34 protein-coding genes, 1 pseudogene and 1 riboswitch (1 of these 36 cut by a window edge) are annotated in these 49,486 nt (G+C 36.6%); of the genes and pseudogenes, 28 read left to right on the plus strand and 7 right to left on the minus strand.

The window, feature by feature from the left end:
- The 7 genes from CSV77_RS07550 to CSV77_RS07585 all read left to right on the plus strand — a co-directional run.
- Positions 1-470 carry the 3' portion of a hypothetical protein gene (locus tag CSV77_RS07550; protein WP_099672935.1) on the plus strand. The gene continues 313 nt to the left of window position 1, outside the view, so 470 of the gene's 783 nt are visible here — the last part of the coding sequence; the start codon falls outside the window, past its left edge; the stop codon is at positions 468-470.
- Positions 471-1,312: 842 nt separating this feature from the next.
- Positions 1,313-1,451: riboswitch (cobalamin riboswitch) on the plus strand.
- Between the two features lie 490 nt (positions 1,452-1,941).
- Positions 1,942-2,811 (plus strand): energy-coupling factor transporter transmembrane component T, encoded by an 870-nt coding sequence (locus tag CSV77_RS07560; protein WP_099672936.1) that lies wholly within the window; start codon positions 1,942-1,944, stop codon positions 2,809-2,811.
- Positions 2,784-4,415 carry an ABC transporter ATP-binding protein gene (locus CSV77_RS07565; RefSeq protein WP_099672937.1) on the plus strand — a complete coding sequence of 544 codons (1,632 nt, stop codon included), beginning with the start codon at positions 2,784-2,786 and terminating at the stop codon, positions 4,413-4,415. The genes CSV77_RS07560 and CSV77_RS07565 overlap by 28 nt, the downstream gene beginning before the upstream one ends.
- Before the next feature lie 3 nt (positions 4,416-4,418).
- A complete protein-coding gene (locus CSV77_RS07570; protein ID WP_099672938.1) occupies positions 4,419-5,363 on the plus strand; it encodes an AAA family ATPase in 945 nt (314 codons plus the stop codon).
- Positions 5,364-5,374: 11 nt separating this feature from the next.
- Entirely contained in the window at positions 5,375-6,421 is a 1,047-nt protein-coding gene (locus CSV77_RS07575; protein WP_099672939.1) for a DUF58 domain-containing protein, read from the plus strand.
- Positions 6,418-8,640 carry a transglutaminase-like domain-containing protein gene (locus CSV77_RS07580; RefSeq protein WP_099672940.1) on the plus strand — a complete coding sequence of 741 codons (2,223 nt, stop codon included), beginning with the start codon at positions 6,418-6,420 and terminating at the stop codon, positions 8,638-8,640. The genes CSV77_RS07575 and CSV77_RS07580 overlap by 4 nt, the downstream gene beginning before the upstream one ends.
- A 212-nt stretch (positions 8,641-8,852) precedes the next feature.
- Positions 8,853-9,569: an endonuclease V gene (locus tag CSV77_RS07585; RefSeq protein WP_099672941.1), complete on the plus strand. Its 717-nt coding sequence runs from the start codon at positions 8,853-8,855 to the stop codon at positions 9,567-9,569.
- A 169-nt stretch (positions 9,570-9,738) separates the two neighbouring features.
- Here the strand turns inward: CSV77_RS07585 and CSV77_RS07590 are convergent, their stop codons facing one another.
- The gene (locus CSV77_RS07590; protein ID WP_099672942.1) at positions 9,739-10,167 is read right to left on the minus strand and encodes a HEAT repeat domain-containing protein; all 429 of its coding nucleotides are present in this window, start codon (positions 10,165-10,167) and stop codon (positions 9,739-9,741) included.
- Positions 10,168-10,670: 503 nt separating this feature from the next.
- Here CSV77_RS07590 and CSV77_RS07595 point away from each other — a divergent pair.
- The gene (locus CSV77_RS07595) at positions 10,671-13,079 is read left to right on the plus strand and encodes a site-specific DNA-methyltransferase (protein ID WP_158232042.1); all 2,409 of its coding nucleotides are present in this window, start codon (positions 10,671-10,673) and stop codon (positions 13,077-13,079) included.
- A gap of 4 nt (positions 13,080-13,083) precedes the next feature.
- On the plus strand, positions 13,084-15,597 hold the full coding sequence (locus tag CSV77_RS07600) for a DEAD/DEAH box helicase (RefSeq protein WP_099672944.1): 2,514 nt from the start codon (positions 13,084-13,086) through the stop codon (positions 15,595-15,597).
- Positions 15,598-16,175: 578 nt separating this feature from the next.
- On the opposite strand, the gene CSV77_RS07605 is transcribed toward CSV77_RS07600, so the two are convergent.
- Positions 16,176-16,778, minus strand: a complete 603-nt coding sequence (locus CSV77_RS07605; protein WP_099672945.1) for a LysE/ArgO family amino acid transporter — start codon at positions 16,776-16,778, stop codon at positions 16,176-16,178.
- A 113-nt stretch (positions 16,779-16,891) separates the two neighbouring features.
- Here CSV77_RS07605 and CSV77_RS07610 point away from each other — a divergent pair, with 113 nt between their 5' ends.
- From CSV77_RS07610 to CSV77_RS07630, 4 genes are all read left to right on the plus strand, one after another.
- Positions 16,892-17,650, plus strand: a complete 759-nt coding sequence (locus CSV77_RS07610; protein ID WP_199203719.1) for a hypothetical protein — start codon at positions 16,892-16,894, stop codon at positions 17,648-17,650.
- 44 nt (positions 17,651-17,694) lie between these two features.
- On the plus strand, positions 17,695-18,255 hold the full coding sequence (locus tag CSV77_RS07615; RefSeq protein WP_099672946.1) for a class I SAM-dependent methyltransferase: 561 nt from the start codon (positions 17,695-17,697) through the stop codon (positions 18,253-18,255).
- Between the two features lie 150 nt (positions 18,256-18,405).
- Positions 18,406-19,845 (plus strand): WD40/YVTN/BNR-like repeat-containing protein, encoded by a 1,440-nt coding sequence (locus tag CSV77_RS07620; protein WP_199203720.1) that lies wholly within the window; start codon positions 18,406-18,408, stop codon positions 19,843-19,845.
- A gap of 1,350 nt (positions 19,846-21,195) precedes the next feature.
- Positions 21,196-21,864, plus strand: a complete 669-nt coding sequence (locus tag CSV77_RS07630; RefSeq protein ID WP_233212190.1) for an endonuclease V — start codon at positions 21,196-21,198, stop codon at positions 21,862-21,864.
- A 382-nt stretch (positions 21,865-22,246) separates the two neighbouring features.
- Here CSV77_RS07630 and CSV77_RS07635 read toward each other — a convergent pair whose 3' ends face one another.
- The 5 genes from CSV77_RS07635 to CSV77_RS07655 form a co-directional block, all read right to left on the minus strand.
- Positions 22,247-23,017 (minus strand): LamB/YcsF family protein, encoded by a 771-nt coding sequence (locus tag CSV77_RS07635; protein WP_099672948.1) that lies wholly within the window; start codon positions 23,015-23,017, stop codon positions 22,247-22,249.
- Positions 23,018-23,303: 286 nt separating this feature from the next.
- Positions 23,304-24,089, minus strand: coding sequence for an SDR family NAD(P)-dependent oxidoreductase (locus tag CSV77_RS07640; protein WP_099672949.1), 786 nt, complete (start codon positions 24,087-24,089; stop codon positions 23,304-23,306).
- Between the two features lie 24 nt (positions 24,090-24,113).
- Positions 24,114-25,421, minus strand: coding sequence for an aspartate aminotransferase family protein (locus CSV77_RS07645; protein WP_099672950.1), 1,308 nt, complete (start codon positions 25,419-25,421; stop codon positions 24,114-24,116).
- A 17-nt stretch (positions 25,422-25,438) separates the two neighbouring features.
- Entirely contained in the window at positions 25,439-27,136 is a 1,698-nt protein-coding gene (locus tag CSV77_RS07650; RefSeq protein WP_099672951.1) for a thiamine pyrophosphate-dependent enzyme, read from the minus strand.
- 18 nt (positions 27,137-27,154) lie between these two features.
- Positions 27,155-28,321 (minus strand): NAD(P)/FAD-dependent oxidoreductase, encoded by a 1,167-nt coding sequence (locus CSV77_RS07655; protein WP_099672952.1) that lies wholly within the window; start codon positions 28,319-28,321, stop codon positions 27,155-27,157.
- A 621-nt stretch (positions 28,322-28,942) separates the two neighbouring features.
- Here CSV77_RS07655 and CSV77_RS07660 point away from each other — a divergent pair.
- The 15 genes and pseudogenes from CSV77_RS07660 to CSV77_RS07735 all read left to right on the plus strand — a co-directional run.
- On the plus strand, positions 28,943-30,133 hold the full coding sequence (locus CSV77_RS07660; RefSeq protein WP_099672953.1) for a sugar diacid recognition domain-containing protein: 1,191 nt from the start codon (positions 28,943-28,945) through the stop codon (positions 30,131-30,133).
- A 770-nt stretch (positions 30,134-30,903) separates the two neighbouring features.
- Positions 30,904-31,980, plus strand: a complete 1,077-nt coding sequence (locus CSV77_RS07665) for a TRAP transporter substrate-binding protein (protein ID WP_099672954.1) — start codon at positions 30,904-30,906, stop codon at positions 31,978-31,980.
- Between the two features lie 403 nt (positions 31,981-32,383).
- On the plus strand, positions 32,384-32,881 hold the full coding sequence (locus CSV77_RS07670) for a TRAP transporter small permease (protein ID WP_158232043.1): 498 nt from the start codon (positions 32,384-32,386) through the stop codon (positions 32,879-32,881).
- Positions 32,882-32,898: 17 nt separating this feature from the next.
- Positions 32,899-34,170, plus strand: a complete 1,272-nt coding sequence (locus CSV77_RS07675) for a TRAP transporter large permease (RefSeq protein ID WP_099672956.1) — start codon at positions 32,899-32,901, stop codon at positions 34,168-34,170.
- Positions 34,171-34,192: 22 nt separating this feature from the next.
- Complete coding sequence (locus tag CSV77_RS07680; protein WP_099672957.1) at positions 34,193-35,149, plus strand: ornithine cyclodeaminase family protein; 957 nt, start codon at positions 34,193-34,195, stop codon at positions 35,147-35,149.
- A 208-nt stretch (positions 35,150-35,357) separates the two neighbouring features.
- Entirely contained in the window at positions 35,358-36,782 is a 1,425-nt protein-coding gene (locus CSV77_RS07685) for an NAD-dependent succinate-semialdehyde dehydrogenase (RefSeq protein WP_099672958.1), read from the plus strand.
- 502 nt (positions 36,783-37,284) lie between these two features.
- A complete protein-coding gene (gene pxpB, locus CSV77_RS07690; protein WP_099672959.1) occupies positions 37,285-38,016 on the plus strand; it encodes a 5-oxoprolinase subunit PxpB in 732 nt (243 codons plus the stop codon).
- Positions 38,004-38,969, plus strand: coding sequence for a 5-oxoprolinase subunit C family protein (locus tag CSV77_RS07695; RefSeq protein ID WP_099672960.1), 966 nt, complete (start codon positions 38,004-38,006; stop codon positions 38,967-38,969). The genes pxpB and CSV77_RS07695 overlap by 13 nt, the downstream gene beginning before the upstream one ends.
- A 109-nt stretch (positions 38,970-39,078) precedes the next feature.
- Positions 39,079-40,494 carry an FAD-binding oxidoreductase gene (locus tag CSV77_RS07700; protein ID WP_099672961.1) on the plus strand — a complete coding sequence of 472 codons (1,416 nt, stop codon included), beginning with the start codon at positions 39,079-39,081 and terminating at the stop codon, positions 40,492-40,494.
- A 1-nt stretch (position 40,495) separates the two neighbouring features.
- Positions 40,496-41,824 carry a (Fe-S)-binding protein gene (locus tag CSV77_RS07705; protein ID WP_099672962.1) on the plus strand — a complete coding sequence of 443 codons (1,329 nt, stop codon included), beginning with the start codon at positions 40,496-40,498 and terminating at the stop codon, positions 41,822-41,824.
- Between the two features lie 1,418 nt (positions 41,825-43,242).
- Entirely contained in the window at positions 43,243-44,454 is a 1,212-nt protein-coding gene (locus CSV77_RS07710) for a CaiB/BaiF CoA transferase family protein (RefSeq protein ID WP_099672963.1), read from the plus strand.
- Between the two features lie 209 nt (positions 44,455-44,663).
- Complete coding sequence (locus tag CSV77_RS07715) at positions 44,664-44,966, plus strand: helix-turn-helix domain-containing protein (RefSeq protein ID WP_099672964.1); 303 nt, start codon at positions 44,664-44,666, stop codon at positions 44,964-44,966.
- A 2,260-nt stretch (positions 44,967-47,226) separates the two neighbouring features.
- Positions 47,227-47,841 carry an ABC transporter ATP-binding protein gene (locus CSV77_RS07725; RefSeq protein ID WP_233212193.1) on the plus strand — a complete coding sequence of 205 codons (615 nt, stop codon included), beginning with the start codon at positions 47,227-47,229 and terminating at the stop codon, positions 47,839-47,841.
- 49 nt (positions 47,842-47,890) lie between these two features.
- Positions 47,891-48,532, plus strand: a complete 642-nt coding sequence (locus CSV77_RS07730) for an ABC transporter ATP-binding protein (protein ID WP_233212191.1) — start codon at positions 47,891-47,893, stop codon at positions 48,530-48,532.
- Positions 48,533-49,018: 486 nt separating this feature from the next.
- Positions 49,019-49,486 (plus strand): annotated as a pseudogene (locus tag CSV77_RS07735) (DnaD domain protein); the annotation flags it as partial.

The raw sequence follows: 49,486 nt of genomic DNA on the forward strand, positions 1-49,486 counted from the left end.
AGATTATAGATATTTTAGAACAAAGTAGCGACTCGGAAATTTCGAAAGGTGATAAGGTAAGCTATCGGGAATACTATGCGCTTAGAGAAGATAATGATCGAGAATATATCCTCATTTACGATAACTATACACCTTTAAAGAAAGGAAGCGGATATATACTTGTTATGACAAAGAGTGAGGAGAATAATGAATTATATTACAATGAGGCATGGAATTTAGCGAAGTTTAATATAGATGGAACAGATCCGTATGATTTTTTATTTGACCCACAGCAATCGAATTCCTTATCATCTAACGTAAATGAATCATTGAACGGAGTCCAGCAGATTGACAAAATACAAAAAGCGTTTTCTTCCTATTCCGTCAAGAAAGATGGGAACAGTGCATATTCACTAAATCAACTATTTACTGATAAAATGAGATTCTATCAAGAACTTGAACAGAAATACTCAGAAAAATTGAATGAATAGGTATTACAGTTAAGATGGAGATGTCATAAGGGGCATCTATAAGTGAGAATTGTTTTCTTTTGAATTAAGGTACTGGTCCCGACACAATCCAGAAACGATTCTTAATTAATATAGATTTGCGTGCGGACCTGGTACCTTTATTAATCATTCGCTAACAGTTCCTACTGCCAAGCCTGCAGTGGACTTTCACCACCGAGTATTTGCCCATGCAGGGTGCAGTTCAAAATCGTCAATGACGGCTATTCATCGTCCCCTTAAACGTATGAAGCGATCTATAACTTTTATTGTTAATTACTAAATAATCATCAAGCTATTATGAGAGAAGCAGGGCTTATATGAAATCAAGCATATTCGATTTTCCCACGGAGGTATAATCTTGTTTCATAGATGTTTCAGCTTCCTCATGGCTGTTTGAATGATCCGATCCTCCATGCCCTGAGAAAAGGAAATTTGAGCCTTCGAAGTTTTTATTATGTACAGGCCAAGAGCGTGAGAATCTTCTAAGGGAATGAGGTTGTTTTATAAAGGTTGAAGTGTGACGGGGACAATAGTTAACTTTGCTTGAGACATAAGAAAGCACTTCCTTGATACAATGATTGTACCAAGGAAGTGCTGTGTTTTAATGTGCGTCGTTTGATTGGGAGCTTAGGATATATGTTTAAGAATCCTGATGGTCAAAGAATTGATTCCTAATCTATATCAGTTACTTGATAGACTTTCAAAAAGTACATTTGCGGATCTTGTCTAAAAGCGCTTGAAACGGCACATCTCACTAAAACAGAAATCCATTCTAAGTACAGCGTCTATTGATTTTACCCCGCAAAAACTATAAGCTAGTTAATAGTTGCCTAGAGTGTTTTGGTTCTTTGTCCCGTAAACAAAGAATAAATAGAAATCAGGTGAGAATCCTGAGCGGTCCGGCCACTGTAATGGGGAAATATGCCCCTAAGTCAGGAGCCTTGCCAAAGTATGTAAGCATGACACCTTCATGGTCCCCATCTCATTCAAGAGGTGGGGATTTTTTGAATTCAAAACCACACTGCCACTGAAGAAACCGCTCCGTTTAATTTCAATGAAAAGGTAGAGGCTTCCGCGCTAAAACTAGCTGGCGGACCGATCCACTATACGTCGTCACTGTAAATCATTTAGACGATTCTCTCATTCCCCAGGAAATGAATGGGATGCTAAATGGCAAAGGACTGAATGACTTTACAGGCAGGATCACATTCATTGAAGGTATGAACGACATTCAATTCCAAGGTTGTCGCAGGTTTGGTCATCGTGGTAATGAGTAGGATGAAAAAAAGAAGGCATCAAAGAGAGTAGAGCGATATAATGAAGAAAGATCTAGTAGCCGTAGCGTTAGTCAATACGAACTGCAGGGCGGTGATGAAGTAGAGTTCCATAACACATGTGATGTAGATAGAGATCTAAACAGCTATATACGAAAATAAAGAAAGTAGGAAACTAGATGAGCGCATTCTCAAACTTTCACCCACTATTGCTACTTGTCTACGTTACAGTCGTTTTAGTCACGATGTTCAGCTCGTTTCATCCGATCATCGTGGCGCTGGCCATGATCGGGGGCATTCTGTATTTTCTCATGCTGCACGGAGTCCGGACAGCAACTAAGGACTTGATCTATTACTCTTTTGTTTTTCTACTAATTGCCGTAGCGTATCCAGCAACTGTACATAACGGTTTCACTCCGTTATTTTTCCTCCATGAACACGCGGTAACGCTGGAAGCTGTGACGAAAGGACTCGTCATTGCGGGAGCCGTAGTTGCAACCAGTTTCTGGACGAAGAGTTATTTCGAGATTTTCACGACGAACACACTACTTGCCGTACTGACGAAAGTGTCCGCTAGCCCAAAATTTCTCGTTTCCATGCTGTGGCGATTCATTCCGTTATTCAAAATAAAATGGCGTGAAAACCAAATGGCACAACGCGGAATCGGCTATTACAAAGTAGGGAGCAGAGTGGAAAAATTCCGTCGCGCGTTCGCATTGTGGCGGCAGACGCTCGTCCAGACAGCGGAGTTTAGCATTGTTAAGCCAGATGTCATGAAGGCGCGAGGGTATGGTATCGTGAAAGAGAGAACGCGGTATAAGAAGAGGCGATTCACAAAACGGGACGGAATATTGACGGCCGGACTCGTTCTGTTTCTTCTTTACTACATTGGATACTTCACACAGCACCAGACGCAGTATTATCCAGAAATCAGTGAACAGACACTAGGTGCAGGGCATTACGTCATCATCGGCTTGCTCATGTTATTACCGTTTATCTATGAAGCGAAGGAGAGGATCAAATGGCGATACTTACAGTCGAAAATCTGAACTTCCAGTATGAAGAACAGCATGTGTTGCGAGACGTGAGCTTTTCGATTAAGCGTGGAGAATTCATAACGCTATTCGGTCCTACCGGTTCAGGAAAGTCCACGTTATTGAAAATGATGAAACGGGAAATGCGGCCGAACGGTAAACTTAGCGGCACGGTGTATGTGAACGGCGAAAAAATCGATGAACTGCCCGCGTCAACTACAGCGACAGCTATTGGCTATATAATGCAAAATCCAGAGGAACAAATAGTCATGGAAAAAGTGTGGCAAGAGTTGGCGTTTGGTCTTGAGAATATGGGCATGTCGACGGTAGACATGCAACAAAAAATCGCTGAAGTCGCCAGTTTCTTCGGTATTCACAACTGGTTGCATGTTAGTATCAGTGATCTATCAGGTGGACAGAAACAACTCGTTAATCTAGCGGCGGTGCTTGCAATGGAGCCGGATATTTTATTGCTCGACGAACCAACGTCCCAACTTGATCCCATTGCGGCTTCCGTGTTTCTGACGCTACTTGAAAAAATCAATCGTGAACTCGGCATGACGATTTTAATTGTCGAGCATCGGTTAGAAGAGTTATTACCCGTGTGCGATCGAGTGTTGTTCATGGAAAACGGCTCGCTTCTTTATGACACAACACCGAAAGCAATCGGCAACTCCTTGCTAGAACATCCAATGCTCGACGCACTCACGACAGCGATGCGTGTCTACTATAAGCTCGGCTTCCGTGATGAGACGCCGATTACGGTGCGCGAAGGGATGGATTTCATTCGGCACTATCCATCGGCAATTTTACCGACGGATCCGATGAGAAAAAAGCATCCACCACTCATTACAGTGAAAGATCTGTATTTCCGTTACAATCGAAAAAGTGATAATCTACTCGCGGATATGACGTTTACGGTACATCGAGGCGAAATCTTCACGATTGTCGGGGGAAATGGAGTCGGCAAGTCTTCGTTACTAAGGTTACTCGCCGGACTGCATAAGCCGTATGCAGGTAAAGTATGGATAGACGAAGTCGCACCAAGCAAGTGGAAAGGGAATATCGTCTTATTACCGCAAAACGCACAAGCATTATTCATGTACTCAACGGTGAAAGAAGAGCTAATCCATGCGGTTCCTGTGCAAAAAATGCCGAAAGAACGGAGAGAAACGACGGTATCGAGTATGATGAAACAGTTACATATTGAGCATCTTTCGAAAAGAAATCCATTTGAATTAAGTGGCGGAGAACAGCAGAAGGCCGCGCTTGCAAAATTATTGCTGCTTAAACCGGATATATTATTGCTGGATGAGCCAACTAAAGGAATGGACGTCATGTCGAAAAAAGAAGTGACGGAGTTGATTCGAACGCTTCAAAAACAGAATATCACGACGATTATCGTGACGCATGATATTGAATTTGCAGCAGAAGTATCTACACGTGTTGGCATGTTGTTCGATCAATCACTCATCGCGATCAATCATCCGAAAACCTTTTTCACGTCCAACCGCTTTTACACAACCGCCGCTAGCAAAATCGCACGCGGATTATTCCCATATGCCATCACAGCCGAAGACATCGTAGACGCTGTGAACTTAAACAACAGGAGGAACTAAACAATGAGCAATCCATCAACACACGTACTCAATGAAATGAAAAAAGTAATGAACGGCAAAGACGACGTCATCCAAAACGTATGGATGACGTTTCTAGCTGGAGGACATGTCTTACTAGAAGATTTACCGGGAGTCGGGAAAACGACACTCGCGAAAGCGTTCAGCCGAGTCGTCGGTCTCGATTCGAACCGCATCCAATTTACACCAGATGTCGTCGCATCTGACGTTATAGGATTCACGATGTTCGACAAAGAGAAAAACGAATTCATCTTTAAAGAAGGCGCGGTCATGTGCAATTTATTGCTCGGCGATGAAATTAACCGGACATCTTCGAGAACGCAAGCAGCACTTCTAGAAGCGATGCAAGAGAAACAAGTGACAGTGGACGGTGTGACCTATCCGCTGCCGGCACCGTTTCACGTCATCGCGACGCAAAACCCGTACGGCACAATCGGTACACAACCACTACCAAGCGCACAAATCGACCGTTTCATGACGAAATTGAGCGTAGGATATCCAGATTTTGAAGACCAAGTGGACATGCTGAGAAATCGACAGCAGGCAGATCCGTTATCTTCACTGACACAAATTATCACGAAAAACGAATTGCTCGCACTACAGCACCAAGTACAGAACCTATTCATTGACGATGAAATCTTACGCTACGTCACCGCACTAACTGAGAAAACGAGAAATCATTCGTCGATCCATCAAGGAATCAGCCCGCGTGGCGCACTCGCACTTTGTCAGATGGCGAAAGCACATGCCTTTTTACAACAACGCGATTACGTCATTCCGGAGGATGTCCAGGCTGTGTGGTTGCCGACAAGCCGACACCGCATCGTCATGTCAGGCGTGCCAGGTACTGAATATGAGCAGGATACGCTACTCGAAAAATTACTGCACAGTGTTGCCACGCCCGATCAAGCAATGCTTGCGACATTTTAAGGGCTGATCGTATGATAGGGACACTACTCATTAGCGTCGTGTGGCTGCTGTTTACGCTCGCATTTTTCATCTTCACGACGACGCATTTCGCTCTATTATTCGCAGTCGGTTCGCTTATTGTCTGGCTGTGGCTCGTATTGAGCGTCTATCTCGTCAAAGGAAAAATCCAGTGCGAGATCATCACGGAGAATGAAATCTATAAAAATGAACAAATGAGTTATCAACTGCGCGTACAAAATACGAGTCGCATACCCGTTACATACCTACAAATAGATCTCGTCACCGAGCATCTATTTACAGGCAGACAAGAGAGTCATCAGCACGACTTGTCCATCCGAGCAAAAAGTACGGAAGAATTTTCGTTCGTGATGCCGCGGAACTATATGGGGCAAGTGAATATACGAATCACACAACTGACGATCAAAGACAGTTTCACGTTCTTCCGTTCGATGCAGAAAATGGATACGCAGTCCGAACTATTGATCATGCCGAATCCGTATTTACTAAAACTTCAACACACCGAGCAAAATCAACATGTGCTACAAACGACGGGTATGATCCCGACGAAGAAAATCGGTGGCGAAGAGCTGGTGGAGTTGTCGGTGTATAAACCGGGCGACTCGGTCAAACAAATTCACTGGAAACTATCAAGTAAAGTCGATGATGTACTAGTCAAGCAGTATGAAACGCTGACAGGGAATGCCGTTATGATGACGATCGATTTTACATCGTTCACCAATCGCGTAGCACTCTATGATGAATTCATCGAGACGTTTTCCGCTCTGCTTTATTCCTATGTCGCAGGCGATCACGAAGTCCAGCTTTTAGTGGATCATTCGACAGGTGAGCAGTTGACGATCGACAATGAACGAGGTGCAGCGAACGCCATAAAAGAAGTGTTGACGAGAAGTGTCGCGCAAGTTTCGATGTCAGATGAACAGTGGAAAAAGCTTAGACGAACCTATCCAAACTGTATCGTAATGACGACCAATAGCGCGCGTAGTACCGAATCTCAGACGATCGTGGTCTCGGATCAGAAGGAGGGATCCATCTCATGAAATGGCTAGATGGAGTAGTTGCGTATAGTGTCCTCATAGCGGCATTCCTCGTAATTCGTTCGATGCTGTTTCCTGAGATGAGTAGCGTTCCCGCGCTCATTCTCGTCTTGCTGTGGATGGTCGCGCGTATACTGTGGAAACAGCGTGGCGGCGACATCGTTTTGATTGCGAGCGTAGTTTTTAGTTTGATTTTCCTATTAACGTACATAGACGACGTGAAGCGAACGATCAACGCGTTGTTCATCGCACTCTCAGAACACAAACATATCTATATAGATCTATTATCCGTCAATGAAACGACTTCGCGGCTAAACGGTATGATTCTCGGTCAAATCGCTATGCTAATCGGCAGTGCCATGTATTATGCCATCGCGAATCAAAAACGTTGGATTCCTGTTGCGATGGCTATCGTGATTTGGTCTATACAAATACTTCTCGGCACATCACCCGCATTGATCCTCGATATTTTATTTTTTGCGGTGCTGATTCTGGCGTTGCTGTATATGAATCAACTACCAGTACGGTGGTGGAAACGGATTGCGGTCGTGCCTATTTCATTGGTCGTGCTGATGTTCACTTATACGGTGATCAATCCAAACGGTAATGAAGAATTTACGGGCAGTTTGAAAATGGAAGATACTGTGCGTTATCAAGGCGAGAAGTTACGCTATTTTAAAGGGGAAGAACCTGTGTTGACAGCTGGCAACTTCCAACGGCTTTCCACGTTTACACCGGGCGATTATACTGCGTTAAAAGTCGCGATGGAAAAACCGAGTCCACTGTATTTGAAAGGATTCGTTGGTTCGACTTACACGCCGAGTGGCTGGAAGGAAATCGGTGGAGAAGCGTATAGGGAAGAGAAGTCACTGCTTGAAGCATTACAAAAGGAAAATTTCACCGGTGCAAAACAACTAAGCTTGGCAGCAGAAAGTAGTTTGCCGGATGAGTACGAAGAAGCGAAACTCGTCATTCAAAACGTCGCTGCTTCCAGTCGATATATTTACGCACCGTATGAATTAGCAGAGTTGGATGACAATCTTTTCCGTTCCAAACAAGCTGACGCGCTGCATGCGACAGGGGTTTTCGGCAAACGTACAGTGGAAATGAACTACATGCTGACACCGTACACCGATTATCCGCAAATCGCGAATGCGTTGTATAAAACAAAAGACACCGACTATTTACGTCATGAAAGTCATTATAACCAATATGTCTACAACAACTATCTCGCGGTGCCGCAAGACAGTTGGAATGTATTGCATAATCAAATGGACAAAGGTGTCCTAGATTCAGAAACGCGTTTAACGTACGAACAAACGATTCAGGAAGTGGAACGGTTCCTCGCACAGTCGATGAGTTATAACGAACATGCCGAACCGATAAAAGATCAGGATTTCGTAACGGGAATTCTGGAAGAGTCGAAAGAAGGCTATTCCGTTCACTTTGCGACAGTTGCTACATTGGCATTCAGAATGCTCGACACGCCTGCTCGTTATGCGGAAGGCTATATCGTCGGACTGGATGACGTGAAAGATGTACAGTCATTCAGTGAAATTAACGTCAGCGAGAAAAATGCCCATGCGTGGACAGAAATCTATATCGATAGGGTCGGCTGGGTGCCGATTGAAGTGACACCGGGGTATGCTGAGAAAATGCCGGATATCAATAAACCAGACTATCCAGCACCGGGCGGATCCGATTCACCGGACGAAAATGGCGGAAGCACGGCTGAACCTGAACCGAATGACATGACAGAAGTGCAGGAAGATCAAGACAAGCCAGATGACTTGAAGCAAGTGAATCCAAACACAGTTTTGTGGTTCTGGTTGAATCTGATCGGCGTAGTGATTATGTTCATCCTGTTCGTGCTGTACTTCTTGAGAAAAAGAAAACGTCAACAAAAACTCCAAGTGAAAGATCATCGATTAGCCGTTGTACACCATGTGCAGCTCATGGTACAAATGCTAGAAAAAGAACAAGTCGTCGCGAAGCTGCCTTCATTCGAAACGCTACCTGAAGCAGTTGGCAAAATCGATTCGCAACTTCGGCAGGACTTCGAGGACGGATTGAAAATCTATCAAAAAGCCAAGTACAGTCCGCATGGCGTGACCCATGATGAACGTGCGAAGGTAGAAAAGTTATTTGCGCGCGTATATTCTGCGGTGAAGAAATCGAGAAAAGGATTGAAGAAATTACGATTTATCGTACGTCATCAATAAATAGGGAATTTGAGTAAAGCATCGCATACCGCGGTGCTTTTCTTATTTGAAAATGGATAGAGTAGAAACGGAAAGAACGAGAATGGATCTTAAAAAATGAAAAATCTCTTACAGAGTAGAAGTATATATATAAATAGCAACGAACATATTATGGATAAAAGTAAGCCGGCCGATTTCTCAATAGAATTACATAATTAAGTCATCTAGGAGGAATGAACATACATATACAGGATATCCATCCGCTATCAACCGACAATAAGAAATGGAACGCCATTCAAAACTGTTTAAAAGAAAAGATAAGTATGGTAAATAGATTGACTGCTACGGATATCCAGTTCATTGCGGGCGTCGATGTAGCTTACTGGGAGGATGAAGGAATTGAGTGGGGTGTTTGTAGCATAATCGTCATGGACTATGCGACAAAGGCGGTTATTGAAGAAACACATAGCACCGGAATTGTCGCAGTCCCTTATATACCAGGATATTTGGCATTTCGAGAACTTCCCTTAGTTATTGAAGCGGCCAAAAAGCTTACACATACGCCAGATCTATTTATGTTTGATGGCAATGGCTATTTGCATCCGAGGCATATGGGAATCGCAACTCATGCTTCTTTCTTTCTAAATAAACCAACTATCGGCATCGCCAAAAGTTACTTGAAAATAGCTGATGCCGAATTTGAAATGCCCAAAAATAAGGCGGGCTCTTTTGTAGATATAATCATAAATAACAAGGTATACGGCAGAGTTTTACGGACACATCAAGATGTAAAACCTATATTTGTTTCATGTGGGAACTATATAGACCTACCAACAGCAACTACTATCACTGAGCAATTAATAAATAGTGAAAGTCGATTACCCATACCGGTTAGGCTGGCAGATTTGGCAACAAAGAGAAATAGAAGACAGCTACGGAAAAATGAATGAGATACTTTTATTAAACGAATGAATCAATTTCATAACCCCAACTCCATTTTATAAGACGAACATCATACAATCTAAGAAGTTTCGGCGAACCGCTCTGTAAAATAAGAAAAAGCCATCCCCTCCACAAGTGGAGAGAATGACTTTCCTTCATACATCGCAAAACTACGGATTACAGTTTTACCCAACGTTCCTCTAACCAATTCATAAATTCTGCACCTTTGTCGCCTTCATACGCATCAAATACATCTACACGCATACGTTTTAATTTATCCGCAAAGTCTGCAACAGTATGGTCCTTCGGCAAGCTCTTTTTTACGCGAAGGAAGATTTTGTCTGTGTTTTTGATAATATCAAAACGTGCAGGTGATGGCTTCTCTACGTCCTCGCCAAACGCCGCAAGTGCTTCATAGGCTGCTACTTGCACCTGACGGACAGTATCATGCTGCATACGATTTTTTAATAAATCTATGACTTTGTCATGTTGATAATCCGATAATATTTTGACTGCTTCTAAACGCTCTCGCCAACTGGACGTGTAATTGGCCTGTTTTTTTACTGTTTCATATTGCTCAGGTAATGCTGTTTCAAACTGTTTCAAGTAATTGCACCTCTTTTTTTCACTAAAGGAAGGATGGATTCTTCTTCTGCTTTTCTTATTATACGTTGTCTGGATGAAAATAGCGATGAATTGCCGGTTAGGGTGTATAGGGAAAATGGAAACAGATTACATTAAGGTGAATTGCTTTCCACTTTGATAGAAGTGATAACAATAGATTCAGATTATGTTAATAAATCAACATCTGTTATACCGATTATGTGCAATTATAGGATACAGATCAATTTAAAGACAAGATGTTAATTCTCAAATTTAAAAGGAAAGTTGTTGATTTAATTCAAGATGTCAAGCAACTATACAGCAGTGCTAAAATAAATTTAACCACTTTTTTGGAGGAATGGTTGGAATTAAGTTTCACACCAAAGACTCAAAAAAAATTATACTATTGTCAATAACAAATTAATTTCATTCTAATATTAGCGATTATTATTATGCTAATTATGATAAAGTTACAGTTATGGAGTTTGGAAATGGGAGGTAGAATGATGGCAGCAATAGATGATCTAGTTAATCAAATTTCGGATGTACGTCTTAGAGCAAGATTGTCTGAAGAAGTTGCATATTTAACGAAACAGAAAAAGTTTGGTTTAGTCTTTGAAGAACACTTACCGGAAAAGACCTTATTATACAATTCAGAAATAAAAGTAGGTATGACGGTCTGTTATAAAAATAAGTCTATGGATGATACATATCTTGTAACGGATATAATTGATAATAAGGTCACGCTTAGAGATTTGAAGACAGCTGAGTTATTTTCAGAAGAAAAACAGAAATTAGTTCAAATTCGTAGATTCGGAGAAGCTGTTTTTCCTAAGTTAAAATACATTGATTCAGTGCAACAAGGTTCAAAAGATGTTGCCTGGCATATGCTGATTGAAGCTGATAATTATCATGCGCTTCAACTATTAAATTATATGTATCCTGGAGAAGTCGACTGCATTTATATTGACCCTCCATATAATACAGGAGCAAGGGACTGGAAATATAATAACAGTTTTGTAGATAGTAATGACGAATGGCGACATAGTAAGTGGTTAGCTTTTATGAAACGTCGTTTAGACTTAGCAAAAAAACTTTTGAAGCCCGAAGATTCTGTATTAATTATCGCAATTGACGATAATGAATTGTTTGCTCTTGGTATGTTGCTCGAAGAGCTATTCAAAGGCTCAGAACGTCAAATCATTAATATTACGATAAATCCAAAAGGGAAAGCTCGAGATCAACGACTTTCACAAGTGGATGAATATCTTTTGGTGGTATACTTTGGGAATGCCGGTGCTCAAGAAATGATAGATGGGGGAGAGCTGGAGGAGATAAGATGGCCTTATCTGAGAAGAAGTGAAGCCTCATCTGTTCGTTCCTCTCGAAAAAATCAATTTTATCCGATCTATGTTGAAGATGAAACAAAAAAAATCTTAAAAATTGGTGAACCGATAACAACCGAAGTAGATAGAAATAATGTCCCGCAAATTAAAGGATGTACGGCTGTGTTTCCTGTGAATCCAGAAGGTATAGAAATGATTTGGGGGTTAACTGGATCGAGCCTTCAATTAGCAGTAGATAAAGATTATGTTCAGGTTAACTTAAATAAAAATAATAAATATCAACCATATACAATAAAATACGTAACGGCTCCTTCAATAGAGAAGGTAGAAAATGGAGATTATAGTGTTGTGGGGCGAAGAGATGATGGTTCAAAAATTGTCGTTAGTACCCAAAGTTCATCTAAGAGAAAAACAACTGTCTGGAGGAAAAATCTATACGATGCTAATAAGTATGGTACACAGATTGTCAGCTCGATTATTAAGAATAAACAATTTCCTTTTCCAAAATCTTTATATGCTGTTCATGACACACTCAAATCCTTTTTGAGTAATAAGAAGGATGCTTTTGTAGTTGATTTCTTTGCAGGAAGTGGGACAACTTTACATGCATTAAACTTATTAAATTTAGAAGATGGCGGTAACAGAAGAGGAATTTTAATAACTAACAATGAAGTTTCTTTGAGCGAGGAGGCCGACTTGCTAGGAAAAGGGTACTTGCCAGGTGATGATGTATGGGAGAACAATGGCATATGTCGTTCCGTGACTTGGCCACGTGTGAAACACTCAATATTAGGTATAGATACTGACGGAGTCCCAATTAATGGTGAGTATTATCTTGATAAGTATCAAATGAAGAGTAAGAAAAGAACGTGTAAGCAAATTGATTATATATCGCCTTCCAAGGTTACGACTGTAGCACAGAAAAAAAAGATTATTTCTCTATTAGGCACTCAAAGAATTCCAAGCACTAAACTCTTAAGCTCGGGCGCTTTTGCAATAGACGATGAAAAGCCTACAGCAATTCTATTTGATTTGTCGTTTGTGGAAGAATGGTATCAAGAGCTAGAGGGTAAAGATAATGTCACTGAATTGCTAATTGTCACTGAAGACAAGTCGGCTTATAAAAGAATCTCTGAGAAAAGCATTGAAATTCTTGGTACCAAAGATTCTTACTCTCAAGAAGAAAGAGCAATGGCAGAGGGTTTTAAATCGAACTGTGAGTACTTTTTATTAGACTTTGTAAACAAGGATGATGTCGAGCTAGGAAATGAATTAGAGAGTATTCTTCCTATTTTATGGGCTAAGTCAGGTTGTGTCGGAATGCGCCCAGGAAATGTTGAAGACGTTGATTTTATCTTCCCAAACGAAAGCAATTTCTCAGTTCTAATTAATGAATATGCATTTGCTAAGTTTAAAGAAAAAATGAAAAGTCACGTTGGTATTGAATATGTATATATAGTTACGAACTCAAATGATGCTTTTTCAGAAATGGCATCAGAATTTTCGGGTGTCAATAGTTATCAACTTTATAAAGATTACTTACATAATTTCATGATGCAAGGAGTGTAAAATAATGAGGACGGAATTGTTTCCATTTCAAGAAGAAGCACTGATTAGCCTTCACAAAAATATTGAATTGGCGCAATCAACCAAAGAGCAGTTTGGTAAAAATTCAATAATCTCATTTTCTTCTCCAACTGGCTCGGGAAAAACAATTGTAATTACAAAGTTGTTTGAAGAAGTATTGTTCGGTTCGGAAGTAAATGAAGGCAATAAAAATTCAATGTTTTTGTGGCTATCTGATTCACCAGAGCTAAATAAACAAACGCAAAGCAAAATTGAGGCTCAATCAAATATGATAAATGTAAGCCAAATAATACAAGTTGATCAGGCGTTTGATAAAGAATTTTTTGAATTTGGTCATATCTACTTCTTAAATACACAAAAGTTAGGATTGGATAAGAAACTTACTTCAAATACAGAAGAACGAGAATATACAATTTGGGATACGATTGAAAATACAGCTAGACAGTATCCAACAAATTTTTATTTAGTTATCGATGAAGCTCATAAAGGTACTGTGTATAATGCTAATTCAGAAAAAAAAGCACAGTCAATTATGCAGAAGTTTTTGTTAGGTAGTGCAGAAGATAAGTTATCCCCTGTGCCACTAACAATTGGGGTTACTGCAACACCCGAGAAATTTATGCAACTTATTGAACAAAGTGAATCACTTGCATTAAAGGTAATGATCAAGCCAGAGGATGTTCGAGACTCAGGATTAATAAAAGACCGAATAAAAATAGCCTATCCTGCTTTAGCAATCGATAATAAGGTGACGATGCTAAATGATGCATTAACTGATTGGGCCAATAAAGGTAGGCAATGGAAATCATATTTTGAAAATGACCAGGATGACACTTGGGTTAAACCTATCATGGTTATTCAAGTTGCTGATGGTTCTAAGGATAATATTTCTAAAACAGATTTAGCTTTAATCATTGCTACCATTGAAAAATATCTTGGTAGGGATTTAAACGATGGCGAACTGATTCAAACTTTTGATTTGAAATCATCTATTGAAATAGGCGGTAAGGTCATCCCATATGTGGAGCCGTATAGAATACAAGATGATGAGAATATCCGATTTGTTCTATTTAAAATGAATCTATCTACGGGATGGGATTGTCCTAGAGCTGAGACAATGATTTCCTATCGTACGGCAAACGATGCTACTTATATTGCTCAGCTACTTGGTCGTATGGTGCGAACACCGCTTGCTCGGAGAATCAATACCAATTCTGAATTGAACTCCGTTTCATTGTTCCTTCCTGGATACGATCAAGAAACGGTTAATAGAGTTGTTATTTCTCTTCAAGAAAGCGATGCTCTTGTTCCCGATGAAACAGGGACAGAAAGAACGCTCGTTGATTATGTAAAAAATACCGAATTTGAAGAATTATTCTCCGAGCTTAATCTTATAACTACTTATGAAGTTCCAAGGAAAAGTTCGCTTTCAGTCTTAAAGCAGTATTCTAGATTATCCAGGTTATTGACCATGAACCAGATTGATATGGAAGCTCAGAAAAATGCGTACGATGCAATTGTTACAATAATGCGAGAATTAATTGGAGAAATGAAAACTGACGGTGAATTTGATTTAATCCGACAAACAATTGAAAGTATTGGTATCAATCAAATCGAATTTAATGTGAGAGATAATGTGGTAGAAACAACAAGTCAGTATTCCTTAACAGCGGATATAGTTGATATATCGATTGCATTTGATAAACTTAAGAGTTTATTTGATGGTTTAAATGTTTTGTATTGGTCTAAATACAGTAAAGTTGAAAAAAATTACAGTCAACTTAAACTCGAAGTGCTTATTCTATCTAAATCTGAAAAGCAGATGAAAAAATTGTTTACTTTCTGTGAAAATCAATTTAATGATTTATATGAAACATGGAAGTTTGATATTGCCAATCAAACAGAAGATATAGGGTCTGAGTTTAAGCGGCTTCTTTCGCAAGTGGAAAATCCAATCGATAAACCGTTTTATCTTCCTGAGGTTGTTGGGTATACCATAAGTGAAAAATCGATTGAAATTGAGAAGCATATTTATGTTGATAAGCAAAGTGAATTTAAAATTGACCTTAATGGTTGGGAAAAAGATATTGTAAAAACTATGCTTGAAAAAGCTGATGTGTATGCATGGTTAAGAAATCCGGACAGAAAATATTGGTCAATGTGTATTCCTTATGAAGATGGTGGGAAAAACGTTCCAATGTTCCCAGACTTTATCTTTATTCGTAAACAGCACGATAAGTATGTATTTGATTTACTTGACCCACATGATTCGAGTAAAAATGATAATGTGCCAAAAGTTAAAGGTCTAGCTCGTTATGCTGAGAAGTATTGGGCTTTGTTCCCGAGAATTGGACTGATTAGAAGACAAAAAGGAAAAGACAAGCAGGAACGCTATTATTTATTAAACGTGTCCAACACAATTGTTAGAAAAAAAGTATTGAAAATAACAACTGACGCACAGTTAGATGATTTGTTTATAGAATATGGCGAATCATTGTAATGTACTTAATGCAACTCTACTACATCCCAGTTCTATGAGAACGATTACTTATGAACAGATCTTGCCCGCAACTTAACTTTTATCAAACGTAGTCAAAAGCGTGGTCAAGCATTTGCAATAGCAGCTATAAACCCTTATAATCATTGGTATTATAACGCTTTCTTGATAGAGGGATTCGACTCCCACCGTCTCCACATACTTACTGGAAAACAAAACTAAAGAAGTATGACTACCTTAGAACGGGAATTCATACTTCTAGTTTATCGAGAAATTTATTTCAGCCGATCACTTTCCTATGTGAAGATAATAAAGTCAATATCGGAAAGTACAACATCTCGCCTGTGAAGTATGAGCAGATTGTCAATGTTACGAAGGAGCCGAATTATTAAGTAGAGTAAATGACATTGAAGTCGACCTACTCACTTTGACAGCTTTTTCTTCATAAACGGTTCCACCCATTTCAGAACAATGAGTGGAACCGTTTTTTCTTGAATCCTATAACAATCCATTATTTTCTATTCAAATGCCAAAAAATCATGACATATAATATTACTTTTTTCGGAAACATTAACCAAACTTTACATTAATCCAATCAAAAGATAAATGGCAGTTCCCCAAATAAACAAGGCCGAGCACTTGTTTAGTATATTCATCAAGTTTCCTGTTGTGTCCAGCTTTTTTAACACTGAACCTGCAATCATTAATCCGAAAAACCAACCCCAAGCTACTGCAATACAACCGATTGTGAAATATACTTGTTCCTCTCCCACATATTTTAACGCGCTGGTCCCGATTACTCCTACTGTATCTAAAATGGCATGAGGATTTAATAAAGAAACGGATAAAGCAAACATGATTTGCTGACGGATGGGTAACGCGTTATTCGATTCATTCGCTTTTGGTTTTGTATTCCAAATGGATAGCCCCATATACAGTAAAAACAATACTCCTACGAGGACTAAGCTAAATCGTAGCCATTCAAATTGCAATACAATGGTAGATAGTCCAAATACGGCCAAAATGATTAAAAAAGTATCGCATAGTGCGGCTGTAATAGTCGCCGGAAATGCTTGAAGAACTCTCGGCTGTGTAGCGCCTTGTGAAAACACAAATACATTCTGAATTCCTAATGGTAAAATTAAGCCAAATGCCAAAATAATACCATGAATTGCAGCCTCCATAAACTTCACTTCCTATCAAATTCTATTCTACTATTGTAAACTAAAAGAAAACCGCAATCGTATAGTTTTCTATCCACACAATTTATGCCTGATCCCCTGAAAGGAGAGAGTACATGAATCCAGGTGAACTACTATACTTTTTTGCAATGGGGTTTGTCATAGTAATGGTAAGTGTAGTTCTTTGGCTTATTTTCAGAAAAAGAAAAAAGCTAGCCATCACGTTATCTAGCACACTTATCATAGGGTATATAGGATATATTCTCTACTATCCTACTTTGAAAACGAATCATCATGCAGAAGCATATAAGACAGTTAGTAAGTATCTGGAAAAAAGCTATCCGGATAGGGAGTTCAGAATTGCCCCAAAACATTATGAGGCAGGATATGTGGTTGGTGATTTTCAAGTACATGATATAGAAACACCTAAGTTTGGTGTGATGTTGCGTGTTGGTAAAGACGATCAAGTAACACAAATTGGCAGTTGGTCAGATAACGAGTATCCGACACCACAAGAACTTTGGCGAGAAATCGAATTTACGTATGGTGAGGCGTATACGTTAGATAAGGAAAGTATAGACATCGTTAAGCAAGATGAATGGTTGGATGGTCAGCTCATAGCCTTTGCGTTAACGATCAATGACATACCTGCCATTGCACTCTTTAATCACTCAAAAGAAGGGTATGGGTTATTAGAATTACGAGTAGGTGAGCGTGGCAATTTCGTTGCTATTGAAAAAGAGGGTTTTATATTTGTTTATACAGATGAACAGTATCAAGGAAAAACAGTCTCAACCAATTTGGAAAATGGTAAAGAATTCATTGTGAATGTTGATCAGCAAAAAGGGCGATTAATCGTCGAGAAACAGCAGTAATTTGTGGTGCCAGGTCGCGCAATAAATGAAATGGAGTGTGAAGTATGGAAACAGAAAAACGAATGGAATTGGTTAACGTGATTGTGGAAGAAGTAAGACCATTATTACAAGGTAGTGAATCAAAAAAATTAGTCGACTATGGGAGTGGTTCTGGTCTAGTTAGTTTAGAACTAACGGACTTAGTAGATTCGATATTGCTGGTGGATTCTTCAAAACAAGCATTACAGGATGCAACAGATAAAATTATGGCAAGAGGCATTACGAACTGTGAAGTACTGTATTCAGATTTTACGGAAGACATGCCTGAACTAAAGGCAGATATCGTGTTACTATCTTTGGTTCTTCTTCATATTCCCGATACTAAATTAATTTTGCAAAAACTGTTTAGTATCTTACCTACTGATGGCCAGCTAATTATTGTTGATTTTGATAAAAATGATCAAGTCAATCATCCGAAAATTCATAGCGGGTTTTCGCATAATGAACTAAAAAGCATACTAGCCGAAGTCGGATTTACGCCAACTACATGTATGACCTTCTATCATGGGAAACAGATTTTTGCGAATCAAGATGCATCGATGTTTATAGCCACTAGTAGAAAGTGAAATTCTATATAAACCTGCTCGATTGCGTATACCATGCAATCGAGCAGGTTTAAAAACATGATGTAATGTAATATCAAAATAAGAAAGAGAAATTACAAATGTTGGTTAGGAGTGGTTTATATAATTAGGAGGAATCTGAAAGGGATATTTATGTCATTATTAACCAATCCACTATTCATAATTGTATATTGGATTTTTTGTTATGAATTAGCTTTACTCTGTATGTATGGAAGAATAAATCATACTGTTTCTATTTTATTCGTATCTACAATATTTTTAATCTCTATCATTACATTTTCTATAATGAAAATGATGAAAGGTAAGGAACTTGAACCCAAAAGTTTGATTAATATGAAGGCATGGAAGTATGTTTCTATTGTAATGTTCATGATCATTACAGTATTTTATGGAGTGAAGATTTATAAAAGTGCAACTAATTTCGGAGGCGAACTTGCTTGGTTTATTGATAGATTAAAAAATGAAGCTTCAGTCGAGTTTGAACATAACAACATATATATGGATGGAGTAGAAGGGATTTTTAAAGATATAAATAAAGAATATGCTTTGCCGAAGAAATTATATATGGAAAGTGATTTTCATCTTGAATTTAATCAGGAAGGAACCATCACATCATTTGATACTTTTGTTTATGGGAAAAATGCTGATGGGGAAGAGGAAAGTTACCTAATCACTTATGATCAAAATAAGACGTCTACTATTACTGTAAGATTAAACGGGCATCTAAATACCGATTATGATGAGGAAAAGCTAGTGGAACCTCTAATTAGAACGGTTAAGGTTATTCCAATTAAGCAGACAGTGGGTATGTGGAATGAACATACGTACGGGTTAGTTTATTACTGGAAAAGAAATTGGGGCTATAATACAGAAGGGATTATTAACATGGATGAGAATGGCATGAAGCAGACTCCTACAAAAACTACATCTGAAATAATTGGCTATACGGTATCTATTTTTGTTCCTGGAAAAGAGAAGGAGATAATACCTGCTAGATATAATTTGCTTGGTGAACCGGAATGGAGTCAGTCAAATACGACTCAATATCAAGATGAGTTTGAAGGTAATCGGCAAGAGATACCTAATACTGATGAACAGTTTTATCTTTCAAAAGAAGTAGGATATAGATTAGATGTTATGGATAAAGCATTAGGAAGTACTTTTTATTCACTCAGAAAGACCATTGACGGTGGTGAAAATTGGGTAGTTATCAATCAAAATCCATTCAATGGAACAGTCGGTAGTGCAGCAGGAATAACTTTTATTAATGAGGAACTTGGATTTTTAAGGGCAGCAAGACCTTCTGGTACTGAAGGAGTATTATACCGTACAAATGATGGAGGGATATCCTTCGAAGAGGTAAGTTACGCCATGCAGGAAATGAAGTTAGATAGTGGACAATCTATAAATCCATTTGATTTTCCAGGTCTGCCCTTTGAGAAAGATGGAGTTCTTAATATGTTAGTTGGGCAAGGTTCAGATGGTGATTATAATGGGAATAGTAGTGGACTTTATCAATCAAATGATAATGGTGAAACCTGGGAATATATAAAAGAGGTTGAGAGTAAATAGGCTTATAAAGTGGATATTTATAATTCAGAAATATAGTAAAATGGGTGGTCCTTTTAGTGTCTACGGTAATACATCAATCGATAATACTAATAGTTTCGAGGAACCACACCGTAAGTTAAAAAAGCCATTCTCTCCACAAGCGGAGAGAATGGTGATCCTTCATACATCGCAAAACTACGGGTTACAGCTTTGCCCAATGTTCCTCTAACCAGTTCATAAATTCTACGCCTTAAGCATACGATCTTTAAATAAATTTATGACTTTTTCATGTTCATAATCTGATAGTATTCTGACTGCTTCCAAACGCTCACGCCAGCTAGGGGAATATTTTCCTGTTTTTTAATGTTTCATATTGCTCAGGAAATATTGTTTCAAACTTTTCATCGTAATTGCACCTCTTTTTTAACAAATGAAAAAATAAATTCTCCTGCTTCTATCATTAGACGTTGTCTGGGTGAATGGCTAGTAAGGATATACAAAGAAAATAGAAAACAAATTAATGAAGTATGATTCTCCTAGGGTGAGAATACATACTTCTTTTTCGTCGAGATTTACGCCTCGGCCGACCACTATCAAAGAGGATTCTATGTATAAAAGGTAATACCCTAACTTTGAAAGTTTTCTCCATTTTCTCCGTCTGTGCACTGTCAAACACGTACGGCAACCTGCCTAGAACGGAGTTAGCATAGAATAGAAGGGGAGAGATAAAAAAATCATGACAACGTTCGGTTCATTGCTGATTGTGTATAGCTTGACGTTATCACAAGCGTGGCAGCGGGCAGTGGGTGAAGGATGTGTGATGCGACGATGAAGCATTCTACACAAGCGGTAAATGAGCTGGTAGAGTGTAATATTATCACTATTTCATACAATTTTTTCAAATTATCGATGGTACGGAAAAAGATTGAATGGGACAACCATTTTCATTCAACAAAATAAGGTGAGTTTATATCTGCATGTCAACGAACATATTGTCATCATGGCTGCAGCAACTGCAAATGTTTACACAGTGGGTACTCTACGAAAGAATGATGATTAGACGAAAACCGCCTTAGTTGACTGCCAACGGAATCTTATGATAGACAATCATTTAAAAACACTAGAGTGAGTTAAGCGAGGAAGAAGCATATCTTCCTACAGAAGAGTTTTATTGAAAACAAAGTTAGTGATTTACAACTTGGTCTTAAAATAATAGCAATTAATTAGTTGAGTTAGACAATGGAGAGTAAATTACATACAGCAATTTCATCATGTTGGAGGAATGAAAATATACATTTAGGATGTTCATACGCTATCAGTCGACACTAACAAATGGAATGCAATTCAAACGCGTTTAAAAGAAAAGGTAGTATGGACAACAGAATGACTACTACTAATATTAGGTTCATTGCAGGTGTGAATGTTGCTTACTGGGGAGATGAAGGAATTGAATGGGGTGATTGTAGCATAATCTGTGACGATTATGCTACAAAGGTGGTTATTGAGGAAATCAATAGCATCGAAATTATCGCAGTCCCTTATTTACCAGGATATTTGGCATTTCGGGAACTTCCCCTAGTTATTGGCGCGGCCAAAAAGCTTACACACGCGCCGGATCTTTTTATGTTTGATGGCGATGGCTATTCGCATCCAAGGCATATGGGAATCGTAACACATGCTTCATTCTTTCTGAATAAACCGACTATCGACATCGCTAAATGTTACTTGAAGATAGCTGATGCTGAATTTGATATGCCTGAAAATAGGGTAGGTTCTTATGTAGATATGATCATAAATAAGGAGCTATACGGCAGAGTTTTACGAACACATAAAGACTTCAAACCTATATTCGTTTCATGTGGGAACTATATAGACTTACCAACAGCAACAACTATTACTGAGGAATTAATAAATGGTAAATGTCGATTACCCATACCAGTAAGACTGGCGGTTTTGCAACAAAGAGAAATAGAAGTCAGTTACGGAACAAGAAATCTTGAATTAGTATCTGGTTACGAAATTTTGCGTCATAAATCTTAATTAAAATGCGTTATAAAGAACGCTACGTTAGGTGGGGTGAGAGACCGAGTGCTAATCGCTCCCTCCTGCTCAATTAATGTTTCATCTGGTTAGTGGGTCTCATGCCCGTATTCACCGGCACAAAACTCCGCACTAGTGGCTCATTCTGTCCGTAATACTCAGCAATCACCAAAAGAACTTAAAGACAATCCAAATTATTGAAATCCGCTACATTAATTTTATCACCCAAACACCCATTACAAAAATAAAATCAATTACTTGAGAAAGATTTGAAATACTTTCTGGAAATAAAAATGACATTCCCAATTAGTTCAGGAATATCATTTTTATTTTATTGAAATTAGTTTAATTAGCCATTAATTTTTTTCATTTTGTAAAAAGATCATTTTAGCCATGTACCAACTGGGGCAATTATAACATTATTTTCTTCAAGTTTTGATTTTACACATCTAACGATTTCAAGTGCCCCTTGGGTATCACCGTGAACACAAATACTGTCCGCACTCATATCTATAACATTGCCGTCGATTGTAGTAACGTTACCTTCTAAAACCATTTGTAAAACCTGTTCAGCGGCTTTTTCTGGATCCTTAATGACTGCGCCTTCCAGTTTGCGGGAAACAAGCGTACCGTCATTTGTATACGTGCGATCCGCAAATACCTCGTGAACAACGGCAATACCTTTTTCGACAGCTAGTTTATGAATAACTGTATTTGCAATAACAAACAATTTTGTGTTAGGTACTATGTGTAATATTGCATCTGTGACAGCATCTGCTACTGTATGGTTTACATAAGACATATTACCCATACTTCCATGTGACTTAACATGTTGTATTTCTACACCATGTTTTTTGCAAAACGCCTGTAATGCACCAATTTGATAAATAATGTAATTGACTAGATCATCTTTAGCGATATCAATATCACGACGGCCAAATCCCAGTAAATCAGGGTAACCCATGTGAACACCAATACCTACACCTTTTTGTTTTGCCATTTTAACAGTTTTATCCATTACATTTGGGTCTCCTGCGTGAAAACCACAAGCAATATTAGCAGATGAAATTAGTTCAATAACTTCTTCGTCATTTCCTAAATTATAAGCGCCAAAACTTTCGCCCATATCACAGTTTAAATCAATGTATTTCATCATTATCTTCCTTTCTACTAATCTTTTCATTAAATTGAATGCCAATTAGTTAACGAAATAAAAACCAATATAGTAAATTTGCACAAATTTCTACGTTGCAAAATAAAGCAAAAGACATGTCTAAAAGCATGAATAGGTTAACTCAGCTTCCTTACATACTTGTATTAAAAACATTTTTAAAACACTGTGTTTAGAAATTATAACTGGACATTTTCGCAGAACTACAAAGTTTGTATAGCCATTAAATTAAGTTGTTTTATTCGGTAGGGAAGTTGAGTGATATTAGTTAATCGAACATTAATGGTCTTGCTACTTTTGAATAAGTTCCACCATCTACACGTAAAGAATGCCCACTAATATAAGAGGCTTCATCACTTACTAAAAACAAACATGCATGAGCAATATCATCAGCAGTTGCTATTCTTCCTAATGGTTGATAGTCAAGCGTTTGCTTCCATGCCTCTTCAGGATCTGGTAAATTGTTCATCGTCTCATACAACATTGGTGTATCAACTGTACTTGGTAATACTGCATTAACACGAATATTATCCTTACCACAATCAAGTGACATCTGACGAGTTAAAGCTGTCATACCACCTTTTGAAGCTGCATAGGCAGCAAAGCGAGTGATCGTTTTATCGGCGTGCCAAGAAGCAACGTTAACAATCGCCCCACGTTCTCTTAATCTCATTTCGGGAACTGCATATTTTGAACATAAAAATGCGCCAGTTAAATTAACGCCAAGGACCTTTTGCCATTCATCTAATGATGTCTCCTCTGCAGACTTTCTAATCGATACTGCAGCATTATTAACTAAAACATCTATACCACCAAATGCATTTAATGTTCTATTCATTAGATTAATGACACTTTCTTCATTAGAAACATCTGTTTTAACAAAAATTGCATCAATTCCTTCTGCCAACAAACCTTCAAGTGCTGCATTTCCGGTATCTTCATTAACGTCAGCAATAACAATTTTTGAACCTTCTTTACCAAACATTTGAGCTATTGCTTCACCAATTCCACGGCTACCCCCAGTGATTATTGACACTTTATCTTCTAGTCGCATTAATTTCACCCCATAATTAGTTTATTATAATTCTTCAAGTTCCTTTATGGTATTTACTATAACAGACATCGCTTCGTTTAGTTGCTCATCAGTTATAACGAGCGGTGGTAGGAGACGGATAACATCTCCATCCGCGGCTCGCATAAATAAAACACCCCTTTTAAAACATTTATTTACTACATCATTGACAAAGCTACGATGAGATGCTTTGGATTGTTTGTCTAATACAATTTCAATTCCAATCATAGCTCCTAAATGACGAATTTCACCAATATGTTTTGATTCGAAAGAAAGTTTGTCTTTAATAAATCGTCCGATTTCATTTGCACGCTCTAGTAAGTTTTCGTTTTCTATCAACTTAATAACTTCTAATGCTGCAACACATCCTAAAGTATTTCCACTAAGTGTACCCCCAAGTTCTTTTACCTCTGGGAAATTAATGATTTCATTTTTACCTGTAATGGCACTTAGTGGAATACCTGCAGCAATCGACTTCGACATTACTGTCAGATCAGCTGTACAGTTAAAATGCTCCATAGCAAACATTTTACCTGTACGACCGAATCCTGTTTGTATTTCATCTGCGATTAATACAATACCGTATTTATCACAGATAGCTCTAATTTCTTGCATAAATTGTTTTGAAGGAATGATAACTCCGCCATCACCTTGAACAGGTTCTAAAATAATTGCAGCTACTTCTTCTGGAGAAACCGAGACTTGAAACAAACGTTTAAGTTCATCAATTAATTGCTCATCCGTACGCTCATCTTTAAAGTAATACGGGTAGGGCGCATGATGGACATCTGATGCTAGGGGACCAAATCCCTTTTTGATCGAATTAACTTTCCCAGTCAAGGTCATTGCTAACATTGTACGGCCATGAAATGAACGATCGAAAGATATTATTCCTTTGCGACCTGTATACCGGCGAGCAATTTTCACAGCATTTTCAATTGCTTCGGCTCCACTATTAAAGAAAACAGACTTTTTTTGAAAATCACCGGGGACAATTTGATTTAGTTTTTTTGCTAAATCAATATACGGTTTATGCATCGTTACATTGAAAATAGGATTTATAAATAAATCGAGTTGTTTTTTTAATGCATCAACTACAGGTTTTGGAGAATGACCGACATTTAAACTAGAAATTCCCGCTGCTAAGTCAATATAAGAATTTCCATCAATATCAGTCAGAACTGCTCCTACACCTTTTTCTACTGCAATAGGGTAAGCTGTAGAGATTCCTCTTGCTACAGATTCTTCTCTTTCTTTTAATAGTTCAGTCGACTTTGGGCCAGGTATTGTTGTTTTTATATTTATCGATTTCATTGTGATCTCCTTTACTATTAAATCGTTTGATCATGATTTGCAGATAATATACGCGGATCTGTTAATACTTCAATTAAAGCAGGCTTGTTAGATGCTAAAGCTCTCTTTAATGCCGGAACAAATTCATCTGTATTGGTAACTCTTTCCCCAAAACCACCAAACGATTCAGCAATTTCTTTGTAGTTAGGATTAGATAATTGAGTACCAACCATTCTATTAGGAAATTTACGTTCTTGATGTGTACGAATTGTCCCGAAAATATTATTATTTATGACAATGGAAACGATTGGAATATTGTATCTAACAGCTGTTTCAAAGTCTTGCATTGTCATCATGTATCCACCGTCACCTGATAACGATACGACAACTTTATCAGGATGCGCAATTTTAGCTCCAATTGCAGCTGGCATTCCATATCCCATAGCACCCGAAGTTGGTCCATAATATTTACCACCTTCATCATAACGGTAATAACGTGAGAGCCATGAAAAGAAGTTACCTGCATCACTCGTGATAATCGCATCTTTCGGTAATTGTTCAGATAAATGATGAACAAGACTGTTCATATCTACATAATTTTCTTTTTTAATCAATTTTGGTGTAGAAAATTCAACGTAATTATTACGGATTTTTTCTTTATTACTCTTTCTTTTTTCATCTTTATTTTCTGAAATTACTTTTACAATTTCTTCAAGGAAACGTTTTATGTCCGACACTATCGGTAATGTCGGTGTATAAACTTTCCCTAATGTTTCTTCAGAAGCATCGACATGAATGAGTTTTGAATTTTCATTTAGTAATGTGTAATCAGATGTCGTCATTTGTGAGAATCTAGTTCCTAAAGCAATAACTAAATCACTATCTTTAATATATTTTAATAAGTCTGGACGTGCGCCAATTCCTAATGATCCTACATAGTTATCATGGGAGTTTGGAAAGGAGTGGAAACGCCTAAAAGCTGAAGCAACGGGTGCTTGAGTTAACTCTGATAACTTAACAAGCATTTCAGTTGCATCAGACAATACGATTCCGCCACCGGCAATTATAATTGGACGTTCCGCTTCTTGAATTAATTTAGCAGCCTCATTAACTGCCAAATAGTCAGGGGAGATTGTACTCGATTTAAATTTTTGATGAGTTATTTTTGTAACAATGTCATCGAGCATATCTTCTGGCAATGAAACAAGTACTGGTCCTGGACGTCCAGAACGAGCAATATGGAAAGCGCGGTGCAGTAACTCAGGAACACGATCTGCATGGTTAATTTCTACTGTCCATTTGCATAGATGGCTGAAAAAACCAACGAAGTCAACTTCTTGGAATGCTTCACGATCTCTAAACTCACGTTCTACTTGACCAATTAAAGCTACAAGTGGGGTCGAATCTTGGTGTGCTGTATGAATACCAATCGACAAATTCGTTGCACCAGGTCCTCTTGTAGCCATACACACCCCAACCTTACCTGAAGCCTTTGCATACCCTTCAGCCATAAAAGAAGCTCCACCTTCTTGTCGAGTAGAAATATATTCAATGTTTTGATGCTCATAAATTGCATCAAGAACGTTTAAATAACTTTCACCTGGTACACCAAAGATCTTAGTTACACCTTCTTTCTCTAATACATCAACTATTAACTGACCGCCTGTTAAATTCACTGTATTTACATCTTCATCTTCTAATACATCAACTGCTATTTTTCTGTCTGTTAATTTCATTTTATTCACCCTTTTTTTTTAATAGACTGCTGTTTCAATTACTAATTCATTTGTTTTAAATCGCTCAACTGAAAGTGAAGATACATCCATTGTTTCAAACTTTCCTAAACGAATTAGTTCAGATAACGCTTTTCCAGCGGCTGGTGCATGTTGGAATCCGTGACCACTAAATCCTGATACAATAAAATAACCACCCATGTCTGGATGACCACCTATTATTGCATTCTGGTCAATATAGTTATAATCATATAAACCAGTCCATCCATTCTCTAATTTAAGTTGTTCGAAATGAGATGAACGTGCAGCTAAAACAGGCCAAATTTCTTCTTCAAAAAAACTCTTTTCAAGGTGAAAGTTGTAGCCGTAAGGAACATCATTTGCCCAGCCAACGACTACTTTTGATCTTTCACTTCTGAAATGAAGGCCGGTCGGATCAAATGTAAATGGTATTTCATTTTGGAATTTCAGTTGGGTGTCAATTGAAAATAATTGACGTCTTAATGGTTTTACCGGAATTTCAAGTCCGATTTTTGCACTTAAATCACCAGACCAGGGACCTGCTGCATTAACAACAATCGGCGCGAAATACTTATCACCATTAGTAGTTTGAATACCAATTGCTTTATTGCGCTCCGTTAAAATTGTTTCAACCTCTTCATATATAAAAGAAATACCGTATTCTCTTATTTTCCTGATATACGCTTGCAATACAGAATATGGGTCTGCATTTCCGGCTTCTGGGTCAAATACAGACCCTACCAAATCTTCAACATTTATTTCAGGGAAAAAAGATTGTGTTTCCCTTTGATTCATAAATTTTGTTTTAACACCTAATTTTTCTTGTGTTTTTAAAATATCTTCAAAGATTGGCATTGATTTTTTATCAAGCAAATATAAGTAACCGTTTTCATTAAAGTTGATTTGTGCATTCTCACCATCGAATGCCATCTCTTCTTCAAATTTCTTATATACTTGGTAACTGTATTGACTCATTCGAATGTTAACTTCTGTACTAAAAGTTTGACGAATTCCACCTTCACTTCTAGGTGTGGAGGAATATTCGTATTTATTATCCTTTTCGAATAGTGCGATTTTTCCGGTATAACCGTCTTTGTACAAATTGTAGGCTAAACTGGATGCCATAATTCCTGCGCCGACGATAATCAAATCGTAATTATTTGTCATTGATATCTCTCCTAAATATTTAGAATTTATTTTCCTGTATAATTGGAAACCTCTACAAATACATAAATTACTTATAGAGTTTCGCACATTAATTGTATTCTAAATAGATCGATAGATTCCATTACCATTCTTTACGAAAATTCAGTCTTTTGATTTGATTTTATAGTGCACCTTGTACAACAAATACTTAATAAGTATTTATTTTAATTGTTTTGTCATATATAATAAAACAGAGTGTTGTAATAAGTGAGAAAAAGAGTTAATATTTACCAATTATTAAAGTTAACAACACAATCTTTCATGCTCTTATCGTTTTATTCATATTTTAAAAGGGATAGAGGTCTTCGTGTAATGAAAGATAGACACATAAACGATGATTTACAGATGCACCTGAGCTTTCTTTAATAATACAAATTTATTTAAAACTATCATAAACGGAAATTATTAATCGTTCCTCATATTTTGTATAAAGCAACTAAAACAACAGTGCTACCTTTATTTAAATATTTACCTTTTTCGCTGTCGATTTATTTAACTAGTAACTAAATTTTAGTTACAGCTTACATGAAGCTAATAATAATAGGGTCACTATATAAATCATGAGATAGGTGGAATATTACAATGTTAGAACAAATTGCACAGAAAATATCAGAAGATACAACTAAAATAATTGGTTTCCCAGTAACTATTTCTGATAAAAATGGATATTTAATAGGAGTAAATGACAATAGTCGTATTGGGATTTTCGACTCTCTTTTAGCGGAAGTTATTAAAACAAAGAAATTAACATTCTTTGATGAGCAGGCTGTCAAAGATTATCCGGATATTTTCCCTGGGGTAGCGGGTCCTATTATTGTAAATGGACAAGTTTTAGGGGCGGTAGGAATAATTGGGAAAACTGGCCAAGATATTGAAACAACAAACTACATTCGACTTGTTAAAAACCATATTGAAATGATTTGTCATGAAACTTTGATGAAAGAAATGAAATCATTACAATCAAATGCAGTGGATACTCTCATTCACTACATACTGAACTATGAAAGTTCACGAAATAACATCGAACAAATTACACGCTACGGCAATATGATGGGATTTAATATTCATAAGGAAAGAATATGTATTATTATTCAAATTCGCCGAGAAAATAACGACAATAATACGGAACCATCGCTACAAATTTACGATCAACTTCATGAAACAATAAATGAAGTCTTTAATGTAAATCAACATGATATTACGGGTCGACTTACATTTGAACAGTTTTGTATACTAAAAGTTGTCGGTGATGATACTGAAAAACTATTTAATGATATTGAGCTATACGCACAGCAGCTTAAAGATACTTTGTTGAAACGATATAATGTGTCAACAAAAATTGCTATAGGAAATCCTTGTAGTGGTATTGAAGGGATACAAAATTCATATAACAATGCGCTTGTAGCTATGGAGTCAAATGAAAAAACAAATCCATTACATTTCTTATTTAATTATAACGATTTTTCAAGCAAGCTAAATATTATTATTAATTCACTCCCCCAAAAAAAATTTGAGAGTATTTCTTCTACACTAGATACATTTATCAATCATAATAATTTTAAAGTATTATCGGAAACTTTTATTATTTATTGTGAAAGTAAATTTAATTTTAGTGATGCAGCCCGTATTTTGCATCTTCATCGAAATTCATTGATCTATAGAATGAATCAAATAAAAATGATTACAAGTATTGATATTAATAACTTTAATCATTGTATTATTTTATACATTTACATAAAAAAGCACCTTATTGAGGTGCACCCCGAAAGATAGAGTAAAAATCTAACTTTCGGGATGTTTCTTATGGCAATGTATAGCGTGGAATATTAAAGGATAATTGCTCAAGAATCTCTTGACAGGAAATTGGATACGACTTGTTAGCTTGAAAATATAAAGTGAGAGCAAATACACAAATAATGATTTGAGTAAACTTCTATAAAAAATATGCTATAGAAGGATTGGCTAGAAAGAAAACTAAAAAAGTTTGTTTTGTTCAATTTAAGCCAGATATACTAAGCTTAATGAAAATACAGTCTGTATTTGAAAAAAATGCCAGAAGTTATAGCTATCGTAGAATTTAGCAAGTGCTGGGAAGTATAGGAATTATAGTGATAGATAAGAAAGTAGAACGACTCATATTATGGAATGTAAATGTTTTGATGATGGTAAACTGTATCTCAGTCCAAAAGCACACGTACGAAGAACTAAAATGAGATTTCGAATTATATATTGAGTACTATAAGAACGAACGAACCAAATAGAAATTGGCTGGCATGAGTTGGGAACAATACCGTCTTCATACCAGCGAATTAGCTGCACAATATAAAACTCTAAAATTTAGGGATCACCACATATTAACACTTCCAATTGGAGGACCACGTATAAAGTGCACAAATTTATACGTGAATTCGAAACAAAGATTGTATATATTGTGAATAGCTATCAATAAGAAAAAGAATTAGACTGAAGCTGTAAACGCAAATAACTAAATAGTTTGAATTTGGAAAGCGTTTTCAAGAAAAAAACTGATTTGGGGGGATTTTATGAAAAGAAGATTACTTTTACTGCTCGTAGCAATGGCATTGTTAGTACTAACGGCTTGTGGTGGCGAAGACGAGAAAGAAAAAGTTGCTGTTAACAAAGAAAATGCTGACAAAGGATATGTATTAAGATTAGTACATTCACACCCACAGGCTTCAATGCACCATAAATATGTTGAGTGGTTTAATGAAGAAGTTCAAAAACGTAGTAATGGACGTTTGAAAATTGAGACCTATTCAGATGGTCAGCTAATGCCTAGTGATCAGGAAATTCCGGCCATGCTTCAAGGGCAAGCTGATATGGTTCACTCAAGTTCAGCAATTGCCGGTAGTTTCGATCCAATTTGGCACTTCTTCGATTTACCGTTTCTCTTTAACTATGACCCGAATGATAATGACGTATATTTAGACAACAAGAAAGCTTTTATTGACAGTGAAAATGGTGGAAGAAAAATAGCTGGACTCATGGAAGCTAAAGGGGTTAAAGTTCTTTCAATGAGCTCCACTGATATGTACGGTACTATTTGGACCGGAGATGAAAAGAGAGTAATCACCAGTCCAGAAAGTGCTAAAGGTTTAAAAATTAGAGTCCCAGGAGGCCCAATAGCTTCAGAGACTTTAAAATTGGTAGGGGCAAGCGGAACATCAATTCCGGGACCTGAATTACCAACAGCATTACAACAAGGCGTAGTAGATGGCATGGTTATTGTTCCTTTATATGTATACGACAGTAAATTACCAATTAAAACTCAATCACTTTATCCGTTAATTAGTTATGTTATGCCAGTAATGATTTCGATGGATAAGTTCAATTCATTACCAAAAGATCTACAAGAAATTTTAGTTGAAACAGGCAGAGACTTAGAAGAGTATGCAGATAAGTTAGTAAGAGAAAAAGGCAAAGATGTCTTCGAAAAGCTTGAAAATGATTATGGCGTGAAAACATACTATCCAACAGATGAAGAAATTGAAGATTGGAAAGATGCAACAAAGGGCATGTACGATAGTTACGCAAAAACTGAACCGCGAGCGGTAGAATTTATTGAAGAAGCAGAAAGAATTAAAGAAGAAATGAAATAAATAATTATCATACAAAAAAATAACTTTGAACTAAGAAGTAGCTTGAAGAAGAGGGTAGATTGGGATTCCCAATCTACCCTATCTACGTACTTTTTCAATATGATATTGTTTTTTGTATGTCCTGTATCTGGTGAAAGTAGTCAAGGATGTTTTTACATTTAACGGGTTTCGCTAGATGCAGGACATTGCACGAATGAATTTCACTTTGAGAGGATCGTCACTTATTCGTATCCAAGCGTTTGTTGGATATTAAAAAATGGTTCGGATTTTTTGTTTATTTAAGTAAGTAATCTGATTTATTCTTTACGTTTACTTTCTATACATGTATATATAGTGAATTACATTGATCTGGATGAATGTAAATAAAATAAGCATAGTAGAGGATAAAAGAGGAGTTAGAAATATGGAAAAAATAAACGTTTTAGATAAAGTGACTGATAATTTAGATAAGCTTTTGGAATACTTCGCTATTGCCATGTTGGGAATTAGTGTTTTATTGGCTTTCTCAAATGTGATAATGCGCTATGCATTTGGAATTTCACACGAAATTTTAGCAGAAATTTCGATTTATACAATTGTTTATGGCGTGTTTTTTTATATGGGACCATTAATTAGACAAAATGAACATATTAAAATGAGTGCATTACACGAAATACTTAGTGAAAAAGTTTTGGTTTATATTGATTTACTAATTAATATAGTCCTTGTTCTAACATTTACCTTTTTAATCTATGGTGGATATAACTGGTCATTTTCTTTAATAGGGATGAATATAAAAACTTTATCCGGTGGAATGTTATTATTCGTCCCAGCGCTAGCGATTTTAATTGGAATGATTATCGGATTACTTTATTCATTACTAGAAATAATAAAAGGTATTAAAACGATAAGCGACAGATAGAAGGTAGGGGGGGTCGTATGATTATATTAATTGGTTTAGTTATATTTTTAGCTTTTTTAATTATAGGAGCTCCGATATGGCTTAGTTTAAGTATAAGTGGTGGAACAATACTCTTTGGTTTTTTAGGTCTACCTATTGAAACTGTTGTGTCCCAATATTTAATTGCAACTGACAGTTGGATTTTATTAGCTATCCCGTATTTTTTATTGGCAGGTAATTTAATGACTGATTTGGGAATGGCAAAAAGAATGTTGAAATTCATTACAAACTTAGTTGGTCATTTACCTGGTGGAATGCCATCTGCCGCAGTATTGTCGTGTGTAATTTTCGGAGCGCTATCTGGCTCATCTGCAGCAACGGTTGTCGCTGTTGGGGCAATGGTTGTTCCACAGATGCTCAAACTTGGTTATTCAAAAGAACAAAGCATGGGTATCGTTGCAACTTCCGGTACTTTAGGACAAATGATCCCACCTAGTGTTTATATGATTGTTTATGCATCAATGACTCAACAAGATGTCGGAACGATGTTTATGGCGGGAATAATACCTGGATTATTTATTGCAGCTGTATTGATTATTACTGCTGTTATTCTGACATATAAAGTAAAACCAATGTCGCAAGTTAGACCAAGTAAGAAAGAGATTATCAAATCATTCATCTATGGTTTACCTTCATTATTAATGCCGATTATCATACTGGGCGGTATTTATTTAGGTATATTCACACCGACTGAAGCAGCAGCAATTGCGGTTGTCTACGTACTTCTAATTAGTTACATTTTTAATCGTAAGGATTTTATAAAGAAGAATATTATTAAAAGTTTTATTGCTTCAATCAAAACAACAACAGTCATTTACTTATTATTATGTGGAGCAGTTTTGTTTTCAACAGCATTAATGTATATACAAGTTCCGGCTCAAATAACTCAATTTGTATCTGAGTTAAGCATCCCAGGTTGGCTTATTTTACTAGCTATTTTAGGGTTATATATCATATTCGGTATGTTTCTGGACGCATTACCAATCTTATATATTACTATCCCAATTGTTTACCCTACAATTGTTGCATTAGGTTATGATCCAGTACATTTTGGTGTAATTACAGTAGCATGTATGATGATTTCACAAGTAACCCCTCCTGTAGGAATTAGTTTGTTCGTATTAAGTGGTCATTTTAAAGTAAAGGTAACTACAGTCATAAGGGGTTCTGTTCCGTATTTAATTGCGCTATCTTTAGCTACAATTGTTCTTATATACGTACCTTGGTTCAGTACTGTACTAACAAAATAACCCTATTGATGGAGGAGTGTCTATGTTAATTATTAGTGAAGAAGATGTACTGAAAAATTATAGTATGAAGCAGTGTATAGAGGATGTTGAAAGAGCGTTTGCACTTTCGAAAAGATCTGAAATAGTAATACCTTTTAGAACGCTTATGCATCAAGGTGATGACGGCGCACATACATTATACATGCCTTCATTTGTCCCTGAAATTAATTATTCTGCTGTGAAAATTGCGAGTATATTTCCTGGTAATGAAGAATATAACGTTCCTAGGATCCAAAGTACTATTGTGTTATCAGAATCAAAAACTGGTCAACACATAGCAAATATTGCTTCATCTGCTTTAACAATGTTAAGAACAGGTGCAATAAGTGGAGTTGCAACAAAACATATGGCAAGAGAAGATGCGAGAATTCTATCGGTTATCGGCTGTGGTGTTCAATCTTTTGGCCAAATACTTGCAATTATGGAGGTTCGAGACATTGATAAAATTTATCTTTATAATCGAACAAAAATCAAAGCATTTGATTTAAAGGAAAAAGTGACCAAGCAGTATCCTAATTGGAATGGTGAAATACTAATTGTCGATTCTGCAAACGATGCTGTAAGTAAAGCGGATATAATAGTTTCAAGCACATCGGCAAATACACCGGTTTTTTCAGGGGAATATGTAAATGCGGGAACTCATATTAATGCAATTGGTTCATGTGAGCCAACTAAACAAGAATATGACGTTGCAACATTAAAAAAAGCGAATAAAGTTGTCGTTGATACTTTAGAAGGAGCTAGAGTAGAAGCAGGCGGACTGGTTATCCCTAATGAAAAGGGAGAATGGTCGATCGAAAATATTTATAGTGAACTTGCAGATATTGTAGTAGGTGAAAAAGTTGGTCGTGAAAACATAGAAGAAATTACTTTACTTGATTCGGTTGGAGTAGGCTTTTTAGATACCGTTTGTGCAGCATCAATATATGAAAGTTTTTAAAAAGTGAGATGGAAGATATTGGTAATTAACCAAATGTAATCCTTCGATATGATTATGAACCAATTTATCAACAAACTTTAAATCGAGCACCACTCGATTTAAAGAGATTAAAAATAAATGGGAATTCAATTTTGTTAACGACTGATTATGAAATTGACTGATATAAGTAAATCATGAACTAAGGAATATAAGAAGGGGGATTACTACTTTGTATATTAATGGGCAATGGATTGAAACTGAAGATAAATTACGTATGTCTAGTCCAGCAACAGGGGAATTTACTTATGAAGTAAATAATGGAACAGAGGAACATGTCCAGCAAGCGATTGATGCCGCGGATGAAGCATTTAAGACATGGTCGAAAATCTCTGCAAAAGAAAGAGCAAATTATTTGATAGCTGTCTATAGAAAAATGGAGGAAAAGAAAGAATTTTTAGCGGAAGTTATTACCAAAGAAATGGGGAAGCCGATCAAGGATGCCAGAGGCGAAGTTCAATCTTCAATTGAATATTTTAGATGGTTTGCCGAAGAAGCTCGTCGAATATATGGTGAAACAATACCTTCCGATTCACATGATAAAAGAATTTTAGTTATTAAACAACCGATTGGCGTTGTTGGAGCAATCACTCCATGGAACTTTCCTTTATCTATGGGTGCACGTAAGTCAGCACCTGCAATTGCGGCGGGATGTACTATTGTTATAAAGCCATCAAGTAAATCACCACAATCAACAATAGAACTTGCAAAAATATTTGAAGAAGTTGGCTTGCCTAAAGGTGTATTTAATGTCGTAATGGCTAATTCATCTAAATTTACTGAAGTGTTAATGAATAGTAAAAAAGTAAAAAAGATTACGTTTACTGGATCTACAGATGTAGGAAAATCACTTATGGAAAAATCGGCGAAAACAGTAAAACGGATTTCAATGGAACTTGGCGGTCACGCACCTTTTATTGTATTCGATGATGCCAATATCGAACAGGCTACCGAAGACTTATTATTAACTAAATTTAGATGTTCTGGTCAAATGTGTACTTCAACCAATCGAATTTACGTTCAAGATACAATTGCGGAAAAGTTTACAGAGTTAATTATAAATAAAGTTAAAAATTTAAAAGTAGGAAATGGTCTTAAAGAAGAAACGAATGTTGGGCCTTTAATTGATCAAAATGCAGTAACTTTAGTTAAAAAACAAATAGAGGATGCTGTAAATAAAGGAGCTCATAAATTCGAAAATAAAATGGAGCTATCTAAGGCTGAAAATGAAAATGGAAACTTTGTCAATCCTACAATATTAACAAATGTTACACCTCAAATGAATGTATATACTGAAGAATCGTTTGGCCCTGTTGCTCCAATTATTTTCTTTAAGTCTGAAGAAGAACTTTTGAATATGGTTAATCATGATAGCTATGGCTTAGCTTCATATTTATACACTGATAATATGTCTCGAATCATTCGCGTATCTGAAGCATTAGAGTATGGGATGGTAGGTGTAAACGACCCACTTCCATTTGTCGTACAAAGTCCTTTTGGGGGCGTTAAAGAGAGTGGAGTCGGCAGAGAAGGTGGACACCAAGGATTAGATGCTTATCTTGAAGAAAAGTTAGTTGCTATAAAGTATAACCTATAAGTAATAAAATAGATTGCATTTATGAACTGTCTTCTTAATAGGTAAGTCAGTTTCATAATTGCTTTTTTTATAGTGCGATAAAAGACAGTATTTACAAATTATATTTCAAAATATCATTAATGCGGTTTGATTTGTTTAAACGGGCTTCTTTTCGGAATATTTACTAAGTATTTACTTTTGTGTACACTTACTCTGTAGTGTACAAAGGCTTAGAATTATGAGTTTCATTCAAGTTAAAGACTCAATTATAAAATCTTTGTTAAAAGTGTACTGTTTTACGATACTATTAACAACTATTTTCGTACAGACTGTCAATATCTATTAACTAAATAGGTAGTTTATAATTGGTATAAGATAAGACGTCTGAAAATATAAATAACTTCAATTGTTTTTCATTACATGAAATTAAAATCAAATGCTTGTAAACATAATCCGATTTTCAGGAAATTAAGTTAGTAATCAATTAATATTTTACCAAATACTGAATCTTAGAGGTGAAAATATGAGTATTGAAAATAACCAATATCCTTCTTATTATCCCATGGGTGATCGTGCGATTGTGGCACAATTTGAAAACATAATAAGTATAGATGTCAGTAGAAAAATACAATCATTTTTATATATGATTAAAAAACAAGACATTAAAGGAGTTATAGAACTATTACCGGCATATAACAATTTAACAATCGTATATAATCCGGTAATCATCAAATACGATGAACTGATTATGGAATTAAAAAAAATCGAGAAGGACATATCCCATGATGTAAAAATAGAAAGTAAAACAGTTCATATTCCAGTAGCCTTCGGTGGTGAATATGGATTAGATATAGATGAAATTGCTGAAAGAGCAGATCTTACATCGACCGAAGTAATTAAAAAATTACAGAGTAAAAGCTATTATGTATATATGATAGGATTCATAGCCGGATATCCTTATTGTGGTAATATTGATGAAAAATTACGGTTTAAACGGCGTTCAAATCCTCGTATGAGTGTGAAAAAAGGTACGGTTCAAATTGCTGATAAACAGGTAGGAATATTCACTATGGATGCACCATCTGGATGGCATATAGTTGGTTGGACTCCTATGGAAGTTTTTAATCCAGATCATTTACCTCCCGGGTTATTAAGTGCAGGGGATTATGTAAAGTTAGAACCTGTTAGTTCAGATTTTGTTAAATCTTGGGATAAAGAGAAGGAGAAGGAGTGGAATAGCAATTGGAATATGTAAATATCTTGAAACCCGGACTATTAACGACAGTTCAAGATCTTGGAAGACGAGATTATCGAATTTACGGTGTTTCAGTATCAGGTGTAATGGACCCACTTTCATTTAGATTGGCTAATACTTTAGTAGGGAATCATGAAAATGATGCTGCAATTGAAATAACGTTGATGGGACCTACGATTAAATTCGAGACAAAGACTGCATTCTCTATTACAGGAGGTAATTTATCTCCGAAATTGAACGGAAAGAGCATTGACATGTGGAAAGTAATTTTTGCCAAGGCAGGAGATGAACTAAGTTTTGGTAAATACATTTCAGGTTGTAGATCATATATCGCTTTGGCTGGTGGAGTGAACGTTCCAGAGGTTATGGGAAGTCGTGCGACGTTTACACGTGGTCATTACGGTGGATATATGGGAAGAGCATTAAAAAGAGGAGACAAATTATTTTTTAATAAACCTGATTTTAATATAAATCAATTACAAGGTAGAAGATTACGAACGAATGACATCCCAGATTTTGATGAAGAGCGTCCGATTAGATTTATATTAGGTCCACATATAGAACGGTTTGTAAATAAGTCCATTGAACTTTTTTCAAATGGTACATATAGTTTATCAAATGCATCAGATCGAATGGGTTATCGATTGGAGGGGGAACAATTAATCCATAAAGATGGTGCTGATATAATATCTGACTTTATAACACCGGGAACAATTCAAGTGCCAGGTAATGGTTATCCAATAATTCACATGGCAGATTGCGGAACTTCCGGTGGTTATACAAAAATTGGTGTTGTCATAACTAGTGATATTCCTCATGTTGCTCAGAAGAAACCTGGCGATAAAATTAAATTTCAAGTATGTGATATTAACGAGGCACAAAGTGAATATCGAAAGGTTGAGAAAACATTATACGATATTGAATTAAATAATAAATTATTGTTGAGAAATTAGTATATAACGGTTGGAATTAAATCTTATTCCAATCGTTTATATTTTAATAAGAGGAAATAAGACTTATTTTATTAAAAAATGAAATTTACTATTTCCAAGGAGTGGTATGATGAATCGACTCTCTACAAGTGAGCTATTGAATTTTATAGAACAAGAAATACCTAGGGAAAGAATACTGGATAGCTTAGCTAATCGTTACTCATACAGTTTTGATGCATCATTTGGTGAATATTTACCTGACATTATCGTACAAGCCACTACCAAGGAAGAGGTTTCATTTTTATTAAAGTTAGCAAATGAACATCAATTTCCAGTATATCCTCGTGGAACCGCTACATCATTAAGCGGAGGTTCTTTGGCGGTACATGGCGGAGTAATGTTAGATATATCACAATTCGAAAAAAAACTTATTGTTGACCAAGAAAATTTATTAGCTATTGTATCACCAAGTGTTATTACGAGTGAAATTCATGAAGCAGCTGAAAGTGTTGGTCTTTTCTACCCGCCAGATCCAAGTAGTTCACACGTATCGACAATTGGTGGTAATATATCGGAAAATTCGAGTGGTCCTAAAGGTTTAAAATACGGAACAACTAAAGAATATGTAATCGGTTTAGAAGTTGTTACACCTACAGGAGAAATTATTCGTACTGGAGGAAAAACAGTTAAAAATGTAACGGGGTATGATTTGACACGACTTATTGTTGGATCTGAAGGAACCTTAGGAGTTATTACTGAAGCAATAATTCGACTTATACCTAAGCCTGCTGATCGAAAAACGCTTTTGGCATCTTTCGATTCAGTGATTAACTCTGGGAAAGCAATTACGAATATACTGGCATCGGGAATATTACCGAGTGCCATGGAGCTAATGGATAATGCATGTATAGTTGCAGTAGAAAATTATATGCCAAGTGGTTTACCAACTGAAGCAGCGGCAATCATAATTATTGAAGTAGATGGACATAAAGTTGCAATACAGGAAGAAATTGATAAATGTGCAGAGGTATGTGAACGATTTAATGCAACAAGTGTAAAAGTAGCTAAAAATGAACAAGAACGAGAGCAGATTTGGAAAAGTAGACGAATGGTTTCTCCAGCAATAACACAATTAGGCCCTACAAAAATATCTGAAGATGCAACTGTGCCAAGAAGTAAAATTCCTGAAATGATGGAAAGACTCGGTGAAATTAGGGAAAAGCATAAATTAAATTTAGTTGTTTTTGGGCATGCAGGTGACGGAAATCTACACCCGAATATTTTAACCGATATACGCAATGTAGAAGAAATGAAGCGTGTAGAAGATGCGGTTAGTGAAATTTTTGAAGCGGCAATAGAATTAGGCGGAACATTGTCAGGTGAACATGGCATTGGTTTATTAAAAGCCCCTTATATGTCTTTAGAGTTGGGGGAAAATGGATTATTGATGATGAAAAAAATTAAAGAAGCTTGGGATCCGAAAAACATTTTGAACCCAGGAAAAATATTTCCGGAGGAAGGGCAAAAAAAGGTGGTGTTAATTTAACATGAAAACAGATGAAATTGATAAAAAGTACAGTAATAAATTGTATGAATCAGCTTATGATGCTGCAAATATGTGTGTTCAATGTGGTTATTGTTTACCAGTATGTCCTACTTATTTAACGATGGGTAATGAAGCACAATCTCCAAGAGGACGAATCAATTTAGTGAAGATGGCAGCTGAAGGTAAGATTGATATTTTAAAAGACTTAAAAGAACCGATGGAATTATGTTTAGGTTGTCGAGCGTGTGAGGTTGCTTGTCCTGTTAACGTTCCATATGGTGAAATTTACGAATCGGCATTGAATGTTATTGCTGAAAATAAAAAGGCTTCAAAAACATCGCATACTATGCCAGATAAATTGTTACAAACTATGCTGAAAAATTTATTTCCTAAAAAGAAAAATCTGCGCACAACAGGAAGCTTTTTATGGTTTTATCAAACATCAGGTTTAAGTAAATTAACACAAAAAACTAAGATTGTGGAAATGATTTCTAAACCAATGGGGCAATTTGAACGGGCTTTACCTAAAATAGAATCGCCAAATAAGCGTTATAAATTTGGTGAGCATTACAAAGCTGTTGGAGAAAGGAAAATGATTGTCGCTTTTTTTCCAGGTTGTATAATGGATGCAGTTATGTCGAAAATTAATCGTCAATCTATTGAATTACTACAAAAATGTGGAATTGAAGTTATAATACCTCAAAATATAACATGTTGCGGTGCACTCCATAGTCATCAAGGTGAAGTAGATGCAACAAAGAAATTGGCAAAACAGAATATCGAAGCATTTGAAGAACTAGGTGTCACTTATTTGATTAACAATGCTGGCGGTTGTGGTGCGATGTTATATGAATACGATAAATTACTAGGTGATGAACCTGAATGGAAGAATCGTGCAAACAAATTCGTTGATAGATCGAGAGATATTACTGAAGTATTGGCTGAAATTGACGAAATTCCATATGAAAAAGAATGGAAAGGTGTTATCACCTATCAAGATTCTTGCCATTTACGAAATGTTCAAGGAGTCATTGATCCACCTAGAAAATTATTAAAGTCAGTTCCAGGAGCAACATTTGTGGAACTGAAAAACAGTCATTTATGTTGTGCATCCGGTGGAATATATAATTTACTGCACTTTGAAGAATCGATGGAAATACTAGATGAGAAAATGTTACACGTAATAAAAACGGAAGCTAGTACAATTGTTACCACAAACCCTGGTTGTTTATTACAAATGCGTTTAGGAATTGAACGTAGTGACAGTAAGAATAAAATGCAAGGACTTCATTTAATGGAAGTAATAGCAGAAGCTTGTGGAATTAATTAATAAAGTAGGGAATCGTTTAAGTGATATTATAGCAAGGTATATTAGTCATCAACTGTAGATCCCTATACAAACAACAAATGTTAAAATACAGCATCTCCTTCGTACGATTAACGTATTAAGGGTTGCTGTTTTCATTTTTGGAGAAAAATTTACAATTATCCTCATCATGTTATTCCTTTTACTGGTAAGAAGCATTCCTTTATTCTACTTTGAATACCTCCATCACCGGAGATTGAACAATTCCACGGATTTTACGCCAATTTGAGGAAAACCTACTTTATTGTGTTTTATATAGAAGCGACCATTGTTTGACCATAGTTGAAATTCATAAAGTACGAATAAGTGAAGACCTTTTTTATCGTCGATGTATAGTGCAAAATGAAAGAATATTATTTTGCCACTTTACTTGGAGAGGGGGGAATGATAACCTTCGCAGACAACGCCGGCCCTTGACATGGCTGGTATCTTGTCTCGATACACATACCTACAGATGGACTATGTCAAATTGCAATCCTTTGTATTACGTTTTTTCAAAATACAGTCGAAGTCGATTTATAGTTACAGCTAATGATATGTACAACCACCCGTGAAATCTTTTAAACCACTGAGTGACAATAATAAATGTACCAGGTAACATCAACCGTTTACCATTAGGAAAAAGCCGCGGATTCTTATACCACAACTTTATATTGAGAGGTGATAGCTTTTGCCGGGCCAACCGGTCACATATTATTTGATTACCCAGCTTGGAACTTATGCCCTTAGAGGCTCCGTGTCAAGTTGTTATCAATGCATAAAGTTTTACAACCCCTACTTTTATAAAATATTTTATTATCAAACTGCCAAGAGTTCCAACAGTTTGGTTCCATACAATGCCAAAGAATTGTAAGTTCCTGGGCGTTCGGTTGGAAAGAATGTTATGAGCGGTAAAATCCAGTGTCAGTAATTGCTTTATCCTTGGCACAAAGATCTTTATTTATAAAAAGGTCTTATTATGCATACAGCAGTCAAGTTGATGACATATCGATTTCATGTCAATATATGCACTTTCAAAATTTTCTTCATAAATGTTTTTGAATGAATCCGAGTGTTTGGTGACCTTTTCACTTGGCTGCAACGCTATATAAAAGGAAACCGAATTGATTACAGTCTTTATTATAAAAAGATCTTATTAGAACTGGAGATTGTGTTGTTAAATGCTTAGTTCGAAGAAAAAATCTCGTAAAGACATAAGAAGCCATTAGTGTTGCATAAAGTTAGACAGTAAATGATTAAAGCAAGATGAATCTGGTCTTTTACCCTATTGTTCTTAATTATATGTAAATATTAGCGCTCAATATTTATAAAAAAATAGAGTAATACAAACAAAATTTCAAATGACATGATATCAAAATAGCAATTAAGGGAGTTGAATTTTGATGAAAGAAGCATTGAATGGAATTAAAGTTCTTGATTTATCCAGAATATTGGCGGGGCCATATTGTAGTATGTTGCTTGGAGACATGGGCGCAGATATCATAAAAGTGGAACAACCAGGAAAGGGAGATGAATCAAGATATTTTACTCCCCCAACATGGAATGGAGAAAGTTGTTACTTTCTAGCTACAAACCGTAACAAAAGAAGTATTACAATTGATTTGAAATCGCCCGAAGGTAAAGAGATTATTTATAAACTTGTAGAAGAAGCTGATGTTCTACTTGAGAATTTCCGTACCGGTGCCTTGGATCAGTTAGGATTTGGCTATGATGAAATTAAAAGAATTAACCCCCGTCTAGTGTACTGCTCAATATCAGGTTTTGGTCGTACGGGTCCAGAAAAAAGTAAAGCGGGATATGATTTACTTCTACAAGGTTTCGGTGGTTTAATGAGTATTACTGGAGATGCTGATCGGCCTCCCGCTAAAGCTGGAATGGCGATTGTGGACTTGACGACAGGAATGTTTGCGGCTTATGGTATTTTGACTGCTCTTTTTGCTCGGGGCCAGACAGATAAAGGCCAGTTTATCGATGTAAGTTTGTTAGATGGTCAAATCTCACTTTTAAATCATATGGCAACTGGCTTTTTCGCCACAGGAAAACCAGCAGGACGAATGGGATCTAGTCATCCATCTATTGTTCCCTATCAATCATTTAAAACCAAGGATCAAGATATTATTTTAGCTGTTGGGAATGATGGTCAATGGACGAAATGTTGTGATTCTTTGGGGTGGACAGATTTATATAATAATCACAAATATAAAACAAATAACGATAGAGTAGCTAATAGAAACGATTTGATTCCAATTATCAGTGAAAGGTTATCAAAATTAACGAACCAAGAGATAATTAAGAAACTAGATGCAGTGGGAGTTCCATGTGGACCAATCCATACTTTAGATCAAGTCCTTGAACATCCCCAGGTTAAAGCAAGGGAAATGGTATTGGATGTTGAGCATCCTATAGTAAATAATTTAAAAATACCAGGATTTCCTGTTAAACTTTCAGACACTCCTGCAACTTTAACAAGGTATCCCCCGTTGTTAGGTGAGCATACAGAAGAAGTAATGGCGGAATTGGGGTATACTTCTGATGAGATTAAAGGATTAAAAGAACGCCTAGTAATAGGTGATTTTTCTAAACCAAGTATTTAAAATATCTACACCCATTTCAAGACGCTAATTTCTGTTTTCTACTATTATTAGCAATCCTGAAAAAAGATCTTAGTTTATTTTGTAGTGGCTTTGATAAGTTTATTGCTTTTTAATAATTGGCCAATTGTACAATCAAGTTAGCTCCCTAAGTTCAAACAAAAAAATGCCTCTATAAAATTTCGTGTATCATTGGAGTTGCGAAACAAACAATGAGAGAGAGTTTTATAGTGGCAAAACTTAGGAATGCAATAAAAAACTGTAAAGATAAACACTTGTCACCTTTTGAATGCGGTCAAATCGAGGCGCTTCACAAGGACAGACATTCCAACCGAGAGATCGGTAGACGCTTGGGACGCGTTCATCAAACAATTGCTAATGAATTAGAGCGTGGAACCACGACCCAACTTCAAACCGAACGCACACCCTATACAGCCTATTTCGCTGAAACGGGACAGGTGATATATGAACGAAATCGACTCCAGTGCGCGCGAAAAGTAAGTTGCTTGTCGTAAGTGTTTTTTTGATTTCGCGTTTGGAAAAATCATAGATCAGGACTGGTCACCAGATGCAGTCGTCGGTTTTTCAGCCTTTAAGCCAATTGTAAAGATCGATCTACAGTATCCACGAAAACCCTTTACAACTATATTGATTTAAACTTATTGCGCGTTCGAGACATAGACTTGCCGATGCAACTCAGACGAAACAAAAGGCTAAACGTATTTGAAGAATTCGTCGCTTTTTGGGCATGGGTATCGCTGAATGTCCAGTTGAAATTGAAGATCGTCAAGAATTCGGTCATTGGGAAATTGACACGGTAAAAGGACAAAAGTAAAATGATAACGCATTACTTACGCTCATTGAACGTAAAACGAGAAACTATTATGCCATCCAACTAAATGTTCATATGCACTAGTAGAAAGTGAAATTCTATATAAAAACGGCTCGATTGCGTATACCACGCAATCGAGCCATTTTGAAAACAGGGGTAATGTAATGCCTTCATGCGAAAATTGCAATCATCAGTGGAGTTTGAAACACACAATAAAAAAGACGGCCACATTAAACCCTGCCATGGCTTGTCCATATTGTGAAGAAAAACAGTATCAAACGCAAAAATCCAAAGGGAAAGTGGGTAGTTAACTCCGATCGTTTTATTGCCACTGATCATTCAAATGTTCTTTGACGTGACAGCAGTTATATTACTAAGATTATTTTCCATTTTATTCATTCTTGTTTTATTTTTATATCCATCTTTAGTGAAATTAAGTAGCAAAGAGAAATACATAGGAGAATTATAAAACATGTATGCTAGAATCGAGCGTGATGGCGTTATGAGCGACTGCGCTCAGATTACGCAAAAAAGCTATGTACTGTAGGTGTAAATTAATGGAGACGACGACCGGATTATATCTTTTCCTTATAAATATGAGTTCTTACAAAAAACATCTAGTGCAGAAAGGAGATACGCCGACTGTATTGGATGGTTTTCCTTATTGTGAGCCATTACTGAAAAGGCTCATTACTTATTCAAACACTATTTTCTGGAATATAGGGTACGGAATAACCTACAACAAGTGCGCCTGAATATAATATAGTCGTCATTCTTCAAAAGCCAATCGTAAATATTCCTCATTTCGATATGATGAATTGCTAGTGATGAATGATAAAATCTGTGCATCATGATCGGCTAACAAAATAAAGGATTGTAGTGCCATATCGATCCATGCAAATTGGTTGTATAGTGTATATCAAAACTTTGTGAAAGCAGCCACATGCAATTTTCATGTGCTAAATGGAACCATTCCGCAAATGCTTTTTAAATAAATCTTCATTCCATATTGTGACGGTGAAGGATGGAATCTCCGCATTCTATGTTTTTCCATCAGACATTGTGTGAACTGTTCTTCCAGGGTTATGATAATGAATTTCTTATGTTTTTCTTGATCACCTACAAATGTAATCGTGTACTTAACAGCTAACACCTGTAAAATTATTACACTCGATTGCAGTAGGGTGCTTATTCATATAGGGAGTCTTTCGTCAAAAGGATACCAAGTAAGTTAAAGTGAATCACGATGATGGTGGCCGCTACTATTATTAGCATTTCGGTTAAAGTCAAAATAGATTGTTTAGGACAGTGTGTATACTTCCACCCGAAAAAGGCTCATATCAAATAATCCAGTATCGCAAAAGCCATGATAGCGAAGAAAAAACAAGTTAAGTAATTCCTCATCATAAAAAAACAGCACAGAAAATAGAGTGATTAGGCTAATCATTGAAAAGATCCGCAAAACTTTATCGATTTTTCGATGTGATTCATTTATATGATTAAAAAAAAATACTTTGTTTATGAGGGGAAGGATGTAGAAGATAGGTACTTCATGTATTGAACTGCGGACTCCTTAATAAGAAGGGTGGATGGATTATATATTGATAAGGTTTAAGGGAGGTTGCCTTCACGAAAAAACCGTGATTCATAAAGGTTTAAACAATCATGATAGTTTCGCACAGGAGTACCATCCATCAAATTCAATTAATTAAAACCAATTTCGATAAAATCGAACCTATAGATCTCTTAAGAACCAATAGATATAGTTTGTAATTGGATATTTTCCCTTAATAGACCGAAAATGAATACAATAAATTATTTATGTCAGGCTTTTTTCAGTCCGTTTTTTAACAGATTCTCCGGCAATACCCCAATCTTCAGGCCGCATTTCTTCCAGTTGAACACGTACCGTTTCTACATCATTTAACCTGATTACTGGAATAATACCTCCTGATCAAGGTGAGGTACGTTTTTCTACAACGGATATTACTTCATTGAGCTCGGATCAGATTGCCAAGCATGGTGTATCTAGAACGTTTCAAAATATCCGTCTATTTCCGGACATGACGGTTTCCGAGACCGTTTTGATTGGAACCTATTTATTAACTGGTGCGAAGCTGGCTCCTGCCTTATTGCGAACGAAAGCATTTAGGGAAAAAGAACAGGCTGCGAAACAACGTGTTGAAGAGATCTTGAAATTCGTTGGGCTATGGGATGTGCGAGATGAGTATGCAGCGCAGTTGTCATATGGTAATCAAAGAAGAGTTGAAATTGCTAGGGCGTTAGCGACGCAACCACAACTCTTACTGCTCGATGAACCGACAGCTGGGATGAATCCAAAAGAAACAAAGGAATTAATGGAATTATTTACGGCTGTAAATAATGAAGGCATTACGATTCTGATTATTGCACATGATATGAACTTAGTGAACACATTGTCTGACCATATTACAGTCATTAACTTTGGGGAAAAACTAGTAGAAGGAACTGCCGATGTGATTCAAAAACACCCTGCAGTTATTGAAGCATATATGGGGAAGGTGAAGGTAGATGCTTAAAGTACAAGGGTTAAACACCTATTATGGTTAAGTGTGTGCCATTGAAGATATGAACATTCATGTGAAAGAACGGGAAGCGGTTTCTGTCATTGGTGCAAATGGGGCAGGTAAGAGCACTCTGTTAAAAAGTATCATGGGAGAGGTTCGTCCTAAAAGCGGAAAAATCATATTGTCCGACAAAACGATTACGAACTCCAGAACTTTTCGTTTAGTCAATCATGGGATGACGTTAGTTCCTGAGGGAAGGCAAGTATTTCCGTATTTATCTGTTTGGGATAATCTACTTTTAGGCGGCTATACGCTAAGTACTAAAGAACGATTACAAATGGCCGAAGAAGTGTCGGAGCCATTTCCGATTTTAAGAGACCGAAAAAATCAGCAGGCAGGTTTATTATCCGGTGGAGAACAACAAATGCTGGCGATTGCCCGGGCAATGATGGTGAGTCCAAAACTATTATTACTTGATGAGCCATCTATGGGATTATCTCCGAGGCTCGTGTACGAAGTGTATGAAAAAATAACAGAACTCCATCAGCGAGGAACGACCATATTATTAGTGGACCAAAACGCTGAAATGGCAATTGATTTCTGTGATCGTGCATATGTCCTGATGGCGGGACGCCTCGTAGGTGAAGGAACAAAGGATGAATTGAAAGATACTGAAATTGTGCAAAAATCCTACTTAGGTTAAATTAGAACATGCCAAAATAGTAGGAGGATTATTTTATAAAACGCCAACCTCACAAGCCGATTTGAATCGGTATGTGAGGTTATTTTTTTGGAAGCGGACTACAAGTTTACTAATGGATAGTACGTATTTTACCCTCTACATTACTATTGGCTAAAAGGGTAGACCTTTAGTGAAATGGAAGTGGAATGATTGCCCGGGGAATGTCAAGTGATGTTTCCGTTCCGGACGCTATGCATAATCGAGGACCATCTTGAAGTCATGACCGGCAGACCTGATTCTACTTCGACATGCTACCAATAATTATGAAATATACGTGTAAATAATCAATAATTAACAGGGGTGGAGGGCTATACTTCCACTCCTTTTTTAGCGTATGTAAAATTTATTTTTAAAATGTGTATCCTTTTCCGAAAAACTCTCTATATGGAGTATGAGAAGTGCAAAGTGAGCACTCTACTACAACTTTTTTACAGGGGGAGAAACTATATGAAATTATTAATTGATGAAGAGTCGATACCGCTACTACCGTCGCTCGTACACTTGGTGGGAATTAACGGAGCATTATTTATGCAACAAGTGCATTTTCGCTCCCTTATATCCAAAAACTTTCGGGACGGCCATAGGTGGATTTATAAAACGTATAAAGACTGGACAAAAGAATTTACGTTTTGGTCTTCGAACACGATTAGACGCATTATTTATGATCTTGAAAATAAAGGCTATCTCATTTCGACAGATCACCATAACCGCATGAAAATCGACAATACGAAATGGTACCGAATCGACTATACTCGATTGCCTGCAAGTGCGTTCGAACATGAGCAAGTCACTTGCCCAGAACCGCCACGTGCACTTGTCGAAGTTGAGCAAGTCCACGTGGCGGAATTGGGCAAGCCAATAACTAAAGAACTTAAAGAATCTTTAAAAATAAAGAATAAAGACCAAGTCGAGATG

Source organism: Sporosarcina sp. P16b (assembly GCF_002743065.1).
Taxonomy (GTDB): Bacteria; Bacillota; Bacilli; order Bacillales_A; family Planococcaceae; genus Sporosarcina.

Coding starts and splice junctions, on each gene's coding strand:
- CSV77_RS07560 (WP_099672936.1), top strand. CDS start 1,942: ATGAGCGCATTCTCAAACTTTCACCCACTATTGCTACTTGTCTACGTT.
- CSV77_RS07565 (WP_099672937.1), top strand. CDS start 2,784: ATGGCGATACTTACAGTCGAAAATCTGAACTTCCAGTATGAAGAACAG.
- CSV77_RS07570 (WP_099672938.1), top strand. CDS start 4,419: ATGAGCAATCCATCAACACACGTACTCAATGAAATGAAAAAAGTAATG.
- CSV77_RS07575 (WP_099672939.1), top strand. CDS start 5,375: ATGATAGGGACACTACTCATTAGCGTCGTGTGGCTGCTGTTTACGCTC.
- CSV77_RS07580 (WP_099672940.1), top strand. CDS start 6,418: ATGAAATGGCTAGATGGAGTAGTTGCGTATAGTGTCCTCATAGCGGCA.
- CSV77_RS07585 (WP_099672941.1), top strand. CDS start 8,853: ATGAACATACATATACAGGATATCCATCCGCTATCAACCGACAATAAG.
- CSV77_RS07595 (WP_158232042.1), top strand. CDS start 10,671: ATGGCAGCAATAGATGATCTAGTTAATCAAATTTCGGATGTACGTCTT.
- CSV77_RS07600 (WP_099672944.1), top strand. CDS start 13,084: ATGAGGACGGAATTGTTTCCATTTCAAGAAGAAGCACTGATTAGCCTT.
- CSV77_RS07605 (WP_099672945.1), bottom strand. CDS start 16,778: ATGGAGGCTGCAATTCATGGTATTATTTTGGCATTTGGCTTAATTTTA.
- CSV77_RS07610 (WP_199203719.1), top strand. CDS start 16,892: ATGAATCCAGGTGAACTACTATACTTTTTTGCAATGGGGTTTGTCATA.
- CSV77_RS07615 (WP_099672946.1), top strand. CDS start 17,695: ATGGAAACAGAAAAACGAATGGAATTGGTTAACGTGATTGTGGAAGAA.
- CSV77_RS07620 (WP_199203720.1), top strand. CDS start 18,406: ATGTCATTATTAACCAATCCACTATTCATAATTGTATATTGGATTTTT.
- CSV77_RS07630 (WP_233212190.1), top strand. CDS start 21,196: ATGGACAACAGAATGACTACTACTAATATTAGGTTCATTGCAGGTGTG.
- CSV77_RS07635 (WP_099672948.1), bottom strand. CDS start 23,017: ATGAAATACATTGATTTAAACTGTGATATGGGCGAAAGTTTTGGCGCT.
- CSV77_RS07640 (WP_099672949.1), bottom strand. CDS start 24,089: ATGCGACTAGAAGATAAAGTGTCAATAATCACTGGGGGTAGCCGTGGA.
- CSV77_RS07645 (WP_099672950.1), bottom strand. CDS start 25,421: ATGAAATCGATAAATATAAAAACAACAATACCTGGCCCAAAGTCGACT.
- CSV77_RS07650 (WP_099672951.1), bottom strand. CDS start 27,136: ATGAAATTAACAGACAGAAAAATAGCAGTTGATGTATTAGAAGATGAA.
- CSV77_RS07655 (WP_099672952.1), bottom strand. CDS start 28,321: ATGACAAATAATTACGATTTGATTATCGTCGGCGCAGGAATTATGGCA.
- CSV77_RS07660 (WP_099672953.1), top strand. CDS start 28,943: ATGTTAGAACAAATTGCACAGAAAATATCAGAAGATACAACTAAAATA.
- CSV77_RS07665 (WP_099672954.1), top strand. CDS start 30,904: ATGAAAAGAAGATTACTTTTACTGCTCGTAGCAATGGCATTGTTAGTA.
- CSV77_RS07670 (WP_158232043.1), top strand. CDS start 32,384: ATGGAAAAAATAAACGTTTTAGATAAAGTGACTGATAATTTAGATAAG.
- CSV77_RS07675 (WP_099672956.1), top strand. CDS start 32,899: ATGATTATATTAATTGGTTTAGTTATATTTTTAGCTTTTTTAATTATA.
- CSV77_RS07680 (WP_099672957.1), top strand. CDS start 34,193: ATGTTAATTATTAGTGAAGAAGATGTACTGAAAAATTATAGTATGAAG.
- pxpB (WP_099672959.1), top strand. CDS start 37,285: ATGAGTATTGAAAATAACCAATATCCTTCTTATTATCCCATGGGTGAT.
- CSV77_RS07700 (WP_099672961.1), top strand. CDS start 39,079: ATGAATCGACTCTCTACAAGTGAGCTATTGAATTTTATAGAACAAGAA.
- CSV77_RS07705 (WP_099672962.1), top strand. CDS start 40,496: ATGAAAACAGATGAAATTGATAAAAAGTACAGTAATAAATTGTATGAA.
- CSV77_RS07710 (WP_099672963.1), top strand. CDS start 43,243: ATGAAAGAAGCATTGAATGGAATTAAAGTTCTTGATTTATCCAGAATA.
- CSV77_RS07715 (WP_099672964.1), top strand. CDS start 44,664: ATGAGAGAGAGTTTTATAGTGGCAAAACTTAGGAATGCAATAAAAAAC.
- CSV77_RS07730 (WP_233212191.1), top strand. CDS start 47,891: ATGAACATTCATGTGAAAGAACGGGAAGCGGTTTCTGTCATTGGTGCA.